The organism is Streptomyces sp. NPDC001056 (assembly GCF_053598955.1).
Map to the genome: position 1 here is coordinate 111,308 of NZ_JBSFLI010000019.1, position 51,506 is coordinate 162,813.

Sequence of the window (51,506 nt, forward strand, 5' to 3'; positions counted from 1 at the left end):
CCCGCTCGGGAGGAGCCGGTCGGGCGGGTGTTGTTGCAGGCGATGATGCTGGCGGGCCGGGAGCCCGTCGAGGTGCGGGCCGCCCGGGTGGTCCTCAAGAGGGACTCCGCGCGCCCGCACGGCTTCACCGTGCACTCCACGTTCCCGATCTATCTGTAGACCCGTAGAGGCTGACCACCGTGCCCCTGAGCCCCCTCGAACACGACCGCCGCTACGGCGAGCTCGACCAGGTCATGCGCGCCTACCTCGGGCAACCGGCGGACGACACCCCGGAACAGCCCGGTGCGGCCCTGACCGCCTACCTCCGGCACACCTGGCACAGCCGGCCGTGGGCCCTCGCCGTCGCCGAGCGGCAGTTGCGAGAGTACGCCGACAACCCGCCGGGGCGGCTTCGGCTGCGTCTGGGCGAGTTCTACGCCGTGCCCGATGTCGGCGTGCCCCAGGGCGAGATCCAGTCCTGGCTGCGCTGCCTCGCGGACCACATCAAGGACAGCATCGAGACGGGAGAGGTACCGGCGTCGGCGGTCCCCGCAACCCACTGGGAGTGGCACGCCCGCTTCCCTGAACTCGGGCAGTTCCTCGGGGGATGGTTCTCCCAGGACATGCCGGACGAGTTCGACGACCATCACGCCGCCGTCGAGGACTACCGGGACTCCACCGACCGGCAGCTCGTGGCCCGCCTCGTCGGGGAGTTGCAGGAGCTGCTCGCGCTGGAGCTGGACGAGTCCGACTACGCCCTCGCCGTCGCGGAGCTCGGTATGGAGGTCGATCCTCCCGCGCCCTACTCGCCCAGCGGCTGGCTGGCGGTCGTCGCCGGACAGCTCGCCGTGCCGGCCCTCGGGGACTGAGCCGCGCGTCCTGTCCCGGGCGCACGGCTCGCCGTCGACCGGGCGGGCCCGACCCCGCTGTCGGAACGCACCCTGCGGGTCCGGATCCGGGAGGCGGCCGGTCCCCTACACCGACCGCTTCAGCGGGCGCTCCCGCACCCCCTTCAGATGCCGTTCGAACACCTCCCCGGCCTCCGGGGTCAGGGTGCGCAGGGCCACCAGGGCCGTGATCGCCACGTCGCACAGTTCCGCCTGGACGTCCTCCCAGGTGTGGGTGACGCCCTTGCGCGGGTTCTGTCCGGTCGCGCCGATCACCGCCTCCGCGACCTCGCCGGCCTCCTCCGACAGTTTGAGAATGCGCAACAGCAGGCCCTCCCGGCCGGGTTGGGCCGTCTGGGTGGCCTCCAGGCGGGAGAAGAGCTCGTCGATGGCGGGCCAGAGGTCGAGGGGGGTCGAGTCCTGGTCGGTCATGCGGGGCAGCCTCCCACGCGCGGCCCCGCGGCACGCCGCGAAGCCCCGCGTCCGGCGCCCGTCGCCCTAATTTCCGCCGGTGCGTTGCGGAGTCCCGGGCCGGTGTCCCTCGTGCCGAGTTCCTCGGGGCACTTCGCAGGACCTGCCTTTGGCCTCCCGCCGGGTCGAGTCTCAGGGCGCGCGCACGCCCCGCCCGGCCTCCCACCAAGCCAAGCCGAGCCAAGCCGAGCCAAGCCAAGCCGAGCCAAGCCCTCGGAGCACGCCGCAGAGCCCCGCGCCCGGCGCCCCACCGCGTCAACTCCCGGCGGCACACCACGTCATGGAACCCGGCGGCCCACCGCACCAAGCCCCTCACCAGGCCCCCCACCAAGCCCCCACCCCCACCCCCACCCCAACCCCCAGCCCGGCGGCCCGCCGCGCAGAAGCCCCCGGCGGACCTACTCCTCCTCGGACTTCTCGAACAACGCCTCCTGTTCACCCTCCCTCTTCGCCCGCACCCGCCTCGTCCGCGCGCCCACCACCACCGCCGTGCCCGCCGCCGTCGCCGCGAGGGCGGCCGGGACCATCCAGCCGCGGTCGAAGACGTGGCCGAGCACGTGGTCGAGGGAGAGCCGACCCGGGCCGGTGACCGCGAGGCCGACCGCGGCGAGGCCCAGCGTCGCCGCGTACTCGTAGCCGCCCTCCTGGGCGAAGAAGCCGTTGGGCGCGTGCACCGCCGCCGCGCCCGCCATCGCGCCCGCGGCCGCCGCGCCCGCCGCCGGGGTGGCGAGGCCCAGCGCGAGGAGTGTGCCGCCGCCGCTCTCCGCGAGGCCCGCGGCCATGGCGCTCGCCTTGCCGGGGGAGTAGCCGACGGATTCCATGAACTGGCCGGTGCCTTCCAGGCCGTGGCCGCCGAACCAGCCGAACAGCTTCTGTGCGCCGTGCGCCGCCAGCACCCCGCCCGTTCCCAGCCGGAGCAGCAGCAGGCCCAGATCACGTCGGTCGTAACAGGTCACGGTGACTCCCAAGCCGATGCCAGCCGATGAGACAAGGTTCCTCTTCGTGGTACCACCGTCACACCGGTCACACCATCGGACGCCGCCCGCCGGGCGCTCCGGTGGCGGGGACAGGGGCGCGGTGTGAGCCTGGCGCCATGACGATTCAGCCAGCCAAACTCCGCGATCCGGCCGTCCGGGCCTTCGTCAACGCCGTCAACGCCCATGATCGCGAAGGCTTCCTGGCCCTGCTCGCGCCCGACGCGACCATGTCCGACGACGGCTCCGACCGCGATCTCGCCGACTGGATCGACCGGGAGATCTTCTCGTCCCACGGTCACATCGACGTCGACAACGAGTCCCGCGGCGGCCGTGCGCTGGTCGCCCGCTACCGCAACGACACCTGGGGCGAGATGAACACCAGGTGGAGCTTCACCATGGACGAGGAGGGACGGATCACGCGCTTCGAGACCGGTCAGGCGTGAGGCTGCTCACGTCGGCCATCAGACGGTATCCGGTCAGATTTTCATAACGTGGCAAATTCCCTGGCGGTCACCGCCCTCCGGTGCCGAATCCGCTGCTCGGCGCGGTGTACCGTCCCGGGGTGCGCGAATCCTCCCGGCTCAGCCGGCGTGCCGTCCTCGGGCTGACGGCCGCCGCCCTTCCCCTGTCCGCGGCCGCCCCGGCCCTCGCCGCGCCGGCGGCCACCGCCATCGGCGGCGAACGGCTGGCCCGCGGCGGGCTCCAGGTGAACGGCGCCACCGCGGTCCCCACGAAGATGCTCAGCGCCCGCGCCTGGCTCGTCGCCGACGGTACGACCGGTGAGGTGCTCGCCTCCTTCAACGCCCACCAGCGCCTCGCGCCCGCGTCCACGCTGAAGATGCTGTTCGCGGACACCGTGCTGAAGAAGTTCGACCGCACCGAGAAGTACACGGTCAAGGACTCCGACATCTCCGACGTCCCGGCCGGCTCCAGCCTCGTCGGGATCAAGGCGGGCATCACCTACACCGTCGAGCAGTTGTGGCAGGGCGTGTTCCTGCGCTCCGGCAACGACGCCGTGCACGTCCTCGCGCACATGAACGGCGGCATCGCCAAGACCGTCGCCGAGATGCAGGCCAAGGCGCAGGACCTCCAGGCCCTGGACACCCATGTGGTCAGCCCCGACGGCTTCGACCACCCCGGCCAGTTGTCGTCGGCGTACGACCTCACGCTGTTCGCCCGGCACGGGCTGCTGGACCCCGACTTCCGCGGCTACTGCGGCACCCGCGTCGCGAACTTCCCGGCGGGCGGCAGGAAGACCTTCCAGATCCAGAACACCGACCGCCTGCTCACCGGGGCGTGGGGCCTGAAGACGTACGACGGCCTGATCGGCGTGAAGAACGGTTACACCAGCCACGCCGGCAACACCTTCACCGGCGCCGCCACCCGAGACGGCCGCACCCTGCTGGTCACGGTCATGCACCCGGTCGCCGGCAGCAACGCCGTCTACGAGCAGACCGCCGCCCTCCTCGACTGGGGCTTCACCCATGGCCGCGCGGCCCGGCCGGTGGGCGCGCTGGTCAAGCCGCTCAGCGAGGGCGGCGCGACCGCGTCCCCGGCGCCCGCGCACGGAATCGGGCAGGCGGCGGCCGGCGCGGCGGGCGCACCGGCCAAGGGTCCCTCCGCCGCGCGCCTCGTGGAGGGCGCGGCGGGCACGGCGGCGCTCCTCGCGGCGGCGGGGGGCTTTCTGCTGCGGCGCCGCCGCCAGGCCCTCGCGGCCCGCGGTACGACCGACACCCGCAAGCCCCCCGCGCCCCGCGCGGCGGAGCCGGACCCCCAGGAGCCCCCGGCCCCCACGGACCAGGGTGGCGGACGGCACCGGCGCTGACGTCGTACGGCGGTCGTCCCGCCTCCGGCGAGGTGGCCGGTGAGCGGGACGACCGCCGCATCCCCCCCTCGCGATGGTCTCGGAATCCACTGCCCCAACTGTGAAGCTCTCGTGGAGAAGAGTTGAGCACAGGGGCCCGACCGGCCGCAATAGCCGGGAAGTCGGAAGTCCGATCGCGTGAACCGGCGTGCGGGAAGCGGAAGTTGGCCGGATTTGGTGGTCAGCCGCGCCCGATGTACGGCATCCCCGTCGCCGGCACCGTCGCGAACTGCGCGTTGGCCTCCAGCGGCAGCTCGGCCATGTGCCGTACGGTGCGCGCCACTTCGGCCACGTCCATCATCGGCTCGGGCGCCGTCTCGCCGTTCGCCTGGAGCGTGCCGGTGCGCATCCGCCGCGTCATCTCCGTGGCCGCGTTGCCGATGTCGATCCACCCGACCGCGATCCGGTACGAACGCCCGTCCAGGAAAAGGGACTTGGTGAGGCCGGTCAGCGCGTGCTCGGTCGCGGTGCAGGCGACCGAGTGCGGGGCGGGGCGTGTGCGCCGAGATCGAGCCGTTGTCGATGATCCGGCCGTCCTGGGGTCCTGCTCCTTCATCGCCCGGCACGCCGCCTGCGCGCACAGGAACGCCCCGTTCGGCCTGTCCGCGATGCGGCACTCTCTGTCCGCCGTACGGTGACCGCCCCTCCTCTGTCGCTCTTATGTTCCCCGCCAGTTTGTCCGAGCTGGGAACATAGGAGCCGCGTTTCAGTGGAAGTTTCAACCAAGGCAGCCTCGTCGAGGGTGCCGCTACCCAGGAAGGGGACTCATGCCCGAGCACGCGGCGGCACCGACACCGCAGACGGAGAACACCGCACCGCCCGCGTCCCCCGCCGCCCGCCGCGCCGGCCTCCTCGTGACCCTCGTCCTCGGCGGCCTCACCGCGACGCCCCCGCTCGCCATGGACATGTACCTCCCGTCCCTGCCGGAGGTCACCGGCTCCCTGCACGCACCCGCCGCGACCGTCCAGCTCACCCTGACCGCCTGTCTGCTGGGCATGGCGCTGGGCCAGCTGGTGGTCGGCCCGATGAGCGACCGCTGGGGCCGGCGCCGACCGCTGCTGACCGGCCTCGCCGTGAACCTCGTCGCGACCGCCCTGTGCGCCGCCGCCCCCAGCATCGAGACCCTCGTCGCCTTCCGGCTCGTCCAGGGCCTCGCGGGCGCGGCCGGCATCGTCATCGCACGGGCCGTCGTACGCGACCTCTACGACGGCGTCGCCATGGCCCGCTTCTTCTCCACGCTGATGCTCGTCTCCGGGGTCGCGCCGGTCGTGGCGCCGCTGATCGGCGGGCAGATCCTGCGGGTCACCGACTGGCGCGGGGTGTTCGTGGTGCTCACCGTGGTCGGGGCGCTGCTCGGCGCGCTGGTCTGGCTGCGACTGCCGGAGACGCTGGAGCCCGGGGACCGGCACGGCGGGGGAGTGGGCCACGCGCTGCGCTCGATGCGCTCGCTCCTCGCCGACCTGCCCTTCACCGGCTACATGCTGGCCGGCGGCTTCGCCTTCGCCGCGCTGTTCGCCTACGTGAGCGCGTCCCCTTTCGTGATCCAGGAGATCTACGGCGCCTCCCCGCAGACCTTCAGCCTGCTGTTCGGGCTCAACTCGGTCGGTCTGGTGGCCGCCGGGCAGATCAACGGCAAGGTGCTGGTCGGCCGGGTCAGCCTGGACAAGGTGCTGGGCGCCGGGCTCACGGTGATCACGCTCGCCGCGACCGCGCTGCTGCTGATGTCCACCGGCGTCTTCGGAGAGGTCGGGCTCGCGCCCGTCGCCGCCGCGCTGTTCGTCCTGATGTCCGCGATGGGGCTGGCCATGCCCAACGCCCAGACGCTCGCCCTGCTGCGCACCAGGCACGCCGCCGGCTCCGCGTCCGCGCTGCTCGGCACCTCCTCCTTCCTCGTCGGCGCGGTCGCCTCGCCGCTCGTCGGGATCGCCGGGGAGCACACCGCCGTCCCGATGGCCGTCGTCCAACTGGCGGCCGCACTGGTCGCCGGAGCCTGCTTCGTGGGAATGTGCCGTCCCTGGAACACGCGGGAGAACATCCGGGCGAGGTCGGAAGGAGCCGAGAACTGAGCGCACCGAGACTGCGCGCCGACACACCGGAGCGGGCCGGACTGGACCCCGACGCGCTCGGGCACCTGGTCGGCGAGGTGCACGCCCTCACCGCCGGACCGCGTCCCTGGGCGGCCGGCGCGGTCGTCATGGCCGGCCGTGGGCCCGTGATCGCCGTGGCGGAGACGGCGGGCTGGGCCGTCCGCTACTCCTCCTACGACCCCGGCACCGACACCGGCGTCGAGCTGCCGCCCGAGGACCGGGTGCCGGTCACCGTCGACACCCCCTTCGACCTGGCCTCCCTGACCAAGCTGTTCACCTCGGTCGCGGCGGTACAGCAGATCGAGCGCGGCACCCTGGGGATGGACGTCCAAGTAGGCCGCTATCTACCGGAGTTCCGTGCCGTGGCCCGACACCGCGTGACGGTACGGCAGTTGCTCACCCACACCTCCGGGCTGCGCCCCGAACTCCCCCTGTACGACTGCCCGGACCGCGCCGCCCGCATGACGATGCTGCGCACCGAGGCGCCGTCGAGTCCGCCGGGCACCTACCGCTACTCGGACCTGAACATGCTGCTCCTCCAGTTCGTCCTGGAGCGCATCACGGGCCGCACCCTCGACGTGCTCGTGCGCAACGGCATCACCCGGCCGCTCGGCATGACCGCGACCGGGTTCGGGCCCTGCCCGGGGGCGGCGGCGACCGAGGACCAGTGGCGGCCGTGGGCCAAGGCCGACCGGGGGATGCTGCGGGGGGTCGTCCACGACGAGAACGCCTGGGCCCTCGGCGGCGTCGCCGGCCACGCGGGCCTCTTCTCCACCGCCCGCGACCTCGCCGTCTTCTGCCGAGCCCTCCTCGCCGGCGGCTCCTACGGGCCCGCCCGCATCCTCGCCCCCGACTTCACCGACCTCCTCCTCACCCCACCCGGCCTGGGCTTCGCCGTCGACCAACCCTGGTTCATGGGCGCCCTCTCCGGCCACGGCGCCGCCGGCCACACGGGCTTCACCGGCACGTCCCTGGTCCTCGACCGGGCGACGGACACGTTCCTGGTGCTCCTGGCGAACACGGTGCATCCCCGCCGCCGCCCGGCGGACAGCCTCCCGAGGGCGGCGATCGGGACGTGGCTGGCGCGGGCGGTGGTGTGAGCGGGCGGGGGCGGGACACATGGCCCCGGCCGGCCGGGCCCGCCGTCGTGCCGTACGCCCCGCGGCCGTACGCCGCCCGCGCCACCACGGTGGTGTCCGGGCGGAGCCCCCAGCCGGTCCTGCGCCCGCGCCACCACGGTGGTGTCCGGGCGGAGCCCCCAGCCGGTCCTGCGCCCCGCCACCACGGTGGTGTCCGGGCGGAGTCCCAGCCGGTCCTGCGCCACCCCCGCGCGCCATAGAATCTCCAGGTGACCGCCCCCGTACCACCGGCCGAAACCCTCCGCCGGAGCCTCGCCGAGCTGCTCGACGGGCTTCCGCCCAGCCAGGCCGCCGGCGCCGTCGAACGGCTCATCGCCGCCTACCGCGGCGACACCCCGACGCACGCCCCGATCCTCCGCGACCGCGCCGACGTCGCCGCCTACGCCGCGTACCGGATGCCGGCCACCTTCGAAGCGGTGCGCTCGGCCCTCGGGGCGTTCGCGGACGCCGTTCCCGGCTGGGTTCCCGGCAGCCATGTGGACGTCGGCGGCGGCACCGGCGCGGCGACCTGGGCGGTCACCGACACCTGGGCCGGCACCCGCCCGGTGACCGTGCTCGACTGGGCCGAGCCCGCGCTCGCCCTCGGCCGGGAGCTGGCCGCCGCCAACCCCGCCCTGGCCGGAGCCCGCTGGCAGCGCGCCCGGATCGGCGCCGCGCTCGCCCTGGAGCCGACGGACCTCCTCACGGTCTCGTACGTCCTCAACGAACTCACCGAGGCCGACCGCGCCGCGCTCGTCGACGCCGCCGCGGATGCCGCGCGGGCCGTGGTGATCGTGGAGGCCGGCACGCCCGCCGGGTACGCCCGGGTCATCGAGGCCCGCGACCGGCTGATCCGCGCCGGGTTCGGCATCGCCGCGCCCTGCCCGCACAGCGCCGCCTGTCCGATCGCGCCCGGCACCGACTGGTGCCACTTCTCCGCCCGCGTCGGCCGCTCCTCCCTGCACCGCCGCGTCAAGGGCGGCTCCCTGGCCTACGAGGACGAGAAGTTCTCCTACGTCGCCGCCACCCGCCTGACCGCCCGGCCGGCCCCCGCCCGCGTCGTCCGCCGCCCCCAGATCCGCAAGGGCCAGGTCCTCCTCGACCTGTGCGAGCAGGACGAACGCCTCCACCGCACGACCGTCACCAAGCGCCACGGCGACCTGTACAGATCGGCACGGGACACGGACTGGGGCGACCCGTGGCCCCCGGACCGGGCACAGTGAGGTACGTCTCCCCCGAATCCCCCCGTATCCGCCTGCTGCCCCCCGAAGCGCACGAAGGTGGGACCATGAGGCATGCTGTCCGCACACCAGCGAGGCGAGGGGATAGATGAGCGGGACGTTCGGCGGCCGGGTCGGCCGGCAGGGCAAACTCTCCCAGTGGCTGCGTGGACGCCGCCCGAAGGAAGCCGCCGACGACGGCGGTCGTGAGGCTCTGCTGCTCGCCGCCGCCGGCGCGGGGCTGCCGCTCGCGCCCGCCGCGTACCCCGCGCCCGGTTACCGGTGCTCCTGCGACCGCGTGGGCTGTCCCACCCCGGCCCGGCACCCCGTGTCGTTCGCCTGGCAGACCCAGTCCACGACCGACCGCGCCCAGATCGAGCGGTGGGCCCGGCACCAGCCGCAGGCCAACTTCATCACCGCGACCGGCATGGTCCACGACGTCCTGGACGTGCCCGTGCAGGCCGGCCGGGAGGCGCTGGAACGGCTGCTCGCGGAGGGCGTCGAGGTGGGGCCGGTCGCCGAGAGCGACGACGGCCGGATGCTGTTCTTCACCCTCACCCGGGGGACCCCCGAGGACGAGGACGAGTGGTGGCCCTGCGAGCTGGACTGCCACCCCGAGACGATGGCCGAGCACCCGGGCCTGCGCTGGCACTGCCGCGGCTCCTACGTCCTCGTCCCCCCGGCCCGCCTCCCCGGCGACGACGACCAGCAGGTCCGCTGGCTGCGCGGCCCGGAGCACCCGCTACCGGAACCGCTGACCCTCCTGGAATCCCTCACCGACGCCTGCGCCCGCCACGCCTCCGAGGCCACGCCCCAGCAGCCCTGGCCCCTGCGCCACTGACGGCCACCGGCCGCCACCGGTCCGGTGCGAGGGCCGGGCGAGCCCCCGGGGGCCTACTCGCCCTTCGCCCCCGTGACCCCCTGCACCCGCCCCACCATCGACACCGTCCCCTTCCCCGTCGGGTCCAGCGCCGCCTGGTTGGATATGGACTCCAGGGTCAGCGACTGGTGGATCTCGCCCGTCGTGAGGGCCTGGACGGCCTTGCTGGGGGCCGGCACCGACGTGTTCGCGGCGGCGGTCTCCTTCTCGTAGTGGTGGGTGGTGAAGAAGACCAGCGCGCCGCCGTCCGCCGTGCGCAGGGCGAGCGGGGCGTAGTCGCCCCGGGTCAGGGGCTGGTCGATGTACTGGCGCACGAGGCCCGGCTTGCGGGCCTGGCCCTGGCGGTAGGCGCGCAACTGGCTCGTGTTCGGCCCGTCGGCGAACGACGTGCCGCCGTTCTTCAGGTAGGCGGTGTAGGAGCGGCTCAAGTCGCCGGGCGCGACCGCCAGGTGCGACGAGGACGCGGGCACCGCCTCGCCCCACCCGTCCTTGTCCTTCTTGAACCGCGGCACCGCGCCCGGCGCCGCCAGCGTCAGGTACGCCACCCGCCACCGCTCACCCAGGTCCGCCCGCGTGAACACCAGCAGCCAGCGGTAGTTCCCGCCCTTGTTGCCCCGCGCGTCCGCGAGGAACCAGCGGGGCCAGCCCGCCTTCTTCGGGATCGTGATCCTTACGTCCGACAGCTTCAGCGGGGTGTGACTCGCGTTGCCGGAGGGGCTGTTGACGTGCCCCGCCTTCAGCCGGGCCGCGTCGATGTCGGCGAGCGGCCCGGTGACGTAGGGCGCGTCGAGCGAACTGTCGTACGCCTTGTCGGCCTTGTTGTACGCGTCGGTGAACGCGGCCAGCGCCTTGGCGGCCTCCGCCCGGGTGGCGCCGGGCAGCACCTCGCGCTCCCCGTGCACCACCACACACCCGCTCGCCGTGAGTGACAAGGCGGTCAGTGCCGCCGCCGTCAGCGCGTTCCGGTCACGCCGGCGAAGCCGTCGAGGACTGCGTTCCCTGGTCATCGGGCTCCTTCACCTTCCCCTTCCCGGAGGCGAACCCTACCGGGGCGAGGAACGCCGTGAGCACCGGGAGCAGGTACAGCGCCCACACCGTGATCTGAACGACCGTCGGGTCCGGCTGGAAGTTGAACACGCCCTTGAGGAGGGTGCCGTACCAGCTGTCCGGCGCGACGGTGCCGCTGATGTCGAAGGCCAGGTGGTTGATGCCGGGGATCCAGCCGGCCTCCTGGAGGTCGTGGAAGCCGTACGCCAGCACGCCCGCCGCGACCACCACCAGCATGCCGCCGGTCCAGGTGAAGAACTTCGCCAGGTTGATGCGCAGCGCGCCCCGGTAGAACAGCCAGCCCAGCACCACCGCCGTGGCGATGCCGAGGGCCACGCCGATCAGCGGGCGCGGGGTGCCGTCGCTGGCCGCGTGCACCGACGCCCACACGAACAGCGCCGTCTCCAGGCCCTCCCGGCCGACCGCGAGGAACGCCGTGGCGACCAGCGCACCGGTGCCCATCGCGAGTGCCGCGTCCAGCTTGGCGCCCAGCTCCGACTTCAGGTACCGGGCGGTGCGCCGCATCCAGAACACCATCCAGGTCACCAGGCCCACGGCGAGGATCGACAGCGAGCCGCCGAGCGCCTCCTGCGCCTGGAACGTCATTTCCTGGGAGCCGAATTCGAGCGCGCAGCCGAAGCCCAGCGCCAGCGCGATCGCGATGCCGATGCCGGTCCAGATCGGCCGAAGGGCGTCCCGGCGGCCGGTCTTGACCAGGTACGCGATCAGGATGCAGACGACGAGCGACGCCTCCAGCCCCTCCCGCAGTCCGATCAGGTAGTTGGAGAACACGGGCTACGCCTCCTTCGAGAACAGTGAACGGCCCCACCAGTCATCGGCGTCCCGGACGCCCGGCGGGACCGCGAAGACCGCCGAACCCACGTGCTGGACGTACTCGTTGAGCGCGTCGTGCGCGGCCAGCTTGCGCTGGAGCGGGATGAAGCCGTGGCGCACGTCGCGCTGGTAGGCCAGGAAGAACAGGCCCGCGTCGAGGCGGCCGAGGCCGTCGGTGCCGTCGGTGAAGGAGTAGCCGCGGCGCAGGATGGTGATGCCGCCGTTGGCGTCCGGGTGCGCGAGCCGCACGTGCGCGGTGGGCTTCATCGCCTTCAGGAACGGCTCGTCGTGCTCGCCCGCCTTGCCGACCGGCGCGCCCTCGCGCTTGTCCCGCCCGAACACGTCCTCCTGCTCCTGGAGCGACGTGCGGTCCCAGGTCTCGATGTTCATGCGGATGCGCCGGGCGACGAGGTACGACCCGCCGGTCATCCAGTCCGGTCCGTCCCCGTCGCCGACCCACACGTGCTTCTTCAGCCGGTCGGTCTCGGTGCCCGCGATGTTGCGGGTGCCGTCCTTGAAGCCGAAGAGGTTGCGCGGGGTCTGCGCGTTTGGGGTGGTGGAGGAGGTCTTGCCGAAGCCGAGCTGGGACCAGCGCACGGCGACCTTGCCGAAGCCGATGCGGGCGAGGTTGCGGATGGCGTGCACGGCGACCTGCGGGTCGTCCGCGCAGGCCTGGACGCACAGATCGCCGCCGGTGCGGGCCTTCTCCAGGTTGTCCCCGGGGAACCCGGGCAGGTCGACGAGGGCCGCGGGCCGCTTGCCGCGCAGGCCGAACCTGTCGAACAGCGACGGTCCGAAGCCGATGGTCAGGGTCAGCCGGCAGGGCGTGAGGCCCAGCGCCTCGCCGGTGTCGTCCGGCGGGGCCTCGGCGAGTCCGCCGTAGGCACCCTCGCCGACCGTCCTGCCCGCGGTCATCCGGCGGGCCGCCGCCGTCCAGTCCTTCAGCAGATGGACGAACGCCTCGCGGTCGTCGGTCTTCACGTCGAAGGCGGCGAAGTGCAGCCGGTCCTGCACGGGGGTCGCGATGCCCGCCTGGTGGGCGCCGTGGAACTCCACCGCGCCCCCGGTCCCGTCCGCGTCCCGCGCCCCGGACCCCGCGTTCGTCAGCGCCACCGCGCCCCCGGCCGCCACGGCCCCGAGCGCGATCCCGGCCCCGCCCCAGCCGATCAGCGCCCGGCGCGAGGGGCGGGTCTCCTGAACCTCGGTCATCGTTCCGTCCTCTTACTTCACGACCGCGGCGGCGAGCTTCGACAGCGGCTCGGCGAGCGCGTTCACCGCGTCCGACAGCTCCTTGCGCCGCTCCTCGGTGACCTTGTCGTAGGAGACGAAGCCGTACGACGTCCTGTCCGAGCGGTAGCCGTCCAGCACGCCGTCGAGCGCGGCGAACTGCTTGTCCAGCTCCTTGACGAGCGCGGGGTCGTTCTTCACGGCGACCGGCTTGAGCAGCTCGTACGACGTCCGCGCGCCCTCGACGTTGCCCTTGAAGTCGGCCAGGTCGGTGTGCGCGTAGCGGTCCTCCTCGCCGGTGACCTTGCCGGTGGCGACCTCGTCCAGCAGCTCCTTGGCGCCGTTGGCCATGGACGTCGGGGTGATCTCGGCCTCGCCGACCCGCTCCTGCCAGTCCTTCAGATCGCTCACCAGCCGGCCGGCGAGGGTCTTCTCCTCGGCGCCGATCTTCCTGTCGGCCCACAGGGCCTTTTCGAGCCGGTGCCAGCCGGTCCACTCCTGGCCCTTCGCCAGGCCGTCCGCGCGGGTGTCGGTCTTCGGGTCGATGTCACCGAAGGACTCGGCGACCGGCTCGGTGCGCTCCCAGCCGAGCCGCGAGGGGGCGTACGCCTTCTTCGCGGCGTCGAGGTCTCCGGCCTTGATCGCGTCGGCGAACCTCTGCGCGAGCGGCACGGTGGCGTCGGCCTGGTCCTGCACGTACTGCCGGTACTCGGCGACCGCCTTGTCCAGCTTCGGGTCCCGCGCGGCCGTCGTGGAGCCACCGGTGACGGTGAGCCGCTGCCGGACACCGTGACCCTTCATGCCGGGGCGGCAGGCTATCTCGTACGACCCCGCCTTCACCTCGGCGGTCAGCGTGTACTTGGTGCCGGGGCCGATGTTCTCCTTCTCGGAGACGATCCGGTCGTCCGGGAACAGGATCTCCACCTCGGTGGCCTTCGATCCCTTGTTCTCGATCTTCAGCGTGACCTGGCCGGCCGGGACCGACGCGGCGGAGGTGTCGCACGTCGAGTCGGCGGCGGTGACCTGGATGGCGTCCCCGTCCCGCGCCTCGCTCTTGGCGGTGCAGGCCGAAAGGACGGTCAGTGCGGCCGCGGTGACGGCGGCGATGGCGGTCGGACGGACGGCACGCATGCGGACTCCCTGGAGATCCAGTTTGGTGAGGCTTCCCTAAGTTACCTGAGGCTTACCTTCCTCATACCCTTGGGGGGTCGTGATCCGGATCTCACGAGGGGAGGGTCGCGGGCGTGGACAGGGCGTACAGGGAACGGCCGGGGGCCGGAGCGGTCGTACTGCGGGTGCGGGATCGTCCGGGCCCGCCGCCCCTGCGGTTCGAAGTGGCCGACGGCGGCCGCGTGCTGCTGCGCCAGGGCGGGCGGATCCTGCTGCTCGGCCGGGTGGAGGAGGGGAACCAGGGCGTGCGCCTGTGCCGGTACGACGGGTACCGCTCGCCGCTGCCGCCGGTCCGCTCGGCGCTGATGCGGGAACCGGGCGCCTGGGTGCACACCTACGCGCGCCGGCTGGAGGAGACGCCGGACGGCCCCCTGCACGACGCTCGCTGGGACCTCCGCGTGCGCCACGTGTTCCCGCCCTACGTCTGGCACGGGGAGGACTTCGTCCGGGACTGGCCCGCCTGCCACCTCGACTGGTCGGCCAGGAGCTGGCACGGCGTCGTGCCCCTGCGACCGCTGTCCCCGCCGGACGCCGGGCGGGTGAAGGCCTACCGCAAGCACGCCCGCGCGGGGACCCTGGCGCCCGTGCTGCTGTGGTGGGTCACCGCCCTGGACGGCTGGCTGCTGCTCGACGGCCACGACCGGGCGGTCGCCGCGCTCGAAGAGGGGCTGACCCCGCCCTGCGTGGTGCTCACGCGGCTGCTGGACGAGGAGGACTGGCGCCGGCAGGCCGACGAGGTGGCGCAGGCGCGCCGGCGGGTGTGGGCCGAGCCCGGCGACGAACGGCGCCGGGCGGAACGGCTGCGGGCCTACGACGACGTCCTGCACGCCCTGCCCTGGTCCGAAGGGCGGACGCGCTCCTGGCCGTTCCCCGGCGGTGTCCCCGCCTGGGACGCGCTCGCCGCGCGGGCGGTGTTTCAATTCCCCGGTGACTGACTACGACGTACTGCGCGTCTTCTGCGCACCGCATGGCGGCTACGGCAACGAACTCGGCGTCGTCCGCGACGGCTCCACGCTGCCCGAGCGTGCCGACCGGCAGGCGTTCGCCGCCAAGCTCGGCTTCAGCGAGACCGTGTTCGTGGACGACCCCGAGCGCGGCGTGATCGACATCTACACGCCCTCCGTACGGCTGCCGTTCGCCGGGCACCCCTGCGTCGGCACCGCCTGGCTCCTGGACGTCCCCGAACTCGTCGTCCCCGCGGGGGTGGTGGGCGCCCGGCAGGACGGCGAGTTCTGCTGGGTCGAGGCCCGCCCGGAGTGGCCCGAGCCGCGCACCCTGCGCCAGTACGCCACCCCGGCCGAGGTCGACGCGCTCGACGTGCCGCCGCCCGGTGAGTGGGTGTACGCCTGGGCCTGGGAGGACGAGGCCGCCGGCCGGGTGCGCGCCCGCGCCTTCCCCGGCCGGGGCGACGGCATCGAGGAGGACGAGGCGACGGGCGCGGCCGCGCTCCAGCTCACCGCCCGGCTGGACCGCGCCCTCAACATCACCCAGGGCAAGGGCTCCCAACTCCTCACCGCCCCGCAGCCGGAGGGCTGGGTGGAGCTGGGCGGGCGGGTGTTCCTGGAGCGCTGACCCGGCGTCAGGCGGCGCTGGGTTCGAGCGGGAACTCCTCGCCCAGCGCCCGGAACACGGCCGTGTTCAGCGCGAACGCCCGCGCGCACTCGGCCGCGATCCGCTGCCGCTCCAGCGCGTCCGCCGGTATCCGGTCCAGCAGCTCCCGGTAACCGCGCTTGAACGCGGCCGGGTTGGCGATCTCGTCGAAGACGTAGAACCGCACCCCGTCGCCCTTCTTCCCGAAGCCCCACGTCCGCTCCGCGCGGTCGCGGATGACCTGGCCGCCGGAGAGGTCGCCGAGGTACCGGGTGTAGTGGTGCGCGACATACCCGCCCGGCCACTCCTCGGCGCACGCGCGCACCCGGTCGGCGTACGCCCGCGTCTCGGGCAGGGCGCCGAGCCCTGCCCGCCACCCGGGCCCGCGCAGATGCGCCAGGTCCCGCTCCAGCGCGGGCAGCCTGCGCAGCTCCGGCCGCAGGAACGGCCCCGCCACCGGGTCCGCTGCCAGCGTCGCGGCGGTGTTCTCCAGTGCCTCGTAGACGAACCACAGCTGCTCGGTGTAGCGCGCGTACGCCGCCACGCCCAGCCGGCCGCCGAGCAGATCGCTCATGAAGGCCGAGGTCTCCGCCGCCGTGTGCTGCTCGTGGGTGGCGGTGCGGATCAGCGTCGAGAACGACTCCATGGAACACTCCCGGGTTTGCCGACGTGGTGTCGGTAAGTTTACCGACAACCTGTCGGAAACACATCAGGAGGAGGTTCCGGGCATACGGAAAGGGCCCGCCCCGGGTCGGGGGCGGGCCCTTCTGGGCTGGTACGACGCCTAGGGGAGGGTCAGGATGTCCGCGCCGTCGTCCGTGACCACGAGCGTGTGCTCGAACTGCGCGGTGCGCTTGCGGTCCTTCGTCACGACCGTCCAGCCGTCGTCCCACATGTCGTACTCGTGCGTGCCCAGCGTCAGCATCGGCTCGATGGTGAAGGTCATGCCCGGCTGCATCACCGTGGTGGCGTGCGGGCTGTCGTAGTGCGGGATGATCAGCCCGGAGTGGAACGACGCGTTGATGCCGTGCCCGGTGAAGTCCCGCACCACGCCGTAGCCGAAGCGCTTGGCGTACGACTCGATGACCCGGCCGATGATGTTGATCTGCCGGCCCGGCTTGACCGCCTTGATCGCCCGGTTCAGCGCCTCCCGGGTGCGCTCCACCAGCAGCCGCGACTCCTCGTCCACGTCCCCGACCAGGTAGGTGGCGTTGTTGTCGCCGTGCACCCCGCCGATGTACGCGGTCACGTCCAGGTTGACGATGTCGCCGTCCCTGAGGACCGTCGAATCCGGGATGCCGTGGCAGATGACCTCGTTGACGGACGTGCACAGGGACTTGGGGAAGCCGCGGTAGCCGAGCGTGGAGGGGTAGGCGCCGTGGTCGCACATGTACTCGTGCGCCACCTTGTCCAGCTGGTCCGTGGTGACCCCGGGCGCGATGACCTTCGCGGCCTCCTCCATCGCCCGCGCGGCGATACGGCCGGCGATCCGCATCGCCTCGACGGTCTCCGGGGTCTGCACCTCGGGCCCGGTGTACGGCGTCGGCGCGGGCTTGCCGACGTACTCGGGGCGACGGATGTTCCCCGGGACGGAACGGGTGGGGGACTGTTCCCCCGGTACGAGCAGCGACTGGCCAGACATGCCGGCGAGTCTATTCCAGCGGACATGGGGGAACATGTCGTTGGTCGGCGAGAGGAGCGGTCCATGGCCCTGTTCAAGAAGCGCACCGTGGGCAAGCCGGGTGAGTGGTACTACTGCCTGGAGCACAAGAAGGTCGAGGAGGGTCCGGACTGCCCGGGCAAGGACCGCTTCGGTCCGTACGCCTCGCGACAGGAGGCGCAGCGGGCGATGGAGCTGGCGGCCGAGCGGAACCTGGAGTGGGAGAACGATCCGCGGTGGCACGACGCCTCGAAGGCGGACTCCGAAGAGGAGTGATCACGCCGTCGCGGCGGCGGCCGTGGCACGGCGCTCCCGCATGCGTACCGCGTGCTCGTTCGTCCGCGCGTCGTACGTCATGAGGCCCGGCAGGCACAGCGCGAGCAGGCCCACCGCGCCCGCGCACGCCAGGCCGCCGCACGCGATCGACGTGCGCAGGCCCGTCCACGCGGCGAGGCCGCCCGCGCGGACCTGGCCCAGCTGGGGGCCCACCGAGTAGGACAGCAGTTCGATCCCGGCGAGCCGGCCGCGCAGCTCGTCGGGGATCGTCTGGTTCCACATGGCGGACCGGAAGATGCCGCTGACCATGTCGAACCCGCCGCCGACGGTGAGCAGGAGCAGCACCAGCCAGACGTCGCGCGTCAGCCCCACCGCGGCGATCGACAGGCCCCAGCCGGCCGCCGCCAGCGCCACCATCAGGCCGTGCCGGTGCACCCGCGAGGCCCAGCCGCTGGTCAGGCTCACCAGCAGGGACCCCGCCGGGATGCTCGCGTACATCAGCCCGAGCGCCCAGTCGGCGCCCAGTTCGTCGGCGAGGAACGGCAGCACCGCGAGCGGCATGGCCAGGGACATCGCCGCGAGGTCCACGACGTAGGTGCCGAGGAGTTCCTTGCGGCTCCACGCGTACCGGGCGCCCTCCGCGATCGCCCGCAGCGACGGCCTCGCGGCCTCGTGGGCGGCGGGGGAGGCGGCGATCCGCACGATGTACGCCAGCGAGACGGCGAAGGTCAGCAGGTCGGCGGCGTAGGCCCAGCCGAGGCCCGCGTAGGCCACCACCACACCCGCGAGCGCCGGGCCCGCGACGCCGCCCACCGTCCAGCGCAGCGAGTTCAGCGAGGCCGCGGCGGGCATGTCGTCGTGCGCGACGATCCGCGGCCACAGCGAGTCCAGGGCGGGGCGCTGGACCGCGCCGAGGGCGGAGGAGAGGGCGGCGACGGCGTACAGCGGCCAGATCGCGGGGCGCGGGAGCAGCGCGTTGAGCAGCAGCGCCGCGCTGAGCAGGCCCTGACCGGCCTCCGTCCACACGATCAGGCTCCGCTTGTCGAGCGCGTCGGCGAGCGCCCCGCCGTACAGACCGCACACGATCAGCGGCAGCAGCTCCACCGCGCCGATCGCGCCGACGGCCGCCGTGGACTCCGTGAGGTCCTTCAGCTGGACGGGGAGCGCGACGAGGGTGAGGAAGCTGCCGAAGTTGCTGATGAGGCCGGACTTCCACAGCCGCCGGAAATCCGCGGAGGCCTTCCAGGGGGCGAGGTCGGGCAGGAGGGCGGAGGTCACCCGGGCATGCTCGGCCGAGGGGGGTGAGGGGGCAACTCCTTTTCTCCGCCCGCCCGCACCCGGCGACGTAGAGTCACCCCATGACCTCTACCGACAGCGCACAGAAGGCCCCCGCCAAGGACCCCTGGGACCTGCCCGACGTCTCCGGACACGTCGTCGGCGTGCTCGGCGGCACCGGCCCGCAGGGCAAGGGCCTCGCCTACCGGCTCGCCAGGGCCGGCCAGAAGGTGATCATCGGCTCCCGGTCCGCCGACCGCGCCCAGGCCGCCGCGGCGGAACTCGGCCACGGCGTCGAGGGCGCCGACAACGCCGAGGCCGCGCGCCGCAGCGACATCGTGATCGTGGCCGTCCCGTGGGACGGCCACGGCGACACGCTGAAGTCGCTCAGCGCCGAGCTGGCCGGCAAGCTCGTGGTGGACTGCGTCAACCCGCTCGGCTTCGACAAGAAGGGCGCCTACGCCCTGAAGCCCGCGGAGGGCAGCGCCGCCGAGCAGGCCGCCGCGCTGCTCCCGGAGTCCCGGGTCACCGCCGCCTTCCACCACCTGTCGGCCGTTCTGCTCCAGGACCCCGGGATCGAGCGGATCGACACCGATGTGATGGTGCTCGGCGAGGAGCGCGCCGACGTGGAGATCGTGCAGGCGCTCGCCGGGCGCATCCCCGGCATGCGCGGCATCTTCGCGGGCCGGCTCCGCAACGCCCACCAGGTCGAGTCCCTGGTGGCCAACCTGATCTCGGTCAACCGCCGCTACAAGGCGCACGCGGGGCTCCGGCTCACCGACGTGTGAGCCGTTCGGCCCGCGAGTCAGGGCCGACCTTCCTCTGTGCGCGCCATGGGCATGGGGGACACTGTTCGCCGTAGCAGTGTCCCCCGACAGGAGCCAGCCGTCATGCCCCGCATCGCCCTCTACACCCTCGTCGTCTGCGTCCTCTCGCTGGCCGCGGCCGTCGTCTCCTTCGTACAGGGCAGCTGGCTGGGGATCGTCTGGGTGCTGCTGGCGGGCCTGTCGTCCAACATGACCTGGTACTACGTCAAGCGCGCCCGCGCCGCCGGGCAGGACGGGCCGGTCACGAGCTGACCACGCAGACCTCGGGGGTGCCGTCCCAGAAGCGGTAGAGCCAGTACCCGCAGTCCGAGTACGCCGTGTCCACCCCGAGTCCCCGCAGAAGGGTGTGGATCAGGTCGAAGAACGCGATGTTCAGCGACGGGATCCACAGCAGCGCGAACACGACGAGCAGCCCGACCATCGGGAACGCCTCCACCTGCCGCTTCACCCCGGACGGCAGCCACGGCTCCAGCACGCCGTACCCGTCGAGGCCCGGCACCGGCAGCAGGTTCAGCAGCGCCGCCGTCACCTGGAGCAGCGCGAGGAAGGCCAGCGCGAAGCGGAAGACCATCGGCACGCCGTCCAGCGCGTGCAGCCAGAACGGGGCGGTGCACACGACCGCGAACAGCGCGTTCGTCAACGGGCCCGCCGCCGAGATCAGGCTCAGCCGCCCGCGGCCCCGGATCCGGCCCCGCTCGATGAACACCGCGCCGCCCGGCAGCCCGATCCCGCCCATGATCACGAACAGCACGGGGAGCACGACGCTCAGCAGCGCGTGCGTGTACTTCAGCGGGTTCAGCGTGAGATAGCCCTTCGCGCCGATCGTGATGTCGCCGCTGTGCAGGGCGGTGCGCGCGTGCGCGTACTCGTGCAGGCACAGGGAGACGACCCAGGCCGCCGTCACGAACAGGAACACCGCGACACCCGGCCGCGCCGCGAACCCGGTCCAGGCGGCCCAGCCGGCCACTGCCGCGACGGCCACGATCCCGACGAACACGGGGCTGATCCTGCGGTCGCCGGGACGGAGGGTGGTGGCGGTGGTCATGGGCGGCTCCTGTGACGGGCGGGGTGGACGGGGGGGACGTACGGACGGCTGGGCGGGCGGGTCCGGAAGTACCCGGCGACACGCGGAAAACGTCTCGCACGTGCCTTCGGGTTCCTGGAGAGTGGGTGAATGCCACAGAAGAGTGTGTTCTATGCGGACTGGCAGCTGGCCTGCTGCGGCACACCGTTCGCGGTGGACGACGAGGTGACCTGGACGCTGGTCGCCTACGACGCGAAGGACCGGCGCGACGGCGTGGGCCACGGCGCCGAGGCGTGGGTGGAGCATCACGGCGGACCCGACGAGCAGGCCGTGGGCCGAGTCCGGGCCATCGAACTGGTGCACCAGGAGTACACCTACCGCCCGGCGGCCCCCGAGCCGGCCCCGCGGGGACGGGGCGTGGTGCTGCGGGCCGCGGGGCGCGGCCTGGAACCGGTGCCGGGGTCCGTGACAATGGAGCCCGCCGACGGGTGCCCGAGGTGGTTCGAGGAGACCGACCTCGGCACGGCGCAGGGCCTCGGCCGTGTCCGTCGTACCGTGGGCGTCCTCGTCACCCTGGACATCACCGGGAGCGCCCGCCGCGTCCGGTGACCACCCCCTGACCGCCACCTGATCCTCCGGAGACAATGGACCCCGTGCGCTACCGCCTTCTCGGCCCCACCCAGGCGCTCCGCCCCGACGGTACGGCCGTCCCGATCGGCGGGGCGCGGCTGCGTGCGCTGCTCAGCGTGCTGGCGCTGCGGGCCGGGCGGACCGTGCCGGTGGGGGTGCTGGTGGACGAGGTATGGGGCGCGCGGCCGCCCGCCGACGCCGCGGGCGCGCTCCAGGCGCTCGTGGGCCGGCTGCGGCGTGCGCTCGGCGCGCAGGCGGTCGCCTCCGTGGACGGCGGGTACCGGCTCGCCGCCGGAGCCGACGACATCGACCTCACCCGCTTCGACCGGCTGACCGGCGACGGCCTCGCCGCCCTCGCCGAGGGCGACCCCGCCAAGGCCGCCGGCCTCCTGGACGACGCCCTCGCCCTGTGGCAGGGCGAGGCCCTCGCCGACCTGCCCGACCGCACCGCCGAGGCCGCCCGCTGGGAGACCCGCCGCCTGGACGCCCGGCGCGCCCGGCACACCGCGGCCCTCGCCCTCGGCCAGGCGGAGGGCGCCCTCCCCGAACTGACCGCCCTGTGCGACGCCCACCCCCTGGACGAGCCCCTCCAGGCACTACGGCTGCGCGCCCTGCGCGACCTCGGCCGCCCGGCGCAGGCACTCGCCGCGTACGAGGACGTACGACGACTGCTGGCCGACCGCCTGGGCTCCGATCCGGGCGCCGAACTGCGGGCGCTGCACACGGAGTTGCTGCTGGGCCCGGACGACGGCCCCGGACGGCCCCCGGGGCCGCCGCGGAGCGTCCGTGACACCCACGCCGGCCGGGGTCGCACAGGCGGCGGGGACGGCCTGGCGAACCGGGCAGGTGCGGGCGGCCGTGCCGGTGGGGGCGAGTGCTCCGTCCGGGGCGATGCGGGCGGCCGGGGTGTGGACGGCGGCCACCGCCACCGGGACAGCCGTGTCGGCCGGGGCGGCCACGGGGAGGGTGACGACGGTCGGGGCGGCCGGAACGGCGCGGGCGGCCGGGACGGCCATGCCGACCGTGCCGACCGCGTCGGCCGCCCCGAACCGGACAGCCGTGCCGACCGGGGCGACCACGCTTTCCCGGACCGGGGCGGCCACGGCGTCGGTCGCCCCGGCCGGAGCGACCACGGCGCCGACCGGGCCGGTGTCCCCGACTGGGGCGGCCAGGGGAACCTGCCCGCCCGTCTCACCTCCTTCGTCGGCCGGGAAGCCGACCTCGCCGCGCTGCGTGCCGACCTCGGAACCGCCCGGCTGGTCACCCTGCTGGGGCCCGGCGGCGCCGGGAAGACCCGGTTGTCGCAGGAGGCCGCCGAGGCGGTACGGCATGCCGTGCGCGACGGCGTATGGCTGGCCGAACTCGCCCCGGTGGACGACCCGGACGCGGTGCCCCAGGCCGTGCTCACCGCGATCGGCGCCCGGGAGACCGTGCTGCACGGCGCCGGCGCCGAGGGTATGCGCGCGGTGGTCGACGGGCACGACCCGGTGGACCGGCTGGTGGAGCACTGCGCCCGGCGCCGGATGCTGATCGTGCTCGACAACTGCGAGCACGTCATCGAGGCCGCCGCCCGCCTGGCCGAGCGCCTGCTGGCCCGCTGCCCCGAGCTGACCGTGCTCGCCACCAGCCGCGAACCCCTCGGCGTACCGGGCGAGTTGCTGCGTCCGGTGGAGCCGCTGCCGGAACCCGTCGCGCTGCGGCTGCTCGCCGAGCGCGGCGCGGCGGCTCGGCCCGGGTTCCGCGCCGAGGACGACCGGGAGGCATGCGCGGAGATCTGCCGCCGCCTCGACGGACTGCCCCTCGCCATCGAGCTGGCGGCCGCCCGGCTGCGGATTCTGACTGCACGTCAGATCGCGGACCGGCTCGACGACCGGTTCCGGCTGCTCACCTCCGGCAGCCGTACCGTCCTGCCCCGCCAGCAGACCCTGCGCGCCGTCGTGGACTGGTCCTGGGACCTCCTGGACGCCGACGAACGCGACGTGCTCGCCCGGCTCTCCGTCTTCGCCGGCGGCTGCGACCTGGCCGCCGCCGAGGCCGTGTGCGGGCCCGTCGCCCTGGACGCGCTGGGCTCCCTGGTCGACAAGTCCCTCGTGGTGGCGGCGCCCTCGGCCGACGGCACCATGCGCTACCGGCTCCTGGAGACCGTCGCCGAGTACGCGACGGAACGGCTCGCGGAGAGTGGCCGCCGCGGCGAGGCCGAGCGCGCGCATCTGACGTACTACCGCGAACTCGCCCGCACCACCGACCCGTTGCTGCGCGGCCCCGGACAGCGCGCCGCCATCGACCGCTTCCAGCTGGAGTACGAGAACCTGCGCATCGCCCTCAGACACGCCGTCGCCGCGCGCGACGAACAGGAGGCGCTGGGCCTGGTGCTGTCCCTGCTGTGGTTCTGGCAGATGCGCGACCAGCGCCTGGAGGCCCGCACCTGGTGCCAGGAGGTCATGGCGCTCGGCCCCGACCCGTTCGCCGAGCCGGTGCGCCGCGCGGAACCGGTGTGGCAGCGCTGCACCGACGCCCCGCCCCCCTACACCGGCGAGGTGCTCGAAGAGGCCCGGCGCGGCCTCCACCTCGCCCATCTCGCGTGCATGGGCACCGAGTTGGACGCCTGGCACACCCCCGCGGCCCAGGCCAAGCTGCGCGCCGTCGCCCGGGCCTACGAGCCGGGGATGCCGCAGACCTGCCGGTCGCCCGGCATGGTGTGGTGCTTCGCCGTGATGCTCACCGGCGGGGCGGAGCGGATACTGACGATCGCCGACGCCTGCGTGGAGACCTGCCGCAACACCCCCGGCTACGAGTGGGAGCTGGCCGGCGCCCTCCAGATGCGCGCCAACTTCCTCGCCAACCGCACCGCCTGGGCGGGCGACGCCACCCGTGACGCGGACGAGGCGCTGGAGCTCTACCGCCGCCTGGGCGACGACTGGGGGACCGCCGAGGCGTTGTCCGCGCGCGGCGAGTCCCACGAACGCAAGGGCGTCTACGACGCGGCCGCCGCCGACTACCGCGCGGCCATCGAGCACGCCGAACGCCTCGGCGCCCGCGCTCAGACCGCCGTCCTCGGCGCCCGCCTCGGCAACGTGCTCATGGAGTCGGGCGAGCCGGCGGAGGGCGAACGGCTGCTGCGGGAGGTCGTCGAGAGCCAGGACGCCCTGCACAGCGAGGCGATGCCCGCCGCCCGGCTCTTCCTGGCCTGCTGGCTGGGCCTGACCGACCGCACCGCCGAGGCGCGCGAGCAACTCCGTTTGCTGCGCGAGGAGTTCAGGATCGCGACCTTCGTCGTCTTCGACGCGCTGCTGCTCTGCCAGGAGGCATGGGTGGACGCCATGGACGACCACAACGCGAAGTCGCTGGAAAAGATCCGCACGGCACTCGGGCACGCCACCGACCCGCTCGCCGACGCCGTCATCCCCCAACTGCCCTCCACCGCCCTCACGGTGGGCGCCATGGCGCTCGCCCGCGTCGACTCCGGCGCCCGCGCCGCCGACGCCGCCCGCGCGCTGGCCGCCGCCGACCGGCTGCTGCCCGCCGGCCATGTCTCCTCCGGCATGGAGCGCCGGGCCCGTGGCATCACCGAGGCCCGGATCCGCGAGGCGCTGGACGAGGAGTCGTACGAGGCGGCGTACGCCGAAGGCGGCGGCCTCTCCTTCGCGGAGGCCACCGCCCTGGTGTGACGTACGGCGGGAACGTCAGCTCTTCGTACGGAACTTGTGGATCGCGACCGGTGCCATCACCGCGGTGATCGCCACCGCCCAGCCCACGGTCACCCACAGGTCGTGGGCCACCGGGCCGCCGACCATCAGGCCCCGGGCCGCGTCGGCGAGCGTGGACAGCGGGTTGTAGTCGGTGAAGGCCTGGAGCCAGCCCGGCATCGACGCGGTCGGCGCGAAGATCGAGGAGCCGAACTGGAGCGGGAACAGCACCAGGAAGCCCACGCCCTGCACCGACTGCGCGCTCTTCAGCATCACACCGAGGGTGAGGAACACCCACATGATCGAGGAGGCGAACAGCGCCGACAGACCCACGGTCGCGAACAGCCCCGGCCAGTTGGAGATGTGGAAGCCGACCAGCACGGCGACGACCATCAGCACCGCGGTCGCGAACAGCATCCGGCCCAGCTCGACGGCGATCTTCGCGAACAGCACCGAGCCGCGCCCGATCGGCAACGACCTGAACCGGTCCATCACACCGCTGTTGAAGTCCTGGCTGAAGCCGGTGCCGACGCCCTGGGACAGGGTCATGCTCATCATCGCCAGCATGCCGGGGATGACGTACTGGACATATCTCTCCTGGCCGCCGCCGAGCGCCTGCCCGATCGAGCCGCCGAAGACGTACACGAACAGCAGCGTGAAGACGACCGGCATCAGCAGCGCGTCGAACATCGACTCCGGGTCCTGCCGGATCCACAGCAGGTTGCGGCGGACGAGCGCGCCGGTGTGCCGCAGATGCCCGCGCAGCGTGATCCGGACGTCGGCCGCGGAGGCGGTGGCGCTCGCGGGCGCGGTGCGAAGCGCCTCGTTCAGGGTGGTGGCGGGCGACGGCTGGGCGCTCATACGGCGACCTCCTGGCGGGCGTCGGCGGGCGTGGCGTCCTGGTCACCGGCACGGTGGCCGGTGAGGGAGAGGAACACCTCGTCCAGGCTGGGCAGTTCGGTGGTGATGGAGGAGATGGTGATGCCGCGCGCGGTGACCGCGCCGACCACGGCGGTCAGCTGCTCGTCGCTGAGGATCGGCACCAGCAGGGTGCCGGTCTCGCCGTCCACGGTGGTGGACGCGAGGCCGGTGATGCCCAGCTCGTCCAGCATCGTGGCGAGCGGGCGCAGCTCCAGCGGGTCCACCGGGCGCACGCGCAGGGTGCGGCCGCCGACCCTGGCCTTCAGCTCCTCGATGCCGCCGGTCGCGATGACCTTGCCGCGGTCCACCACGGTCAGCTCCGAGGCCAGTTGCTCGGCCTCCTCCATGTACTGGGTGGTGAGCAGCACGGTCACGCCGTCGCCGACCATCGCCTGGACCTCGTCCCACACCTCGTTGCGGGTGCGGGGGTCGAGGCCGGTCGTCGGCTCGTCCAGGTACAGCACGGCCGGGCGCCCGATCATGGAGGCCGCGAGGTCGAGGCGGCGGCGCATACCGCCGGAGTACGTGCTCGCCGGGCGCTTCGCGGCCTCCGTCAGGGAGAACCGCTCCAGCAGCTCGTCGGCGCGGGCGCGGGCGTCCTTCCGGGACAGGTCCAGGAGCCGGCCGATCATGTACAGGTTCTCCCAGCCGGGGAGCTTCTCGTCCACGGAGGCGTACTGGCCGGTCAGGCCTATGACCCTGCGCAGCTGCCGGGGCTGCCGCACGACGTCGTACCCGGCCACGGTCGCCTGGCCGGCGTCCGGGGTGATCAGGGTCGACAGGATGCGTACGAGGGTCGTCTTGCCGGCGCCGTTCGGTCCGAGCACACCCATCACGGTGCCCTCGCGCACGTCCAGGTCGACGCCGTCCAGCGCCTTGGTCTCGCCGTAGTGCTTGACCAGACCCCGCACCGTCACGGCGTTGCGCCCGCCGCCGGGGTTCTCTTCGATTCGCGTCATGCCCTTGACAGTGCCAGGCCCCACCGACAAACCACCGACAGGGCGCCGACAGCGCGCCGACAGCGCCCTGCCGGGGGCGTGCGGTCGTGTTGAATACGGCCGCATGGACGACAACGAGCGCGCGGCGAGCCGGACGGCGGTGCTGGTGTGCCAGGGGCGGGCGGCCGCCGACGGCAGGGCCGCGGTGGGCCGGTTCGCCGACCCGGTGGCGGTACGGCTCCTGCGCGCCGCGGAGCGCACGCCCGTGGACGAGGTGCGCGCGGGCACCCCGCCGCAGGGCTGGCAGGCGCGGACGGTGTACGAGGGCGTGCGGGCGTGCGCCGAGATCGCGGTGGCGCGAACGGTCGCGATCGACGAGGCCCTGCGCGCCCGCGCGAGCGGCCAGCTCGTGATCCTCGGCGCCGGCCTCGACACCCGCGCGTGGCGGCTGCCCGAACTGGCCCGGACGGATGTGTGGGAGGTCGACCATCCGGCCTCCCAGCGGGACAAGCGCGCCCGCCTCGACGAGGCCGCGCAGGGGGACCGCGCGCTGCCGGCCCTCGCCCGCTCCGTGCGGTTCACGCCGGTCGATCTCGCCGTCGACGACCTCGGCGCGGCACTGGACGCCGCCGGCCACGACCCGTCGGCGCCGACGACCTGGCTGTGGGAGGGCGTCGTGCCGTACCTGACCCGCGACCAGGTGCGCGCCACCCTGGCCGCGCTCGCCGCCCGGACGGCCCCGGGCAGCACCCTCGTGGTCAACTACCAGGCACCGTCGGCGAAGGCGACCGCGGGCCGACTGCTGACACGGGTGCTCGGCAGCTCCCTCACCGCGGGCGAACCCTGGCGCTCCCTGTGGAAGCCGCACCGCATGGCCGCACTGCTCGCCGCGCACGGCCTGCGCGTGACATCGGACGACGACCTCCTCACCCTCGCGCACGCGTACGGCGGCCCGGCCGGGGCACGGACCTCCCTGGCGTCGGGACGCGTGGCCGTCGCGGAGCGGGTGCCCCTGGCCTGAGGCGGGGGAGCGAAGGGGGCAGCCCCGCTGACGGGGGAAGATCAGCGGGGCTGCCGGTGGTGCCGTGGTGGCTGTGGGGGCGCCGTGGGCGTCAGTGGACGGAGTGCTCCTCCGCCGGGAAGGACCCGCCGACCACGTCCTCCGCGAAGGACTTCGCCGCGGACCCCATCACGTCGCGCAGGTCGGCGTACTTCTTGACGAACTTGGGGACGCGTCCCGACGTCAGGCCCATCATGTCCGTCCACACCAGCACCTGTGCGTCCGTCTCGGGACCGGCGCCGATACCGACCGTGGGGATCTGCAGCGACCGCGTCACCTCGGCCGCCAGCTCCGCCGGGACGAGTTCGAGCACGACCGCGAACGCGCCCGCGTCCTGGACGGCCTTGGCGTCCTGGAGCATCCGCGCCGCCGCCTCCTCGCCGCGCCCCTGCACGCGGTAGCCCATCGCGTTGACGGACTGCGGGGTCAGCCCGATGTGGGCCATGACCGGGATGCCGGCCTCGACCAGCAGCCGGATCTGCTCGTGCGAGCGCTGGCCGCCCTCCAGCTTGACCGCGCCGACCCCGGCCTCCTTCACCAGCCGGGTGGCCGAGCGCAGCGCCTGCGTCGCGCCCTCCTGGTACGTGCCGAAGGGCAGGTCGGCGACGATCAGGGAGCGGCTGGTGCCGCGGACGACCGCCGACGAGAGCATCGTCATCTCGTCGAGGGTGACGGGCACCGTCGTGTCGTAGCCGAGGTGGCAGTTGCCCGCCGAGTCGCCGACCAGCAGGACCGGGATGCCGGCCTCGTCGAAGACGGACGCGGTCATCGCGTCGTAGGCGGTGAGCATGGGCCACTTCTCGCCGCGTTCCTTGGCGAGAGCGATGTCGCGGACCGTGATGCGGCGGGTGCCCTTCCCTCCGTACAGCGCCTTGCTGCCGTCGGAAGGCTTGTTCTGGGCAGCCGAAAGCTGCGTCATGGCAACGGCTCCTTCGATTCATCTCGAGGCGCCCTGACGGCGTCCCCGGATCCCCTCCATGGTGGCACCTCGTGCCACCCAGGGCCATAGGGCCCCCTGTGATCCTCACCGGGTGCTCGCCGTCGCGCTCACCGTGGTCGAACCACCCCCTCCACTTCGGGCAACGTCAAGCCCCCGGATAGGTAAGTTCTCGGTAAAAGAATTAAGATACGAGACGGTTCCGTATCGGAATACCTCTACGCTCGAACACATGACAACTTCCGTCCCTGCCTCCCGTATACCGGAGGCGGTGCACCGCCGCCGTTGGGCGATCCTCGGCGTGTTGATGTTGAGCCTGCTCATCGTGGTGCTCGACAACTCGATCCTGAACGTCGCCATCAAGACCATCTCCACCCCGGCCCCGACCGGCCTGGGCGCCACTCAGAGCCAGATCGAGTGGGCGATCAACGCGTACACCCTCGTCTTCGCGGGTCTGCTGTTCACCGCGGGCCTGATCGGCGACCGTCTCGGCCGCAAGAAGGTGCTGCTGGGCGGCATCGCCGTCTTCGGCATCGGATCGGCCCTCGCCGCCGAGTCCGGCTCCCCGGGCCAGCTGATCGCCTACCGCGCGGTGATGGCCCTCGGCGCCGCGTTCGTCATGCCGGCCACGCTGGCCGTCCTGATGAACGTCTTCGAGCGCGAGGAGCAGCCGAAGGCCATCGGCATCTGGGCGGGCGGCGTCGGCCTCGCCATCGCCATCGGCCCGATCACCGGCGGCGCCCTCCTGGACCACTTCTGGTGGGGCTCGGTCTTCTTCGTCAACGTGCCGATCGTGGTCGCCGCCCTGGCGCTGATGGTCTGGCTCGTCCCCGACTCCCGCGACCCGAGTCCGGGCCGCCTGGACCCGATCGGCGTCGTGCTGTCCGTCGTCGGCCTGGTCCTGCTGGTCTACGGCATCATCAAGGGCGGCCAGCTGGCCGACTTCACCGACCCGACCGTGCTCGCCACGATCGGCGCGGGCATCGTCGTCCTCGCCGCCTTCGTGGTGTTCGAGAAGCGCAGCGACCACCCGTCGCTGGACGTGAGCTACTTCAAGAACAAGGTGTTCTCGGCCGCCATGGCCGCCATCGCGCTGGTCTTCTTCGCGCTGATGGGCGTCACCTTCTTCTCGGTCTTCTACACCCAGAGCGTGCGGGGCTACTCGCCGCTCAAGTCCGGCCTGCTGATGCTGCCGCTGGCCGCCGCGCAGATGATCTTCGCGCCGCGCGCCCGCCTGGTGGTCGAGCGCTTCGGCAACAAGGCCACGACGACCGTCGGCCTGGTGGTGATCGCCGGCACGCTGGCCACCTTCGCCACCTTCGACGCCGACACGCCGATCTGGCTGCTGGAGGTCGTCTTCTTCCTGATGGGCGCCGGCATGGCGCACATCATGACGCCGACCTCCGTCGTCATCATGCAGGCCCTGCCGCGCGAGAAGGCCGGTTCCGCCTCCGCGCTGAGCAACACCTTCCGCCAGGTCGGCGGCGCCCTCGGCATCGCCGTCCTCGGTTCGGTGCTCGCCACCGCCTACCGGGGCGGCATCGAGGACAAGCTCGCCGTGCTGCCCGCCGGCCTGCGCGACAAGGCCGGCGACTCCATCGAGGCCACCCTCGGCATCGCCCAGAAGCTCGGCCCGCAGGGCAAGCTCCTGGTCGGCCCGGCCGACGACGCCTTCCTGCACGCCATGCACGTCACCGCGTGGTGGGGCGCGGGCGTGGCACTGATCGGCGCCCTGGTCACGGCCCTGTACCTGCCGGGCAAGCCGCGGGCGGACGAGCAGGAGAACGAGGAACGGGAACTGGTCGCCGCCATGGACTGAGGTCATGGACCGCGGGCGTCGCCGAGACGGCCGACCCCGTGTCCGTGAACGGCTCCAGAGCGACTCCAGGGGGGAAGGAGGCGGCTGCGGGAGAATTTCCCGCAGCACAGTGAGAGGACGGATTGACGTGAGCCTTGCCGACAACCGGTCGTGCCCGGCCGGTCCCGCCCGGGGCCGGCCCCGCAGCGAGGCCGTGGAACAGGCCATCCTGGAAGGCGTGATGCAGCTTCTGGAGGACGGCGTACCGCTCGCCGAACTCTCCATCGAGCGCATCGCCCGCACCGCCGGGGTCGGCAAGGCCACCATCTACCGCCGCTGGAGCGGCAAGGAGGAGCTGTTCGTCGACGTCCTGCGCGCCGCCGAACCCCCCGACCCCGAACTCCCCGGCACCTCCATGCGCGACGACCTGATCGTCCTGCTGGAGTCCCTGCGCCAACGCGGCCTGGTCAGCCGCTCGTCGGCGATCCTGCACAACGTGTACGTGCAGATGAAGTCCAGCCCCCGCATCTGGGCGGCGTACCACGCGGGCGTCGTCGCCCCCCGCCGCGTCCTCATGCTCGACGTGCTGCGGCGCGGTCAGCGCGACGGCGAACTGCGCACCGACATCGACCTCGACCTGGCCAACGACATGTTCGTCGGCGCCATGCTGGTGCGCACCATCATGCGCCCCGACGGCGACCTCCCCGAGGACCTGGCGGAACACATCGTGGACACCGTCCTGGAGGGCCTACGCCCCGTCAGCTCCACAGTCTCGTCGCACTGATGTGCATGTTTTGCAACAGACCGCGCCAACCGGACCGCTGACCGGAACTCCCCGCACCACCCGTTCGTCCTCGTCTTCCGTACGGCCGTCATGGGACGGCGAGAACGGAGCCGATCATCCCCTAGGGTCGGAACGACGGGGGGCGAACGGTGTGCACGGCAGGCAGTGAGGCAGACGGCATGGCGCAGCAGGCATACATGACGGAGACGGCGGACGGCGGCTCGGGACCCGAGCGACCCGGGTCCCGGCTCCGGCGCCTGCTGCACCGCCTGCTCGCCCCCTGGCGGGACGACCCGGGCATCTGGCGCCGGGGCGCCGTCCTCGCCGCGGTCGCGCTGCTGCTCGCGCTGGTGATGCTGCTCCACGCGCACGTCCCCAACACCGTGGGCAACCTCGGCAGTCTCACCGAGACCTTCCTGCCCTGGCTGGGCGTGGCCGTGCCCGTCCTGCTGCTGCTCGGCCTGTTCCGCAGGTCGGCGATCGCGCTGATCGCCGTACTGCTGCCGGCGATCGTGTGGCTGAACCTCTTCGGCGGACTGCTCACCGACAAGTCGACCGGCGGCGGCGACCTGATGGTGGCCACGCACAACGTCAACGCCGAGAACCCCGACCCGGTCGGCACCGCCCGCGACGTGGCCGCCTCCGGCGCCGGGATCCTGGCCCTGGAGGAGGTCCCCGGCTCCGAGGTGTCCGTCTACGAGAAGGCGCTCGCGCCGACGTACAAGTACCACGCGGTCGAGGGCACGGTCGGGCTGTGGAGCAAGTACCCGATGAGCGACGTACGGGCCGTGGACATCAAGCTCGGCTGGAAGCGGGCGATGCGGGCGACCGTGGCCACGCCCGAGGGGCCGGTCGCGGTGTACGTCGCCCACATGCCCTCGGTGCGGGTGAAGCTGAAGGCCGGCTTCACCGCCCGGCAGCGGGACACCAGCGCCGACGCGCTCGGCGAGGCCGTCGCCGACGAGACGCTGAGCCGGGTCATCCTCCTCGGCGACCTCAACGGCACGATGAACGACCGCTCGCTCAACGCCGTCACCTCCCAGCTGCGCTCCACCCAGGGCGCGGCGGGCAGCGGCTTCGGGTTCAGCTGGCCGGCGGCGTTCCCGATGGCGCGGATCGACCAGATCCTGGTCAAGGGCGTGGAGCCGGAGAGCAGCTGGACCCTGCCGCGCACGGGCAGCGACCATTTGCCGGTGGCGGCCCGTGTGAACCTGGACACGCCCTCGTAACCTGCCGGAACAGCGGGCCTGAGAGACTTTGTTCCGTACCTGAACTTTGCGGTACGACGCTCTCTCCCACGCTTTCGAAAGGCACAGGCCCCTCATGCCCCTGGCCCTGCTCGCGCTGGCCGTCGGCGCCTTCGGCATCGGTACGACCGAGTTCGTGATGATGGGACTGCTCCCCGACGTCGCGTCCGATCTGCACATCTCCATACCCTCGGCCGGGCACCTGGTCTCGGCGTACGCGCTGGGCGTCGTCATCGGCGCCCCGCTGCTGGCCGCCGTCACGGCCCGCATGTCCCGGCGTACGGTCCTGATCGGCCTGATGGCCCTGTTCGTCGCGGGCAACGCGCTGTCCGCCCTCGCCCCCGGCGACGGCTCCCTGCTCGCCGCGCGCTTCCTCAGCGGGCTGCCGCACGGGGCGTTCTTCGGCGTGGGCGCGGTGGTGGCGACGAACATGGTCCCGCCGGAGCGCAAGGCCCGCTCGGTCTCCCTGATGTTCCTCGGGCTGACGGTCGCCAACGTCGCGGGCGTGCCCGCCGCGACCCTGATGGGCCAGCACCTGGGCTGGCGGGCCACCTTCCTCGGCGTGAGCGCGATCGGTCTCGCCGCGATCGCCTCCCTGGCCTTCATGATCCCGCACGACCACGCCCACGCCTCGCCCGCGGGCCTGCGCGGCGAACTGGCCGCGCTGCGGTCCCTGCCGGTGTGGCTGGCGCTCGCCACCACGGTGGCGGGCTTCGGCGCGCTGTTCGCGGCGTACAGCTACGTGACGCCGATGCTGACGGGCGCGGCGGGCTACGCGGAGGGCAGCGTGACCCTCCTCCTCGCACTGTTCGGCGTGGGCGCGACGGCGGGCAATCTCCTGGGCGGCCGCCTGGCCGACCACTCCCTGCGGGGCACCCTGTTCGGCGGCCTCACCTCCCTGGCCGTGGTCCTGGCGCTCTTCCCGCTGCTGATGCGGGTGCAGTGGAGCGCGGCGCTGGCGGTGACCCTGCTGGGCGTGGCCGCCTTCGTCACCGGCTCCCCCCTCCAGCTGATGGTCATGGAGAAGGCCGCCGCGGGCCCCTCCCTCGCCTCCTCCGCCAACCAGGCCGCCTTCAACCTGGCCAACGCGGGCGGCGCGTGGGTGGGCGGCGCCGCCCTGGCCGCGGGCCTCGGCGTGACGTCCCCCGCGCTCGCGGGCGCGGCGCTGGCGGTCCTGGGGCTGGGCGTGGCGGGGGTGGCGCACGGGGTGGACCGGCGCCGGGCGACCCCGTCGGCCGGACGGGTGGTCACCTCCCATGTGCCCGAGGAATCGGGGGCGTTGCACCACTGAGCCGCCGCCCCGGCGCGTCAGGGGAGGCACCGGGGTACCCGCCGTGAGGCGGGTACCGGTCGGGCGGGCTCCCGGGTCAGGAGCCGTACAGCTCGGTCATCTCGGTGATCTTGCCGTCGCCGCCCACGGCCACGTCGAAGTAGTTCTGGCCGTAGCAGTCGCCGGTGTCGGCCTTGGCCGTGTCGGTGTCCTGTGCCGTGCCGTTGACGCAGACGCGGATGTGCTGGAGGCCGCCGCGGGCGGCGGTCGTCCTCCCCGCCCCCTTCTCCTTCATGTGGATGACCGTGACGGGGGTGTCACCGGACTCGACGACGTACGCGTGCTCCTTCCCGTTCGCCTGGTAGAAGGCGCCCTCGTCGGGGTTGCAGCGCTGCGTGGCGCCCTTGGTGGTGAGCGTGTTCATGGCGCCGGACACGCTCTCGACCTTCACGTACGCGTGGCCCGGGGCGAGGGTCGGGCAGGCCCCCTTGGCGCCGGGGCTCGCCGAGGCGGTCGGCACGGTGCCGTCGGCGGCGCCGGTGTCGTCCGGCTCGCAGGCGGTCAGGGTGAGCGCGGCGCAGCCCAGCACGGCGGCGACCAGGGCATGGCGAAGAGAAGGCATGAATCCCCCGAAAACAACGTGACCCGGGCCTGGACGGCCCTGGGTGATGGCAGACGAAGCGGGGCCGAAGATCGACCCGGCCCAGAACTATATAGGCATGATCATGACGACTCGGTGGCAGACTCCCCGTGTTCTGGGGGCAGTTGGGGGCCCTGCCATCGGCAGGAACCCGACTGGGAGCAACGACCGCGCCGTGGTCGACCGGGCCGGCGACGACCTGCGGCCGCATGTTCCGGCAGACCGGCCCGACCGCTTCGAGCAGACACTCCGCGCGGCCCCGCGGACCTTCCCACCACCGAAGGGGAAACGCCATGCCGATCGTCGACGTCCCGGTCACCGCCGGTGTCAGCAAGGCGAGTTACACCGTCTCCGGTCAGGGTCCCGGCCTCGTGCTGGTGCACGGCACCGGGGCGACCGCCCAGAGCGGCTGGGCCCCGGTCATCGAGGCGCTGAGCGACCGCTACACGATCGTGGCCCCCGACCTCCCCGGCTCGGGCGGCACCCGGGACCCCGGCGGCCCGCTCGTCCTGGAGGACCTGGTCGCCCACGTCGTGGCCACCGCCCGGGACGCCGGGCTCGACCGCTTCCACCTGGCCGGACACTCCCTGGGCGCGGTGGTCGCCACCGCCACGGCCGCCCTGCACCCCGCACGGGTCGACTCCCTCACCGCGCACGGCGGTTGGTCACGAGCCGACGCCCGGATGGTGTTCCAGTTCCGGCTGTGGCAGCGGCTGGCGCTCACCGACCCCGCCGCGCTGGCGAGGCTGCTGCTCCTGACCGCCATGGGCAAGAACACCCTGCGCGGCTGGGACGAGGCCGCCTTCGAGCAGACGGCGGCCGGCTTCACCGAACTGCTCGGCTCCTCCCGGGACGGCTTCGCCCGCCAGGCCCAGGCCGACGCGACCGTCGACCTCACCGAGCTGCTGCCGCGCGTCACGGCCCCGACACTGATCATCTCCAGCGCCGACGACCGCGTCATCCCCCCGCACCACCAGCACGAACTGGCCGACCGCATCCCCCGCGCCCGCCTGCTGCGCGTCCCCGGCGGCCACGCCCTGCCCGCCGAGAACCCGGCCCTCCTCACCGCCAGGCTCGGCGAACACCTCGCCGATGTCGGCTGACTCCCGCACCCGGACCAGCTCGCACCAGACCGTCTTGCCTCCCGGCCCCCGCTCCACCCCCCACCGCTCCGCCAGCGCGGAGACGAGAACGAGCCCCCGTCCGGACTCCTCCGTCTCCGCCGCCGTCCGTGGCGCGGGCGTTCCGCGCGGGTCGGGATCGGTCACCTCGACGCGGGTACGACCGGAGTCCGCCGCGCCGACGACCCTGACGCGCACGGGAGTTCCTTCCCCGACGTGCTCGATGACGTTCGTCAGCAGCTCCGTCGCGCACAGGCGGACGTCGTGGTCGTACCCGCGGAGCCGATGCCGCAGTTCCGGCACGGCCTTCGGCGCTGCCGACACGCGCAGGTCCACGGCCCGCGTCACTCGCCCGCCGCCTTCCTCAGCACGTCGGCGAGCGCCCGTGCCGTGGCCATGTTGCAGTTCCCCAGCGCGACGAGCCCCGTCGACTCCCCGTACCTCGCCGCGAAGCTCGGCAGGTGGACGGTGAGGGAGGGCAACTTGACGCCGTGCAGGGCGAGGGCGGTGCGCAGTTCCTCCACGCAGAGGGTGACGTCGTAGGTCGTGGGGGAGTGATCCGACATGGGGGTGGTCTGCCTTCTGTGCGTTGTGTGACGAACGCCTCACAGAGTGTCGTCCGGATCGCTACCGTGGAAGACGTTTCGCGTCCACGGCGCGAACAGCGGAATCCGGCACGGTGAGTTACGGCGGTGAGCGCGTGGCACGGCGCAAGGACATCGACGGCTCGATGAGCGTCCCGACCTTCTACGGCAAGGAGTTGCGGTGGAAGAGGGAGGCGGCGGGGCTGTCGTTGGAGACGTTTCTTCAGGGCAGCTATTACGGCAAGACCTACCTCAGCGACATCGAGCACGGTCAGCGGAGGATGCCGCTTGAGCTGGCGCGGCACGCGGATCGGGTGCTGGGGACGGACGGGTTCTTCGAGCGGAACTGCGAGGACGTGCAGAGGGCTAGAAAGGGTAGCCATGCCGAGTACTTCGCGGACGTGCTTGAGCTGGAGAAAGTGGCGGTGGAGATCGAGGAGTGGGATCCGATGCTGATCCCGGGGCCGCTTCAACTGGAGCCGTACATCCGGGCCGTGGTTCTCTCCGCGTACCCGAGGGAGTCCGAGGAGGTGCTGGCTGCCAAGGTGGCTGACCGGCGAGCCCGAGCCTGGCTCTTCGAGGACAAGGCATCGCCGGAGAGCTGGGTGGTACTACACGAGGCAGTCCTCTGGCAGCCGATTCTTCCACCCGATGAGATGGCCGAACAGTTGGCCCACCTGGTGGAGGTGATGAGCAAGCGCCGGGCGTTTCCGCAGATCGTTCCGCGGAATTCGGGGCCTTACCCCTTCATGATGGGGATGTCGAGGTTCCTGACCTTCAGCGATGCCCCTCCGCTCATGTACACAGAGGGGATGTACCACGGGCAGCTGGTCGATGCGCCGGGGCTCGTGAAGCAATACTCAAGGGCATACGGGCGTCTGAGGGCTGCCGCGCTAGACCCCAAGACGTCCCTGAAACTCATCGAGCAAGCAGCTGAGGACTACAGAAATGGCAAGCTCCCCCACCGACTTGAGTAACGCCCTCTGGCGCAAATCCACCTACAGCAACGGCGACGGCGGTCACTGCGTCGAGGTCGCCAGCGACTTCCCCGGCGCCGCCCTCTGGCGCAAGTCGAGCTACAGCAACGAGAGCGGCGGCAACTGCGTCGAGGTCGCCGACAACGTCCCCGGCCTCGTTCCCGTCCGTGACTCCAAGCTCCCGGACGGTCCCGCCCTCCTGCTCCCCGCCACCGTCTGGGCCCCCTTCGTCGCCTCGCTCAAGGCGGAGTAGGGCTACGGCCGGGGTTCTCCCCCAAGGCCCTGGTGGATCAGGCTCAGGGTGCGGTCGGCGACGTGGTCGGGGTCGGCGCCGTTCTCGACGGCGGTCATCGCCGCCTGGAGGAGGCCGCCGAAGAGCTGCGTGGTCAGATAGGGGTCCGCGGGGCTCAGCTCGGTGACGGCCGCGAGCAGGGGCGCGTAGTGGACGCGGTGCAGTTCGTGGACGTGGTCACGGCACTCGCCGGGCAGGTCCGCGCGCATCAGGGCGGCGGCGGGGCGGTGCATGCCCTCCGCGGCGAGGCGGAGTTCGGTGCGCACGAAGGCGTCGATGCCGGAACGGGGCTCGGTCACCGCGGTCAGTGCCTGGGACATCGCGGCGTTGGCCGAGGTGAACGCCTCCTCCACGATGGTCGCGAGCAGGGACGCGCTGGAGGGGAAGTACTGGTAGAAGCTGGAGCGGGCCAGTCCCGCGCGCGCGGTGACCGCCGCCGGGGTGACGGCGGTGGCGCCCTGCTCGGCGAGGACGTCGATGGCCGCCCGGACCAGCGCCGCCCGCTGCTGGGCGCGGTGCTCAGGAACGGTGGCGGCGCTGATCTTCGGCATGGTGCGGGCGTGCCTTTCGACGTGGTGGTCAGACGAGCCGGCCGTCCCTGAGGGTCAGGACGCGGTCGGCTGCGTCCAGTATCTCCGTGTCGTGGGTGACCATGACCGTCGCCGTGTTGTTCGCGCGGGTCTGCTCGGCCAGGAGGTCCGCGACGTCGCGGGCGCGGGCCCGGTCGAGCGCGGAGGTGGGCTCGTCGACCAGGAGCACCTCCGGGGCCAGGACCAGCGCGCGGGCCAGGCCGACGCGCTGGCGTTCCCCGCCCGACAGCTGGTGGGGTCGCCGGTCGGCGCGATGGGTCATGCCGACGGCTTCCAGCAGCTCGGCGGCGCGCTTGCGGGCGGCGGCGTCGAGCCGCCCCGCGACATGCGCGGGCAGGAGGAGCTGTTCGAGGGCGGTGAGGGAGGCGAAGAGGTTGGCGTGCTGGAAGACGTAGCCGATGTGCCGGCGCCGGTGGGCGGTGCGCCGGCGTTCGGTGAGGGCGGTCAGGTCGGTGCCGGCGACGTGGACGGAGCCCTCGGTGGGGGTCTGGAGGCCGCCCGCGACGGCCAGCAGGCTCGACTTGCCCGATCCGGAGGGGCCGGTGACCGCGAGGAACTCTCCCGGCGAGACCGCCAGGGTGACCTGGTCGAGGGCGGTGACCCGCTGCTCGTCGGAGCCCAGGTTGAGCGTGACGTCCGTCAGCCGCAGCGCGGGCGGGACGGCCGTGCCGTCGGCGGGGGCGGGGGCGGGGGTGGGACTGGTCATCGGTTGGCTCCCAGGGCGGTGAGGGCCTGCACCTTGGTGATGCGGCGGACCGCGACGGCGGCACCGGCCAGGCCGAGGACGATCAGCAGCAACCCCGCCATGGTGACCTGGCCCGTCCGGAGGGAGAACGGCGCGGAGCCGTTCATGGCCCCGCCGAGGGCCAGGCCGACGGCGGTGCCGGCGGCGGTGGCGGTGAGCAGGATGGCGGTGACCTGGGTGAGGGCGTCACGCAGGATGTAGCCGGTGCTCGCGCCCATCGCCTTCAGCAGCGCGATCTCCTGGCGGCGCTGGATGGTCCACACCGTGAAGAAGGCGCCGACGACCAGGGCGGAGATGGCGTAGAGGAAGCCGCGGATCAAGGTCATGGTGCTGGACTCCGCGACGTAGCCGGGCGAGGCGGCGAAGGCGCCCTCCCGGTCGACGGTCTTCGTGCCCAGCCGCTTGTCGATCGCGGCCGTGTCGGCCGAGGGGGCCAGCTGGAGGGCCACCGCGGTGGCCTGCTCGGTCGCCGCGGCGGGGACCTGGCCGGAAAGGCCGTAGTGCAGCTTCTGCCACAGCGGCAGCGGCGCGTAGACGGCGCCGACGTGGCCGAAGGAGGCGTGGCCGATGGTGCCGACGACGGTCAGCGGGGTGCCGGCCTGGCCCGCGGTGAGGCGGTCGCCGACCTTGACCCCTTCCTTGGAGATCTCCTCACTGATGAGGACGCCGTCGGCGGGCGCCTCGGCCAGCGGCTTGCCCGACAGCGGGGACGGGGCGAGGAAGCCCTTGGGCTCCACCCCGAAGACCGCGAGGTCCAGCTGCTTGGCCCCGGGGCCGGTCAGCTGTGCGTGGACGAGCTGCTGGCCCAGCGGCTCGGCCTTGCGCACGCCGGGCTGCGCGGCCCACTGCCGCCAGGTGCTCCGCGTGACGGTGGAGCGGGAGAACAGCTCACCGGAGGCGGACTTGTCGAAAGCCAGGTGCGTCACCGGCAGCGCGCGCAGCGAGGAGACGCCGGCGTCCGCCAGGCCGGTGGCGAGGCCGGACAGGATGACACCGAGGACCGCGATCATGGCGACCACGGCACCGATGAGAGCGAAGCGACCGCGGGCGAACCGCAGGTCGCGCAGGGCGAGGAACACGTGGGTACCCGTCCGCTCAGGCGCCGACGGCGACGACGGTCTCGAAGGACTCGACCTCACTGGCCATGTCCGGCGAGGAGGACTGGTGCGCCGCGCGGAAGGACGGCGACCGCATCCAGGCGGTGAACGCGTCGCGGGAGACGAAGTCCATCACCGCCACGTACGCGCCGCCCTCCTGCTGTGGGCGCAGCAGGCGGGCCCCCAGGAGGCCGTCCACACCGGCCAGGTGCTCGCGCATGCTCGCCGCGAACTGCTCCTCGAACGCCTCGGCGGGCGCCGGGACCGAGATCCGGTTCATCACCGTAAACATCTGTCGATCACTCCACGGGTAGGAGGGAGCGCCGACAGGGTTTGCCGACACTCATGTCAGGATCATAGGCCATCTTCCCGACGCGAGTGTCAGCATGTTCGTGGTGAGGCCCCCGGTCGCCCTCCGAGGCCGTCCGTCGCCTCACCTCGCTCAGGACGCGGCGGCGAGCGAAGGCTCCTCCGCGGTCCTCGCCGTGGCGGTGCGGTGGGCGCGTTCGATGGTCTGGCCCCAGTAGGTCCCCGCGACCATGAGTACGGCGCCCAGGGTGGCCCAGAGGGTGAACCGTTCGCCGCCGAGGCCGATCCCGACGGCGACGGCCCAGATCGGCTCGGTCCCCAGGAGGAGGCTGGCCCGGCTGGCGGAGGTGCCCTGGACCGCCCACGTCTGGGCGATGAAGGCGAACACGCTGCAGAACAGGGCGAGGTAGACGAGCTGGGCCCAGGTGACGGCGCCGCTGTGGGCCAGGTCGGTCAGGTGCGGGGCGGCGGCCGGCAGGAACAGCGCCGAGCCGACGGCGGTCTGGACGGTCGTCAGGCGCATCGGGTGCATACGACGACCTGCCGTGAGCCGCCCGACGAGCGCGACGTGACCGGCCCGGACGACGGCGGCGGCCAGCATCAGCGCGTCCCCGAGCCGCGGCGTGTGCAGCCCGGTGCCGGCGGTGAGCAGCCCGACGGCGATCACGCAGAGGCCGGCCGCGAGGAAGAACACCGGGGGCAGCCGACGGCTGCCGACGCGGTCCAGCAGCGGCGTCAGCACGATGGTCAGGCTGATGATCAGCCCGGCGTTCGCGGCACTGGTGTGCGCCACCCCATAGGTCTCCAGCACGAGCACGGCCGCCTGGGTGATCCCCAGCAGCGACCCCACGCGGACCTCGGCCCGGGTCCAGGAGCGGTCCCGGCGGCGGGCGGAGACCAGGGCTCCGCAGGCGAGCGCGGAGATCGCGTACCGCGCGAACAGCACCACGGTGACCGGGAGCGCGGCAGTGGCCGTCTTGGCCGCGAGATAGCTGGAACCCCAGACCAGCGCGACCAGCAGAAGTACCGCATCGGTACGGCGGGCAACGTTCATGCCCCCACGCTGCACCACCAGGTCATTGAAGGCTACAACCAACTTCTACAACGAAGATGTAGCAGCCCTACAATGCAGGGGTGGACGAACGGCAGCTGCGCATCCTGCGTGAACTCGGGGACCTGGGCAGTGTCAGCGCCGTCGCCGAGGCACTGCACGTGACGCCGTCCGCGATCTCGCAGCAACTCCGGCTGCTCCAGCGCTCGATCCCGGTCCCGCTCACCGAACGCGCCGGCCGCCGGGTGGTGCTGACCGACGCCGGGCACGCCCTGGCCGCGGCGGCCGTCGAGGTGGAGTCCGCCATGGCGCGGGCCCGGCACGCCGTCACCGACTTCGCCGAACGACCCGGCGGGGTCGTGTCCGTGGCCGCGTTCCACAGTGCCGCCTCGGCGTTCTTCCCGCCCCTGCTGCGCGGCCTCGCCGGTCCGGAACACCCCCGGCCGGCGCTCGCCGACGAGGACGTCGCCCAGGACCGCTTCCCCGCCCTCACCCGCGACTACGACCTGGTGCTCGCCCACCGCCTCGACCACGCTCCGCCGTGGCCGCGCACCGTGACCTCCGCCACGCTGCTGCGCGAGCCCCTCGACGTGGCCCTGCCGGTCGGCCACCCGCTGGCCGCCAAGCCGCTGCTTTTCCCCCGGGACGTGGCGGACCAGCCGTGGATCACGGTGCACGACGGCTTCCCGCTGATGGCCACCATCGAGGCCATCGCCGCCTTCGCCGACCGCCGGCCCGACATCGTCCACCGGATCAACGAGTTCACGGTGGTCGCCGAGGTCGTGGCCGCCGGCGGCGGCCTCGCCCTGATGCCCCGCTGGACCACCCGGGCGCACCCCGGCGTCGTCCTCAGACCGCTGGGCGACGTGCACGCCCGACGCCACATCGACGTCCTCCACCGGCCCGAGCGCACCGCCCGGAAGGCCGTCCGGACGGTTCTCGCGGAGTTGCACGCGATCGCCGCACAGATCCAGGGCCGGGACACCTCGGCGACGACGTGACGCGTCCACCCGTCATCGATCACCGATCACCGATCACCGTTGTCCCGCAAACGCCCGCGCCGCCGGCCCCGGGTCGGCGGCGCGGGTTCGTCCGGAGGGAGGCGAGGCCCGTCCGGTGGCGTCAGCCGACGGTCAGTCGGAAGGGCCCGGCCAGCACGCTGTAGCCGTCGTTGGCGAGGTAGTAGACGTCGTAGCCGCCCGCACCGTTCAGCTTGCCGGTGGAGAAGGTGGCCGCGCCGCTCTGGTTCGGGGCGTAGGCCCAGGTGAGCGAGGACTGCGCGCCCGGCTTCACCCCCGCCGGGTAGATCCCGATCCAGTTCTTCGCGCTGACCTGCGCGGTGGACGGCAGCGCGTAGCGGAAGGTCACGCCGCCGCCGTTGCTCACCGCGTCGAGGTCACCGGTCAGCGTCGGGGAGGTCGCCGTGGAGGGCGCGAACGCGTCGTTCAGCGGGGTCGCGTAGGTGTCGTTCGCGGTCAGGCCCGGCAGGCGGAGGGCGTCCTCGATGGTGCGGGCGATGCTGTAGTGGTCGTAGTGGCGGGGACTGGTGGTGCCGGCCGGCACGGTGCCCTGCGAGCCGACCGCGATCGTGGCGACGTGGTCGTAGCCCTCGCTCGCGCTCTCGTCCCAGGTGAGCAGGATCAGCGAACGCTGCTGGGTCCAGGCGGGGGAGGACATGATCGGCGCGAGCGTCTGCTGCAGCCAGCCGTCCTGCGTCTTCAGGCTGGTGGCGTTGCCGTTGCCGGAGGACTCGCCGTCGTAGTAGTCGTCCGCGGCGATCCAGGAGAAGTCCGGTGTGGTCGCGGCCGACTTCAGGTCGGTGGTCAGCTGCGAGGTGTCGAACAGGTGCGCCGCGCAGCGGGCCGCGTCGCCGCTGATGTCGGTGTAGTTGATGAACGGCGCGTCGTCGGGCTCGTAGTAGCTGTCGGCGCCGCCCTTGCTGGCGTTGCAGGGGGTGCCCATGCCCTGCTCGTAGGCCTTCCAGGTCTTGCCGGCGGCCTCGATCGTGTCGCCGAGGTTGCGCTCGGGGGAGTTGATGTTCGGCCAGTAGGTCGCGCCCTGGGCGTAGGTGTCGCCGCCCGCGACGGCCAGGTAGTTCTCGTCGCTCGGGTGGTAGACCGCGTGGGCGTCCGTCATCGTCGCGCCCTTGGCCATCAGGCTGTGGATGAACGGCGTGTCCGCCGGGTCGTTCATGATCTCGGAGTAGTCCGTGTTCTCCATCATCACGGTGAACACGTGGTCGTAGCCCGGCGTCCTGGAGACCGGCGGAGCCGGCGGCGCCGGAGCGGCGACCGGGGTGTCCAGGGTCAGCGACAGGTTGTCCAGGTAGCCGGTCTCGTGGGAGGTGCCGAGGAACTGCACCTCGACCTGGATGCGCCGGGTGCCGGCCGGCACCGAGCCGGTGGCGCTGCGCGCGAGGAATTCGGTCAGCAGGCCGCGGTCGCCGGCGGAGACCGTCGGCAGCTTGGCGGTCGCGCCGACGGGGTTCCCGTTCGCGTCCTGGAAGTGCAGGCTCGCGGCGACGTAGCCGCCGTAGACGGTCCAGCCGCCGAGCCAGCCGGACAGGTCGTAGTGCACGCCGCCGCCGTCGATCGCGGAGGCCGCGGAGGAGACGTCGACGGTCTGGCTCATCGAGCCGTCCCCGAAGTTGCCCGGCGCGAAGAAGGACGTGCCGGGTGTGCCGCCGTCGCTCGGATGACCGAAGGACGCGACCGACTGGCACATCACGTTGATGCCGCCGGACTGGACGGTCCAGCCGGGCACGGTGGTGGCCGCGCTCCAGTCGTCGGTGCAGAAGCCGCCGGCCTCCGCGTCACCGTTGACGATCAGGTTCCCACTGCTCACTGCCGCCTGCGCGGGGGCCGGGGCAGCGACGATCAGGGTGCCGAGCAGGGCGAGCGTCCCGCCCAGGGCGCTTTGGCGCATACGCATGATGTATCTCGTCCCGTCGTGAGGGTGTCGCCCATTGGATGTCATGGACGGGACATAAGTACAGGCTGTTGCTGTCAGTGGAAAGAACGAAGGTCAAACTTGACCAGACAAGTTCACCGAATCTGAGCAGACTTGATCAGACAAGTCGCGGTCGCGGCCCGGTCGACGGCGACACGAAAGGGGCGCGGGTTCCGGATGGACCCCGCGCCCCCCTGTGCCGAACTCAGTTCAGCTCGGCGGCACCGTTCAGTGCTTCTTCGCGAACGACACGACGTAACCGGCGGCCGGGGAGCCGACGCCCGTCACGTCGTCGTAGCCCTCGGTCGCGGACAGCGAGCTGTCCTTGCCCAGGCTGCGGACGGAGTAGCGCAGACCGTCGGTGTCGTCCAGGCCGTTGGCGTAGTCGACGCGGACGACGCCCAGGCCCTGGCCCGTGGGGTTGTCCGTGACGTCGTGGAAGACGCCCTTCTTGCCGTACCGGGCGTAGATCGCCGGGTTGGCGAAGCCGATCGCCTTGCCGCCGCGCGCCTCCTGGGCGAGGGCCTGGACCGCCGCGATGGTCGGCGCGGCCAGCGAGGTGCCGCCGATGCGGTACTCGCTGTACTGCTGCGACCCGTCGGGGAAGGTCTGGGTCTGGCCCACCAGGAACCCGGTGTTCGGGTCGGCGATGGCCGCGATGTCCGGGACGACGCGGTTGCCGGAGGCGTTGTTCGCCTTGGCGAGCGAGTCCGGGACGATGCCCTTCTGGTAGTACGGCTCGGCGACCGTGTTGCTGGTGCCGCCGCCCGCGCCCGAGGTGAAGGCGCCGGGGAAGTTGACCCAGCTCTCGCCGTCGGCCGACAGGGTCGCCTTCTCGGTGCCCCAGCCGGTCTCCCACAGGTACTTGTCGCCCTTGCCGACCGCGAGGGAGGTGCCGCCGACGGCGGTCACCCAGGCGGAGTTGGCCGGGGTGTCGACCTGCTTGGTGCCGGTGTGCGCGACCTCGTCGCCGTTGTCACCGGAGGAGAAGTAGAAGCCGATGCCCTGCACCGCGCCCAGCTGGAAGACCTGGTCGTAGGCGGCCGCGAGGTCCGGCGTCTGGTTGGCCTCGATGTCGCCCCACGAGTTGGAGACGATGTCGGCCAGGTGGTTGTCGACCACCTTGCTCAGCGAGTCGAGCAGGTCGTCGTCGTAGCAGGACGCCGCACCGACGTAGGTGACGTCGGCGTCCGGCGCGACCGCGTGCACGGCCTCGACGTCGAGGGTCTCCTCGCCGTACCAGCCGGCGGCGCCGCACTCGTCGGTCTTGGTGTAGTTCTTCGGCAGCACCTGGTGGAGCTGACCGGTCTTCCACGCCTTGTCGCCGTTCTTCAGCGCGTACGTGCCGGCGTCGTAGGCGATGGTCGGCGAGGCGTAGGCGTCGGTGATGGCGACGCGGACGCCCTTGCCGGTGTAGTCGCCGGCGCCGTAGGCCGCGCGCAGCTGCTTGCCGGTGTAACCCTTGACGGCGTACGGGGCCTTCTGGCCGTAGACGTCCGGCAGGGTGCTCGCGATGTTCGAGCCGTAGTACGACGAGAACGGACCGGCGTTCTTGAACACGGCGTCCGGGGGCGGCAGCTGGTCGTCGTGGTTCGCCTTGTGCGGGGCGCTGTCCAGACCGGTGACGGTCAGGACGGTGCCCTTGAGGCCGGCCGGGACGGAGGCCGCCTGCGCCGGGGCGCGGTAGGTCTTCGAACCCTTGGCGAAGTTGTGCAGCTGGGTGCCGAACGCCTTCTCCGCGGAGGCCACGTCACCGGAGACGGCGACGTAGTGCGGGGTGACCGCGGTGACCTTCAGACCGGCCGACGTCAGCCAGGTCTTGACGGCGGCCACCTGGGCCATGGTGGCGCCGAAGCGGGTCTGGGCCTGCTTGGCGCTGAGGTACTTGCCGTACAGGGGCGAGCTGGGGTCGGCCACGGCCTTCGCGTAGGCCGCGAGGCTCGCCGCGTTCCGGCCGGCCAGGTAGACCCGGGCCTTGACCTGGGCGCGGTTGTCGGTGGCGCCCTTGTCCGCCTTGGCCGTGGCCCACAGCGGCTTGGTGCCCTTCAGGGCGTTACGGGCGGGGCTGTCCGCGGCATGGGCCGCGGGTATGCCCAGCGCCAGCGCGCCGGCGATCATGGGCAGCGCGGCTGCCATGCTCACGGCGCGCGTCTTGGCGCGGTTGGATCTCATAGAACCCCCTGCGATGCGATGCGCATGCACGTAGTAGGTAGGTGCATCGCGGATCGTGCGCCGGCCCGCGGCGGTGGTGACGGCCGGCGAATGGATCACACGATGGGGGCAACTCTGGCCGATGAACCGTTCATGCCAGGTAAACGGATTGGTCAAGAGAAGCTCAAGTAACCCTCTACTGGGGGGATTTGGGCGTTTTTTCCTTACGGCTGTATTACGAAACGACTTGTTCCCTGGTCAGGAAAGCGGTTCGGCTCCGCGCTCCTTGAGCATCCCGGCCATCACCTGGAGTTCCGACTGCTGCGCGTCGACCATGCCCTGGGCCAGCCGTTTCTCCACGCCGACCGTGCACTTGGCCACGCAGCCCTCCGCCATGTGGATGCCGCCCTTGTGATGGTTCGTCATCAGCTGGAGGTAGAAGATCTCGGCCTGCTTCCCGTTCAGCGCCCCGAGCTTCTTGATCTGCGTGTCGGTGGCCATACCGGGCATCAGCGAGCCGTCCTTGGCCGTGACCATGCCGCCCATGCCCATCCAGGTCATCGGCGGGTCCGCCGACACCTTCGGCAGCCCCCACAGATCCAGCCAACCCAGCAGCATCCCGCGCTGGTTGGCCTGCGTCTGCGCGATGTCGTACGCGAGCCGCCGTACGTCCTCGTTCTTCGTGCGGTCGCGGACGATGTACGACATCTCGACGGCCTGCTGGTGGTGCACGGCCATGTCCCGCGCGAAGCCCGCGTCCGCCGAGTCCGCGCTCGGCGTGCTCGGCGCCGCCTTGCCGGAGCCGGAGTCGGCGACCGCGTACGTGACGGCGCCGGCCGCGACGAGCGCCGCCGCCGCGACCCCCGCCGCCCAGCCGACGGCGCGCCGCCTCACTTCATCACCCCACCGGTGCAGGACGCACCCGGCTCGGGCGTCTGCGGTCCCTGCACGAAGTCCGCGAAGAACTTGTTCACTTCGGGGTCGCTCGCGCTCTTCACGGCCACCTGGCGGCCCCACGCCGACAGCATCAGCGGCGCGGCCTGGTTCTCGTACGGGCTCATCAGCGAGTACGGCGTCTTCTTCACCTTCGCCGCGAGCGCCTCGACATCGGCCTTGTCCGCCTTGGCGGTGTACGTCACCCACACCGCGCCGTGCTCCAGCGAGTGCACCGCGTTCTCGTCGTGCAGCTGCTGGTTGTAGACGTCGCCGTTGCAGTCGGCCCACACCGGGTTGTGGTTGCCGCCGACCGGCGGGTGCATCGGGTACGTCACCCTGGTCGTCACGTGCGTCCGCGACAGCGTGCCGCTCCAGGTGCGCACGCCGTCCTTCCCGGTGGTGAAGTGCCCCGAGTCCCCGGAGCTCTTGCTGTCGGCGTCGCCGGGGTTCTTGCCGTTGTCGCCGCTCGCCGCCGTGTCCTTCTTGCCGGACCCGGAGTCCGCGAGGACGACACCGCCCACGACGAGTCCGGCGACGACCACCACGGACGCGGCGATGACGAGCGCCCGGTTCCGGCGCTCGCGCGAACGCTCGGCGCGCCGCATCTCCTCGATGCGCGCCTTGCGCGCCGCGCTGTTGCTGTTGTTGGCGGAACCCATGAGGCGACGTCCTTCTGGGGGGAGAGGGGGCGGACAGGGGTGGAGCCCGCTGATCGTAATGGCGGAGTGGGCACCTGCCGTAGAGTGAGCGCGGCGAAAGGGCTAAATTTGCGCCGGGGATGTGTATTATTTACGCTCGCCTTATGCGGCTGCTGCGTTCCACCGACCTCGCTCTGCGCATCCTGATGCGCCTCGCCGTATCCGCCGACGACACCCCCGCCACCCGCAAGGTCGCTGCGGACATGGACGTGCCGTACACGCACGCCGCGAAGGTCGTCGCCGAACTCCAGCACCTGGGCCTTCTCGACGCCCGCCGCGGTCGCGGCGGCGGCCTCGCGCTCACCGAACGCGGCCGCACGGCGTCCGTCGGCGCGGTCGTCCGCACCTTCGAGGGCGACGACGAGGTGGTGGAGTGCGAGGGCGCCACCCCCTGCCCCCTGCGCTCGGACTGCCGCCTGCGCGGCGCCCTGCGCCGGGCCCAGCAGGCCTTCTACGAGACCCTGGACCCGATCACCCTGGACCAGATCGTCGCTGACCCCACCGGCCCGGTCCTGCTGGGGATCTCCCTGCGCCCGCCCGGCGCCGTGGAGAACCCCGTCTCCTGAACCACGCGAAGGGCCGCCCACCGGAATCCCGGCGGGCGGCCCTCCTCACTCCCTCGGCGTCAGCCGGCGAGCCACAGGTCCGGCCCGAAGACCTCGTAGTGGATGTCGGCCGGCGCCACACCCTTCTCGATCAGCTGACCGCGCACGGCGCGCATGAACGGCAGCGGCCCGCAGAGGTAGGCGCGCGTACCGGGCGCGACGTCGATGTCGGAGAGGTCGACCAGGCCGGTGCGGCTGCCGGGCTCGGCGTCCTGCTCGTAGAAGAAGTGGACGGCCGCGTCCGTGAGCTTGGCCGCGTACGCCTGGTGGTCGGTGCGCAGGGCGTGGTCCGCGGGGGAGCGGTCGCCGTGCACGACGGTGACGGGCGCGTCGTGCCCGTCGGCCGCGAGCGAGGCCAGCATGGCGACCATCGGGGTCACGCCGATGCCCGCGGAGGCGAGCAGCAGGGGCCGCCCGGCGACGTCGTCGAGCACCAGGTCGCCGTACGGCTCCGACAGCTGGAGGACGTCGCCGACCTGCACGTTCGCGTGCAGGTGATGGGACACCTCGCCGTCCGGCGTCGTACCGCCCTGCACCCGCTTGACGCTGAACTGCCGCACGTCGTCCCCGGGCCCTCCGGACAGGCTGTACTGCCGTATCTGCCGCGCGCCGTCGGCGAGCTTCACCCCCACGGAGACGTACTGCCCGGCCCGGAAGCCACGCACGGGGGACCCGTCGACGGGCCGCACCCGGAAGGAGACGACGTCGGCGGTCTCCTCGTCCCGCCCCACGACCTCCCACTCCCGGAACTCCTGGCTGCCGCTCTCCTCGTACAGCCGCTTCTCGATGGCGATGAGGGCGTTGGCCATCAGCCAGTAGACCTCGGTCCAGGCGGCGGCGACCTCGGGCGTGACGGCCTCGCCGAGGATCTCGGCGATGGCGGCGAAGAGGTGCTCGTGGACGATCGGGTACTGCTCCGGCACGACGCCCAGCGAGGCGTGCTTGTGGGCGATGCGGCTCAGCATCACGTCCGGGCGCTCGTCCGGGTGCTCGACCAGGTAGCCGGCGAACGCGGCGATGGAGCCCGCGAGGGCCGACTTCTGGGCGCCGGAGGCCTGGTTGCCCCGGTTGAACAGGTTCCGCAGCAGCTCGGGGTGGGCGGTGAAGAGCCTGGAGTAGAAGTTTTCGGTGATCTGTTCGATCGCCGCACCCACGGCGGGAAGCGTGGCGCGGACGGTGGCGGCGGACTGCTCGGACAGCATCGCGGACTCCTTGCGATCTCGACTGATCGAACGCTATTTAAATATGCATCTGAGATGCAAATTAAAGAGACGTGTTCTGCCTCACGCCCCCGAGGGGCCCGGCCGTTACGGATGCCGCCGTCGACAGGCAAGATGGGCGACAGGGCAGTACACCTGCCGTAGGAGAGACGTTCAGGACGTGGACGTCGGGGCGATCAAGGTCCGCAACACGCATGAAACGCTGTTGTGGTGGGATGCTCCTGACCAGCAAGGATGGGGAATCGGAAGATGGACAAGCAGCAGGAGTTCGTGCTCCGCACCCTGGAGGAGCGCGACATCCGGTTCGTACGCCTGTGGTTCACGGACGTGCTGGGCTTCCTGAAGTCCGTCGCCGTGGCCCCTGCCGAGCTGGAGCAGGCATTCGACGAGGGCATCGGCTTCGACGGCTCCGCCATCGAGGGCTTCGCCCGCGTGTACGAGTCCGACATGATCGCCAAGCCGGACCCGTCCACCTTCCAGATGCTGCCGTGGCGCGCGGAGACCCCCGGCACGGCCCGGATGTTCTGCGACATCCTGATGCCGGACGGCTCCCCGTCCTTCGCCGACCCGCGCTATGTCCTCAAGCGCGCCCTGGCCCGCACCTCCGACCTGGGTTTCACGTTCTACACCCACCCGGAGATCGAGTTCTTCCTGCTGAAGGACCGCCCGCTGGACGGCAGCCGTCCGACGCCGGCCGACAACTCGGGCTACTTCGACCACACGCCGACCAGCGTCGGCATGGACTTCCGCCGCCAGGCGATCACGATGCTGGAGTCGATGGGCATCTCGGTGGAGTTCTCCCACCACGAGGGCGCCCCGGGCCAGCAGGAGATCGACCTGCGCTACGCCGACGCCCTCTCCACGGCCGACAACATCATGACCTTCCGCCAGGTCATGAAGCAGGTCGCCCTCGAACAGGGCGTCCAGGCCACGTTCATGCCCAAGCCCTTCTCCGAGCACCCGGGCAGCGGCATGCACACCCACCTCTCCCTCTTCGAGGGCGACCGCAACGCGTTCTACGAGTCGGGCGCGGAGTACCAGCTGTCCAAGGTGGGCCGCTCCTTCATCGCCGGCCTGCTCAGGCACGCGGCGGAGACCTCCGCGGTCACCAACCAGTGGGTCAACTCCTACAAGCGCATCTGGGGCGGCTCCGAGCGCACGGCGGGCGCGGGCGGCGAGGCGCCGTCGTACATCTGCTGGGGCCACAACAACCGCAGCGCCCTGGTCCGCGTCCCGATGTACAAGCCCGGCAAGACCGGCTCGGCCCGCGTCGAGGTCCGCTCCCTGGACACCGGCGCCAACCCCTACCTGGCCTACGCCGTCCTCCTCGCCGCCGGCCTGAAGGGCATCGAGGAGGGCTACGAGCTGCCGCCGGGCGCCGAGGACGACGTGTGGGCCCTCTCGGACGCCGAACGCCGCGCCATGGGCATCGAGCCCCTCCCGCAGAACCTGGGCGAGGCCCTGACCCTCATGGAACGCAGCGACCTGGTCGCCGAGACCCTGGGCGAACACGTCTTCGACTTCTTCCTGCGCAACAAGCAGGCCGAGTGGCACGAGTACCGCTCGGAGGTCACGGCGTTCGAGCTGAGGAAGAACCTGCCGGTGCTGTAGCGGCAGGTCAGCCTGGGGTACCGCCGAAAACGACCCCTCGGGGCCGACGGTCGGCCGACCGTCGGCCCCGACCCGTCTCACCGGCTCATCGCCCGCCGCTGCTCGGCATGAGGTGCGCACGGACCCGGAGTGTGAACTCCGGGAGCTCAAGAACGTGACACGGCGGCCCGGTCCGCGCCCCCTCGCCGAGGGCGCTGCTGTACGCGCTGCTACCGGACGAGGACGACGCTCTGGCCGCCGTGCGCC

General features: G+C 72.3%; 51 protein-coding genes and 2 pseudogenes (1 of these 53 cut by a window edge). 26 read left to right on the forward strand and 27 right to left on the reverse strand.

Features of this window, described 5'->3' with window-relative positions; all coding sequences use genetic code 11:
- Both ACWDD7_RS22765 and ACWDD7_RS22770 read left to right on the forward strand, forming a co-directional pair.
- A protein-coding gene (locus ACWDD7_RS22765; RefSeq protein ID WP_450458671.1) for an RNase A-like domain-containing protein crosses the window boundary here: on the forward strand, positions 1 to 159 show its 3' portion. The gene continues 141 nt to the left of window position 1, outside the view; 159 of the gene's 300 nt are visible here — the last part of the coding sequence; its start codon lies beyond the left edge, outside the window; it ends in the stop codon at positions 157 to 159.
- Positions 160 to 179: 20 nt separating this feature from the next.
- On the forward strand, positions 180 to 848 hold the full coding sequence (locus ACWDD7_RS22770; protein WP_351868804.1) for a contact-dependent growth inhibition system immunity protein: 669 nt from the start codon (positions 180 to 182) through the stop codon (positions 846 to 848).
- 105 nt (positions 849 to 953) lie between these two features.
- Here the strand turns inward: ACWDD7_RS22770 and ACWDD7_RS22775 are convergent, their stop codons facing one another.
- Together ACWDD7_RS22775 and ACWDD7_RS22780 are read right to left on the reverse strand one after the other, a co-directional pair.
- Positions 954 to 1,298, reverse strand: a complete 345-nt coding sequence (locus ACWDD7_RS22775) for a MazG-like family protein (protein ID WP_450458672.1) — start codon at positions 1,296 to 1,298, stop codon at positions 954 to 956.
- Positions 1,299 to 1,735: 437 nt separating this feature from the next.
- Entirely contained in the window at positions 1,736 to 2,293 is a 558-nt protein-coding gene (locus tag ACWDD7_RS22780; RefSeq protein WP_450458673.1) for a DoxX family protein, read from the reverse strand.
- 137 nt (positions 2,294 to 2,430) lie between these two features.
- Here ACWDD7_RS22780 and ACWDD7_RS22785 point away from each other — a divergent pair, with 137 nt between their 5' ends.
- Positions 2,431 to 2,757 carry a nuclear transport factor 2 family protein gene (locus ACWDD7_RS22785; RefSeq protein ID WP_450458674.1) on the forward strand — a complete coding sequence of 109 codons (327 nt, stop codon included), beginning with the start codon at positions 2,431 to 2,433 and terminating at the stop codon, positions 2,755 to 2,757.
- Positions 2,758 to 2,876: 119 nt separating this feature from the next.
- Positions 2,877 to 4,139: a D-alanyl-D-alanine carboxypeptidase family protein gene (locus ACWDD7_RS22790; protein WP_450458675.1), complete on the forward strand. Its 1,263-nt coding sequence runs from the start codon at positions 2,877 to 2,879 to the stop codon at positions 4,137 to 4,139.
- Positions 4,140 to 4,359: 220 nt separating this feature from the next.
- Here ACWDD7_RS22790 and ACWDD7_RS22795 read toward each other — a convergent pair.
- Positions 4,360 to 4,773: pseudogene (locus ACWDD7_RS22795) on the reverse strand (SDR family oxidoreductase); the annotation flags it as partial.
- 172 nt (positions 4,774 to 4,945) lie between these two features.
- Between ACWDD7_RS22795 and ACWDD7_RS22800 the strand changes: the two are divergent.
- From ACWDD7_RS22800 to ACWDD7_RS22815, 4 genes are all read left to right on the forward strand, one after another.
- On the forward strand, positions 4,946 to 6,244 hold the full coding sequence (locus tag ACWDD7_RS22800; protein ID WP_450458676.1) for a multidrug effflux MFS transporter: 1,299 nt from the start codon (positions 4,946 to 4,948) through the stop codon (positions 6,242 to 6,244).
- Positions 6,184 to 7,365 carry a serine hydrolase domain-containing protein gene (locus ACWDD7_RS22805; protein ID WP_450458677.1) on the forward strand — a complete coding sequence of 394 codons (1,182 nt, stop codon included), beginning with the start codon at positions 6,184 to 6,186 and terminating at the stop codon, positions 7,363 to 7,365. The genes ACWDD7_RS22800 and ACWDD7_RS22805 overlap by 61 nt, the downstream gene beginning before the upstream one ends.
- A 248-nt stretch (positions 7,366 to 7,613) precedes the next feature.
- Positions 7,614 to 8,606 (forward strand): small ribosomal subunit Rsm22 family protein, encoded by a 993-nt coding sequence (locus tag ACWDD7_RS22810; protein WP_450458678.1) that lies wholly within the window; start codon positions 7,614 to 7,616, stop codon positions 8,604 to 8,606.
- A 106-nt stretch (positions 8,607 to 8,712) separates the two neighbouring features.
- A complete protein-coding gene (locus ACWDD7_RS22815; RefSeq protein ID WP_450458679.1) occupies positions 8,713 to 9,444 on the forward strand; it encodes a bifunctional DNA primase/polymerase in 732 nt (243 codons plus the stop codon).
- A 53-nt stretch (positions 9,445 to 9,497) separates the two neighbouring features.
- Here the strand turns inward: ACWDD7_RS22815 and ACWDD7_RS22820 are convergent, their stop codons facing one another.
- The 4 genes from ACWDD7_RS22820 to efeO are packed head-to-tail and all read right to left on the reverse strand — an operon-like array spanning position 9,498 to position 13,722.
- Positions 9,498 to 10,490 (reverse strand): hypothetical protein, encoded by a 993-nt coding sequence (locus ACWDD7_RS22820; RefSeq protein WP_450458680.1) that lies wholly within the window; start codon positions 10,488 to 10,490, stop codon positions 9,498 to 9,500.
- Positions 10,450 to 11,322 carry an iron uptake transporter permease EfeU gene (efeU, locus tag ACWDD7_RS22825; protein ID WP_450458681.1) on the reverse strand — a complete coding sequence of 291 codons (873 nt, stop codon included), beginning with the start codon at positions 11,320 to 11,322 and terminating at the stop codon, positions 10,450 to 10,452. The genes ACWDD7_RS22820 and efeU overlap by 41 nt, the downstream gene beginning before the upstream one ends.
- A gap of 3 nt (positions 11,323 to 11,325) precedes the next feature.
- Positions 11,326 to 12,573 carry an iron uptake transporter deferrochelatase/peroxidase subunit gene (efeB, locus tag ACWDD7_RS22830; protein ID WP_450458682.1) on the reverse strand — a complete coding sequence of 416 codons (1,248 nt, stop codon included), beginning with the start codon at positions 12,571 to 12,573 and terminating at the stop codon, positions 11,326 to 11,328.
- A 12-nt stretch (positions 12,574 to 12,585) separates the two neighbouring features.
- Entirely contained in the window at positions 12,586 to 13,722 is a 1,137-nt protein-coding gene (efeO, locus tag ACWDD7_RS22835) for an iron uptake system protein EfeO (protein ID WP_450458683.1), read from the reverse strand.
- Positions 13,723 to 13,835: 113 nt separating this feature from the next.
- Here efeO and ACWDD7_RS22840 point away from each other — a divergent pair, with 113 nt between their 5' ends.
- Both ACWDD7_RS22840 and ACWDD7_RS22845 read left to right on the forward strand, forming a co-directional pair.
- Positions 13,836 to 14,696, forward strand: coding sequence for a hypothetical protein (locus ACWDD7_RS22840; protein ID WP_450458684.1), 861 nt, complete (start codon positions 13,836 to 13,838; stop codon positions 14,694 to 14,696).
- Positions 14,689 to 15,333, forward strand: a complete 645-nt coding sequence (locus tag ACWDD7_RS22845) for a PhzF family phenazine biosynthesis protein (RefSeq protein ID WP_285554221.1) — start codon at positions 14,689 to 14,691, stop codon at positions 15,331 to 15,333. The genes ACWDD7_RS22840 and ACWDD7_RS22845 overlap by 8 nt, the downstream gene beginning before the upstream one ends.
- A 7-nt stretch (positions 15,334 to 15,340) precedes the next feature.
- On the opposite strand, the gene ACWDD7_RS22850 is transcribed toward ACWDD7_RS22845, so the two are convergent.
- Positions 15,341 to 15,997, reverse strand: coding sequence for a biliverdin-producing heme oxygenase (locus tag ACWDD7_RS22850; RefSeq protein ID WP_351877673.1), 657 nt, complete (start codon positions 15,995 to 15,997; stop codon positions 15,341 to 15,343).
- Between the two features lie 138 nt (positions 15,998 to 16,135).
- The gene (map, locus tag ACWDD7_RS22855) at positions 16,136 to 16,993 is read right to left on the reverse strand and encodes a type I methionyl aminopeptidase (protein WP_351877675.1); all 858 of its coding nucleotides are present in this window, start codon (positions 16,991 to 16,993) and stop codon (positions 16,136 to 16,138) included.
- 63 nt (positions 16,994 to 17,056) lie between these two features.
- Here map and ACWDD7_RS22860 point away from each other — a divergent pair, with 63 nt between their 5' ends.
- Complete coding sequence (locus ACWDD7_RS22860) at positions 17,057 to 17,287, forward strand: hypothetical protein (protein WP_351877677.1); 231 nt, start codon at positions 17,057 to 17,059, stop codon at positions 17,285 to 17,287.
- On the opposite strand, the gene ACWDD7_RS22865 is transcribed toward ACWDD7_RS22860, so the two are convergent.
- On the reverse strand, positions 17,288 to 18,565 hold the full coding sequence (locus ACWDD7_RS22865; protein WP_450458685.1) for an MFS transporter: 1,278 nt from the start codon (positions 18,563 to 18,565) through the stop codon (positions 17,288 to 17,290). It abuts the gene before it with no gap.
- An 80-nt stretch (positions 18,566 to 18,645) separates the two neighbouring features.
- On the opposite strand from ACWDD7_RS22865, the gene npdG reads away from it, so the two are divergent.
- Both npdG and ACWDD7_RS22875 read left to right on the forward strand, forming a co-directional pair.
- Positions 18,646 to 19,350 carry an NADPH-dependent F420 reductase gene (gene npdG / locus ACWDD7_RS22870; RefSeq protein ID WP_351877682.1) on the forward strand — a complete coding sequence of 235 codons (705 nt, stop codon included), beginning with the start codon at positions 18,646 to 18,648 and terminating at the stop codon, positions 19,348 to 19,350.
- A gap of 51 nt (positions 19,351 to 19,401) precedes the next feature.
- Complete coding sequence (locus tag ACWDD7_RS22875; RefSeq protein WP_392211035.1) at positions 19,402 to 19,641, forward strand: hypothetical protein; 240 nt, start codon at positions 19,402 to 19,404, stop codon at positions 19,639 to 19,641.
- On the opposite strand, the gene ACWDD7_RS22880 is transcribed toward ACWDD7_RS22875, so the two are convergent.
- Positions 19,631 to 20,434 carry a site-2 protease family protein gene (locus ACWDD7_RS22880; RefSeq protein ID WP_450458686.1) on the reverse strand — a complete coding sequence of 268 codons (804 nt, stop codon included), beginning with the start codon at positions 20,432 to 20,434 and terminating at the stop codon, positions 19,631 to 19,633. The two genes, ACWDD7_RS22875 and ACWDD7_RS22880, sit on opposite strands and share 11 nt — an antisense overlap.
- Before the next feature lie 129 nt (positions 20,435 to 20,563).
- Here ACWDD7_RS22880 and ACWDD7_RS22885 point away from each other — a divergent pair, with 129 nt between their 5' ends.
- Together ACWDD7_RS22885 and ACWDD7_RS22890 are read left to right on the forward strand one after the other, a co-directional pair.
- The gene (locus ACWDD7_RS22885) at positions 20,564 to 21,022 is read left to right on the forward strand and encodes a DUF6578 domain-containing protein (RefSeq protein WP_392211038.1); all 459 of its coding nucleotides are present in this window, start codon (positions 20,564 to 20,566) and stop codon (positions 21,020 to 21,022) included.
- A gap of 35 nt (positions 21,023 to 21,057) precedes the next feature.
- A complete protein-coding gene (locus ACWDD7_RS22890; protein WP_450458687.1) occupies positions 21,058 to 24,711 on the forward strand; it encodes an AfsR/SARP family transcriptional regulator in 3,654 nt (1,217 codons plus the stop codon).
- A 15-nt stretch (positions 24,712 to 24,726) separates the two neighbouring features.
- Here ACWDD7_RS22890 and ACWDD7_RS22895 read toward each other — a convergent pair whose 3' ends face one another.
- Both ACWDD7_RS22895 and ACWDD7_RS22900 read right to left on the reverse strand, forming a co-directional pair.
- Positions 24,727 to 25,590 carry an ABC transporter permease gene (locus ACWDD7_RS22895; RefSeq protein ID WP_450458688.1) on the reverse strand — a complete coding sequence of 288 codons (864 nt, stop codon included), beginning with the start codon at positions 25,588 to 25,590 and terminating at the stop codon, positions 24,727 to 24,729.
- Positions 25,587 to 26,609, reverse strand: coding sequence for an ATP-binding cassette domain-containing protein (locus tag ACWDD7_RS22900; RefSeq protein ID WP_351873448.1), 1,023 nt, complete (start codon positions 26,607 to 26,609; stop codon positions 25,587 to 25,589). The genes ACWDD7_RS22895 and ACWDD7_RS22900 overlap by 4 nt, the downstream gene beginning before the upstream one ends.
- A 103-nt stretch (positions 26,610 to 26,712) precedes the next feature.
- Between ACWDD7_RS22900 and ACWDD7_RS22905 the strand changes: the two genes are divergently transcribed.
- Positions 26,713 to 27,609 carry a class I SAM-dependent methyltransferase gene (locus tag ACWDD7_RS22905; RefSeq protein WP_450458689.1) on the forward strand — a complete coding sequence of 299 codons (897 nt, stop codon included), beginning with the start codon at positions 26,713 to 26,715 and terminating at the stop codon, positions 27,607 to 27,609.
- A 91-nt stretch (positions 27,610 to 27,700) separates the two neighbouring features.
- On the opposite strand, the gene panB is transcribed toward ACWDD7_RS22905, so the two are convergent.
- Complete coding sequence (panB, locus tag ACWDD7_RS22910; RefSeq protein WP_285554200.1) at positions 27,701 to 28,567, reverse strand: 3-methyl-2-oxobutanoate hydroxymethyltransferase; 867 nt, start codon at positions 28,565 to 28,567, stop codon at positions 27,701 to 27,703.
- Positions 28,568 to 28,817: 250 nt separating this feature from the next.
- On the opposite strand from panB, the gene ACWDD7_RS22915 reads away from it, so the two are divergent.
- The 4 genes from ACWDD7_RS22915 to ACWDD7_RS22930 all read left to right on the forward strand — a co-directional run bounded on the left by ACWDD7_RS22915 (position 28,818) and on the right by ACWDD7_RS22930 (position 33,705).
- The gene (locus ACWDD7_RS22915) at positions 28,818 to 30,404 is read left to right on the forward strand and encodes an MFS transporter (protein WP_450458690.1); all 1,587 of its coding nucleotides are present in this window, start codon (positions 28,818 to 28,820) and stop codon (positions 30,402 to 30,404) included.
- A 127-nt stretch (positions 30,405 to 30,531) separates the two neighbouring features.
- Positions 30,532 to 31,167 carry a TetR/AcrR family transcriptional regulator gene (locus ACWDD7_RS22920; RefSeq protein WP_351873438.1) on the forward strand — a complete coding sequence of 212 codons (636 nt, stop codon included), beginning with the start codon at positions 30,532 to 30,534 and terminating at the stop codon, positions 31,165 to 31,167.
- Between the two features lie 179 nt (positions 31,168 to 31,346).
- On the forward strand, positions 31,347 to 32,396 hold the full coding sequence (locus ACWDD7_RS22925) for an endonuclease/exonuclease/phosphatase family protein (RefSeq protein ID WP_351873436.1): 1,050 nt from the start codon (positions 31,347 to 31,349) through the stop codon (positions 32,394 to 32,396).
- Positions 32,397 to 32,490: 94 nt separating this feature from the next.
- Positions 32,491 to 33,705, forward strand: coding sequence for an MFS transporter (locus ACWDD7_RS22930; RefSeq protein WP_450458692.1), 1,215 nt, complete (start codon positions 32,491 to 32,493; stop codon positions 33,703 to 33,705).
- A gap of 76 nt (positions 33,706 to 33,781) precedes the next feature.
- Here the strand turns inward: ACWDD7_RS22930 and ACWDD7_RS22935 are convergent, their stop codons facing one another.
- A complete protein-coding gene (locus ACWDD7_RS22935; RefSeq protein WP_450458693.1) occupies positions 33,782 to 34,306 on the reverse strand; it encodes a hypothetical protein in 525 nt (174 codons plus the stop codon).
- A gap of 311 nt (positions 34,307 to 34,617) precedes the next feature.
- Between ACWDD7_RS22935 and ACWDD7_RS22940 the strand changes: the two genes are divergently transcribed.
- The gene (locus tag ACWDD7_RS22940) at positions 34,618 to 35,427 is read left to right on the forward strand and encodes an alpha/beta fold hydrolase (protein ID WP_351873429.1); all 810 of its coding nucleotides are present in this window, start codon (positions 34,618 to 34,620) and stop codon (positions 35,425 to 35,427) included.
- 75 nt (positions 35,428 to 35,502) lie between these two features.
- Here the strand turns inward: ACWDD7_RS22940 and ACWDD7_RS22945 are convergent.
- Together ACWDD7_RS22945 and ACWDD7_RS22950 are read right to left on the reverse strand one after the other, a co-directional pair.
- A pseudogene (locus ACWDD7_RS22945) lies at positions 35,503 to 35,793 on the reverse strand (ATP-binding protein); the annotation flags it as partial.
- Positions 35,790 to 36,011: a hypothetical protein gene (locus tag ACWDD7_RS22950; RefSeq protein ID WP_351873426.1), complete on the reverse strand. Its 222-nt coding sequence runs from the start codon at positions 36,009 to 36,011 to the stop codon at positions 35,790 to 35,792. The pseudogene ACWDD7_RS22945 and the gene ACWDD7_RS22950, both read right to left, overlap by 4 nt.
- Before the next feature lie 134 nt (positions 36,012 to 36,145).
- Here ACWDD7_RS22950 and ACWDD7_RS22955 point away from each other — a divergent pair, with 134 nt between their 5' ends.
- The gene (locus ACWDD7_RS22955; protein WP_450458695.1) at positions 36,146 to 37,006 is read left to right on the forward strand and encodes a helix-turn-helix domain-containing protein; all 861 of its coding nucleotides are present in this window, start codon (positions 36,146 to 36,148) and stop codon (positions 37,004 to 37,006) included.
- Entirely contained in the window at positions 36,978 to 37,259 is a 282-nt protein-coding gene (locus ACWDD7_RS22960; RefSeq protein WP_450458696.1) for a DUF397 domain-containing protein, read from the forward strand. Before ACWDD7_RS22955 ends, ACWDD7_RS22960 begins: the two co-directional genes overlap by 29 nt.
- Before the next feature lie 2 nt (positions 37,260 to 37,261).
- Here ACWDD7_RS22960 and ACWDD7_RS22965 read toward each other — a convergent pair whose 3' ends face one another.
- The 5 genes from ACWDD7_RS22965 to ACWDD7_RS22985 all read right to left on the reverse strand — a co-directional run bounded on the left by ACWDD7_RS22965 (position 37,262) and on the right by ACWDD7_RS22985 (position 41,093).
- Positions 37,262 to 37,849, reverse strand: a complete 588-nt coding sequence (locus tag ACWDD7_RS22965) for a TetR/AcrR family transcriptional regulator (protein WP_395482766.1) — start codon at positions 37,847 to 37,849, stop codon at positions 37,262 to 37,264.
- Positions 37,850 to 37,877: 28 nt separating this feature from the next.
- Positions 37,878 to 38,594 (reverse strand): ABC transporter ATP-binding protein, encoded by a 717-nt coding sequence (locus ACWDD7_RS22970; RefSeq protein ID WP_395482765.1) that lies wholly within the window; start codon positions 38,592 to 38,594, stop codon positions 37,878 to 37,880.
- Positions 38,591 to 39,712: an ABC transporter permease gene (locus ACWDD7_RS22975; protein ID WP_450458697.1), complete on the reverse strand. Its 1,122-nt coding sequence runs from the start codon at positions 39,710 to 39,712 to the stop codon at positions 38,591 to 38,593. Before ACWDD7_RS22975 ends, ACWDD7_RS22970 begins: the two co-directional genes overlap by 4 nt.
- Before the next feature lie 16 nt (positions 39,713 to 39,728).
- Positions 39,729 to 40,010, reverse strand: a complete 282-nt coding sequence (locus ACWDD7_RS22980) for an antibiotic biosynthesis monooxygenase family protein (RefSeq protein WP_351873399.1) — start codon at positions 40,008 to 40,010, stop codon at positions 39,729 to 39,731.
- A gap of 162 nt (positions 40,011 to 40,172) precedes the next feature.
- Positions 40,173 to 41,093, reverse strand: a complete 921-nt coding sequence (locus tag ACWDD7_RS22985) for a DMT family transporter (protein ID WP_450458698.1) — start codon at positions 41,091 to 41,093, stop codon at positions 40,173 to 40,175.
- A gap of 80 nt (positions 41,094 to 41,173) precedes the next feature.
- Here ACWDD7_RS22985 and ACWDD7_RS22990 point away from each other — a divergent pair, with 80 nt between their 5' ends.
- Entirely contained in the window at positions 41,174 to 42,091 is a 918-nt protein-coding gene (locus ACWDD7_RS22990; protein ID WP_450458699.1) for a LysR family transcriptional regulator, read from the forward strand.
- A gap of 121 nt (positions 42,092 to 42,212) precedes the next feature.
- Here the strand turns inward: ACWDD7_RS22990 and ACWDD7_RS22995 are convergent, their stop codons facing one another.
- The 4 genes from ACWDD7_RS22995 to ACWDD7_RS23010 form a co-directional block, all read right to left on the reverse strand.
- Complete coding sequence (locus ACWDD7_RS22995) at positions 42,213 to 44,021, reverse strand: alkaline phosphatase family protein (protein ID WP_450458700.1); 1,809 nt, start codon at positions 44,019 to 44,021, stop codon at positions 42,213 to 42,215.
- Between the two features lie 246 nt (positions 44,022 to 44,267).
- Complete coding sequence (locus tag ACWDD7_RS23000) at positions 44,268 to 46,211, reverse strand: S53 family peptidase (RefSeq protein ID WP_450458701.1); 1,944 nt, start codon at positions 46,209 to 46,211, stop codon at positions 44,268 to 44,270.
- A gap of 237 nt (positions 46,212 to 46,448) precedes the next feature.
- On the reverse strand, positions 46,449 to 47,084 hold the full coding sequence (locus tag ACWDD7_RS23005) for a DUF305 domain-containing protein (protein ID WP_450458702.1): 636 nt from the start codon (positions 47,082 to 47,084) through the stop codon (positions 46,449 to 46,451).
- On the reverse strand, positions 47,081 to 47,785 hold the full coding sequence (locus tag ACWDD7_RS23010) for a DUF3105 domain-containing protein (RefSeq protein ID WP_450458703.1): 705 nt from the start codon (positions 47,783 to 47,785) through the stop codon (positions 47,081 to 47,083). Before ACWDD7_RS23010 ends, ACWDD7_RS23005 begins: the two co-directional genes overlap by 4 nt.
- 143 nt (positions 47,786 to 47,928) lie before the next feature.
- Here ACWDD7_RS23010 and ACWDD7_RS23015 point away from each other — a divergent pair, with 143 nt between their 5' ends.
- A complete protein-coding gene (locus ACWDD7_RS23015; protein WP_351873378.1) occupies positions 47,929 to 48,390 on the forward strand; it encodes an RrF2 family transcriptional regulator in 462 nt (153 codons plus the stop codon).
- Between the two features lie 59 nt (positions 48,391 to 48,449).
- Here ACWDD7_RS23015 and ACWDD7_RS23020 read toward each other — a convergent pair whose 3' ends face one another.
- A complete protein-coding gene (locus ACWDD7_RS23020; RefSeq protein WP_450458704.1) occupies positions 48,450 to 49,631 on the reverse strand; it encodes a globin domain-containing protein in 1,182 nt (393 codons plus the stop codon).
- 267 nt (positions 49,632 to 49,898) lie between these two features.
- Between ACWDD7_RS23020 and ACWDD7_RS23025 the strand changes: the two genes are divergently transcribed.
- Positions 49,899 to 51,260: a glutamine synthetase family protein gene (locus tag ACWDD7_RS23025; protein WP_351873374.1), complete on the forward strand. Its 1,362-nt coding sequence runs from the start codon at positions 49,899 to 49,901 to the stop codon at positions 51,258 to 51,260.
- Positions 51,261 to 51,506 lie beyond the last annotated feature (246 nt).

Excerpts from the sequence above, each read along its gene's own strand:
- ACWDD7_RS22775 (WP_450458672.1), bottom strand. The coding sequence starts at position 1,298 with ATGACCGACCAGGACTCGACCCCCCTCGACCTCTGGCCCGCCATCGAC.
- ACWDD7_RS22785 (WP_450458674.1), top strand. The coding sequence starts at position 2,431 with ATGACGATTCAGCCAGCCAAACTCCGCGATCCGGCCGTCCGGGCCTTC.
- ACWDD7_RS22800 (WP_450458676.1), top strand. The coding sequence starts at position 4,946 with ATGCCCGAGCACGCGGCGGCACCGACACCGCAGACGGAGAACACCGCA.
- ACWDD7_RS22815 (WP_450458679.1), top strand. The coding sequence starts at position 8,713 with ATGAGCGGGACGTTCGGCGGCCGGGTCGGCCGGCAGGGCAAACTCTCC.
- ACWDD7_RS22820 (WP_450458680.1), bottom strand. The coding sequence starts at position 10,490 with ATGACCAGGGAACGCAGTCCTCGACGGCTTCGCCGGCGTGACCGGAAC.
- efeB (WP_450458682.1), bottom strand. The coding sequence starts at position 12,573 with ATGACCGAGGTTCAGGAGACCCGCCCCTCGCGCCGGGCGCTGATCGGC.
- efeO (WP_450458683.1), bottom strand. The coding sequence starts at position 13,722 with ATGCGTGCCGTCCGTCCGACCGCCATCGCCGCCGTCACCGCGGCCGCA.
- ACWDD7_RS22850 (WP_351877673.1), bottom strand. The coding sequence starts at position 15,997 with ATGGAGTCGTTCTCGACGCTGATCCGCACCGCCACCCACGAGCAGCAC.
- map (WP_351877675.1), bottom strand. The coding sequence starts at position 16,993 with ATGTCTGGCCAGTCGCTGCTCGTACCGGGGGAACAGTCCCCCACCCGT.
- ACWDD7_RS22860 (WP_351877677.1), top strand. The coding sequence starts at position 17,057 with ATGGCCCTGTTCAAGAAGCGCACCGTGGGCAAGCCGGGTGAGTGGTAC.
- npdG (WP_351877682.1), top strand. The coding sequence starts at position 18,646 with ATGACCTCTACCGACAGCGCACAGAAGGCCCCCGCCAAGGACCCCTGG.
- ACWDD7_RS22875 (WP_392211035.1), top strand. The coding sequence starts at position 19,402 with ATGGGGGACACTGTTCGCCGTAGCAGTGTCCCCCGACAGGAGCCAGCC.
- ACWDD7_RS22880 (WP_450458686.1), bottom strand. The coding sequence starts at position 20,434 with ATGACCACCGCCACCACCCTCCGTCCCGGCGACCGCAGGATCAGCCCC.
- ACWDD7_RS22885 (WP_392211038.1), top strand. The coding sequence starts at position 20,564 with ATGCCACAGAAGAGTGTGTTCTATGCGGACTGGCAGCTGGCCTGCTGC.
- ACWDD7_RS22890 (WP_450458687.1), top strand. The coding sequence starts at position 21,058 with ATGGACCCCGTGCGCTACCGCCTTCTCGGCCCCACCCAGGCGCTCCGC.
- ACWDD7_RS22895 (WP_450458688.1), bottom strand. The coding sequence starts at position 25,590 with ATGAGCGCCCAGCCGTCGCCCGCCACCACCCTGAACGAGGCGCTTCGC.
- ACWDD7_RS22900 (WP_351873448.1), bottom strand. The coding sequence starts at position 26,609 with ATGACGCGAATCGAAGAGAACCCCGGCGGCGGGCGCAACGCCGTGACG.
- ACWDD7_RS22905 (WP_450458689.1), top strand. The coding sequence starts at position 26,713 with ATGGACGACAACGAGCGCGCGGCGAGCCGGACGGCGGTGCTGGTGTGC.
- panB (WP_285554200.1), bottom strand. The coding sequence starts at position 28,567 with ATGACGCAGCTTTCGGCTGCCCAGAACAAGCCTTCCGACGGCAGCAAG.
- ACWDD7_RS22915 (WP_450458690.1), top strand. The coding sequence starts at position 28,818 with ATGACAACTTCCGTCCCTGCCTCCCGTATACCGGAGGCGGTGCACCGC.
- ACWDD7_RS22925 (WP_351873436.1), top strand. The coding sequence starts at position 31,347 with ATGGCGCAGCAGGCATACATGACGGAGACGGCGGACGGCGGCTCGGGA.
- ACWDD7_RS22930 (WP_450458692.1), top strand. The coding sequence starts at position 32,491 with ATGCCCCTGGCCCTGCTCGCGCTGGCCGTCGGCGCCTTCGGCATCGGT.
- ACWDD7_RS22935 (WP_450458693.1), bottom strand. The coding sequence starts at position 34,306 with ATGCCTTCTCTTCGCCATGCCCTGGTCGCCGCCGTGCTGGGCTGCGCC.
- ACWDD7_RS22940 (WP_351873429.1), top strand. The coding sequence starts at position 34,618 with ATGCCGATCGTCGACGTCCCGGTCACCGCCGGTGTCAGCAAGGCGAGT.
- ACWDD7_RS22950 (WP_351873426.1), bottom strand. The coding sequence starts at position 36,011 with ATGTCGGATCACTCCCCCACGACCTACGACGTCACCCTCTGCGTGGAG.
- ACWDD7_RS22960 (WP_450458696.1), top strand. The coding sequence starts at position 36,978 with ATGGCAAGCTCCCCCACCGACTTGAGTAACGCCCTCTGGCGCAAATCC.
- ACWDD7_RS22965 (WP_395482766.1), bottom strand. The coding sequence starts at position 37,849 with ATGCCGAAGATCAGCGCCGCCACCGTTCCTGAGCACCGCGCCCAGCAG.
- ACWDD7_RS22970 (WP_395482765.1), bottom strand. The coding sequence starts at position 38,594 with ATGACCAGTCCCACCCCCGCCCCCGCCCCCGCCGACGGCACGGCCGTC.
- ACWDD7_RS22980 (WP_351873399.1), bottom strand. The coding sequence starts at position 40,010 with ATGAACCGGATCTCGGTCCCGGCGCCCGCCGAGGCGTTCGAGGAGCAG.
- ACWDD7_RS22985 (WP_450458698.1), bottom strand. The coding sequence starts at position 41,093 with ATGAACGTTGCCCGCCGTACCGATGCGGTACTTCTGCTGGTCGCGCTG.
- ACWDD7_RS22995 (WP_450458700.1), bottom strand. The coding sequence starts at position 44,021 with ATGCGTATGCGCCAAAGCGCCCTGGGCGGGACGCTCGCCCTGCTCGGC.
- ACWDD7_RS23000 (WP_450458701.1), bottom strand. The coding sequence starts at position 46,211 with ATGAGATCCAACCGCGCCAAGACGCGCGCCGTGAGCATGGCAGCCGCG.
- ACWDD7_RS23010 (WP_450458703.1), bottom strand. The coding sequence starts at position 47,785 with ATGGGTTCCGCCAACAACAGCAACAGCGCGGCGCGCAAGGCGCGCATC.
- ACWDD7_RS23015 (WP_351873378.1), top strand. The coding sequence starts at position 47,929 with ATGCGGCTGCTGCGTTCCACCGACCTCGCTCTGCGCATCCTGATGCGC.
- ACWDD7_RS23020 (WP_450458704.1), bottom strand. The coding sequence starts at position 49,631 with ATGCTGTCCGAGCAGTCCGCCGCCACCGTCCGCGCCACGCTTCCCGCC.
- ACWDD7_RS23025 (WP_351873374.1), top strand. The coding sequence starts at position 49,899 with ATGGACAAGCAGCAGGAGTTCGTGCTCCGCACCCTGGAGGAGCGCGAC.